This is a genomic window from Vibrio sp. D173a (assembly GCF_030248475.1).
In genome coordinates, this window is sequence record NZ_JAHGAH010000189.1 from 1 (window position 1) to 57671 (window position 57671).

Annotated in this window: 41 protein-coding genes and 2 pseudogenes (1 of these 43 running past the window's edge); 22 read left to right on the forward strand and 21 right to left on the reverse strand. The window is 44.7% G+C overall.

All coding sequences use genetic code 11. The annotated features are described in order from the left end of the window. Positions 1-94 precede the first annotated feature (94 nt). From prc to KIV40_RS18375, 3 genes are all read right to left on the reverse strand, one after another. Positions 95-2089, reverse strand: coding sequence for a carboxy terminal-processing peptidase (prc, locus tag KIV40_RS18365; RefSeq protein ID WP_285350639.1), 1995 nt, complete (start codon positions 2087-2089; stop codon positions 95-97). Positions 2090-2106: 17 nt separating this feature from the next. Beyond that, positions 2107-2733, reverse strand: coding sequence for an RNA chaperone ProQ (proQ, locus tag KIV40_RS18370; RefSeq protein WP_005446802.1), 627 nt, complete (start codon positions 2731-2733; stop codon positions 2107-2109). 98 nt (positions 2734-2831) lie between these two features. Next, entirely contained in the window at positions 2832-3305 is a 474-nt protein-coding gene (locus KIV40_RS18375; protein ID WP_038890269.1) for a GAF domain-containing protein, read from the reverse strand. 92 nt (positions 3306-3397) lie between these two features. Between KIV40_RS18375 and KIV40_RS18380 the strand changes: the two genes are divergently transcribed. The 4 genes from KIV40_RS18380 to rsmF all read left to right on the forward strand — a co-directional run bounded on the left by KIV40_RS18380 (position 3398) and on the right by rsmF (position 10684). Then, a complete protein-coding gene (locus tag KIV40_RS18380) occupies positions 3398-5194 on the forward strand; it encodes an ABC transporter ATP-binding protein (protein WP_285350643.1) in 1797 nt (598 codons plus the stop codon). Positions 5195-5218: 24 nt separating this feature from the next. Beyond that, positions 5219-6466 (forward strand): paraquat-inducible protein A, encoded by a 1248-nt coding sequence (locus KIV40_RS18385; protein WP_285350645.1) that lies wholly within the window; start codon positions 5219-5221, stop codon positions 6464-6466. Then, positions 6459-9113 carry an MlaD family protein gene (locus KIV40_RS18390; protein WP_285350646.1) on the forward strand — a complete coding sequence of 885 codons (2655 nt, stop codon included), beginning with the start codon at positions 6459-6461 and terminating at the stop codon, positions 9111-9113. Before KIV40_RS18385 ends, KIV40_RS18390 begins: the two co-directional genes overlap by 8 nt. A 134-nt stretch (positions 9114-9247) precedes the next feature. Beyond that, on the forward strand, positions 9248-10684 hold the full coding sequence (gene rsmF / locus KIV40_RS18395; protein ID WP_285350648.1) for a 16S rRNA (cytosine(1407)-C(5))-methyltransferase RsmF: 1437 nt from the start codon (positions 9248-9250) through the stop codon (positions 10682-10684). A 348-nt stretch (positions 10685-11032) separates the two neighbouring features. On the opposite strand, the gene KIV40_RS18400 is transcribed toward rsmF, so the two are convergent. Continuing rightward, positions 11033-11866 (reverse strand): S1 RNA-binding domain-containing protein, encoded by an 834-nt coding sequence (locus tag KIV40_RS18400; protein WP_005430978.1) that lies wholly within the window; start codon positions 11864-11866, stop codon positions 11033-11035. A gap of 183 nt (positions 11867-12049) precedes the next feature. Here KIV40_RS18400 and KIV40_RS18405 point away from each other — a divergent pair, with 183 nt between their 5' ends. Then, positions 12050-13402, forward strand: coding sequence for a hypothetical protein (locus tag KIV40_RS18405; RefSeq protein ID WP_285350650.1), 1353 nt, complete (start codon positions 12050-12052; stop codon positions 13400-13402). 22 nt (positions 13403-13424) lie between these two features. On the opposite strand, the gene KIV40_RS18410 is transcribed toward KIV40_RS18405, so the two are convergent. Beyond that, positions 13425-13916: a DUF4442 domain-containing protein gene (locus KIV40_RS18410; RefSeq protein ID WP_005430975.1), complete on the reverse strand. Its 492-nt coding sequence runs from the start codon at positions 13914-13916 to the stop codon at positions 13425-13427. 394 nt (positions 13917-14310) lie between these two features. Here KIV40_RS18410 and KIV40_RS18415 point away from each other — a divergent pair, with 394 nt between their 5' ends. Together KIV40_RS18415 and KIV40_RS18420 are read left to right on the forward strand one after the other, a co-directional pair. Beyond that, complete coding sequence (locus KIV40_RS18415; protein WP_010647909.1) at positions 14311-15363, forward strand: 3-deoxy-7-phosphoheptulonate synthase; 1053 nt, start codon at positions 14311-14313, stop codon at positions 15361-15363. Positions 15364-15395: 32 nt separating this feature from the next. Continuing rightward, the gene (locus KIV40_RS18420) at positions 15396-15878 is read left to right on the forward strand and encodes a YajQ family cyclic di-GMP-binding protein (RefSeq protein ID WP_005430971.1); all 483 of its coding nucleotides are present in this window, start codon (positions 15396-15398) and stop codon (positions 15876-15878) included. Between the two features lie 109 nt (positions 15879-15987). On the opposite strand, the gene KIV40_RS18425 is transcribed toward KIV40_RS18420, so the two are convergent. Next, positions 15988-16908: a bifunctional precorrin-2 dehydrogenase/sirohydrochlorin ferrochelatase gene (locus KIV40_RS18425; protein ID WP_285350653.1), complete on the reverse strand. Its 921-nt coding sequence runs from the start codon at positions 16906-16908 to the stop codon at positions 15988-15990. 460 nt (positions 16909-17368) lie between these two features. Here KIV40_RS18425 and KIV40_RS18430 point away from each other — a divergent pair, with 460 nt between their 5' ends. The 6 genes from KIV40_RS18430 to KIV40_RS18455 all read left to right on the forward strand — a co-directional run bounded on the left by KIV40_RS18430 (position 17369) and on the right by KIV40_RS18455 (position 23255). Next, a complete protein-coding gene (locus KIV40_RS18430) occupies positions 17369-18397 on the forward strand; it encodes an amino acid ABC transporter substrate-binding protein (protein ID WP_285350655.1) in 1029 nt (342 codons plus the stop codon). 80 nt (positions 18398-18477) lie between these two features. Further along, positions 18478-19683, forward strand: coding sequence for an amino acid ABC transporter permease (locus KIV40_RS18435; RefSeq protein ID WP_285350657.1), 1206 nt, complete (start codon positions 18478-18480; stop codon positions 19681-19683). 1 nt (position 19684) lies between these two features. Next, a complete protein-coding gene (locus tag KIV40_RS18440) occupies positions 19685-20782 on the forward strand; it encodes an amino acid ABC transporter permease (RefSeq protein ID WP_285350659.1) in 1098 nt (365 codons plus the stop codon). Between the two features lie 23 nt (positions 20783-20805). Then, entirely contained in the window at positions 20806-21555 is a 750-nt protein-coding gene (locus KIV40_RS18445) for an amino acid ABC transporter ATP-binding protein (protein ID WP_005430960.1), read from the forward strand. Between the two features lie 354 nt (positions 21556-21909). Then, positions 21910-22572, forward strand: a complete 663-nt coding sequence (locus KIV40_RS18450; RefSeq protein WP_005532392.1) for a Bax inhibitor-1/YccA family protein — start codon at positions 21910-21912, stop codon at positions 22570-22572. A gap of 353 nt (positions 22573-22925) precedes the next feature. Then, positions 22926-23255 carry a TusE/DsrC/DsvC family sulfur relay protein gene (locus KIV40_RS18455; RefSeq protein WP_005446773.1) on the forward strand — a complete coding sequence of 110 codons (330 nt, stop codon included), beginning with the start codon at positions 22926-22928 and terminating at the stop codon, positions 23253-23255. 47 nt (positions 23256-23302) lie between these two features. On the opposite strand, the gene yccX is transcribed toward KIV40_RS18455, so the two are convergent. Then, a complete protein-coding gene (gene yccX / locus KIV40_RS18460) occupies positions 23303-23575 on the reverse strand; it encodes an acylphosphatase (protein ID WP_005532394.1) in 273 nt (90 codons plus the stop codon). A 90-nt stretch (positions 23576-23665) separates the two neighbouring features. Between yccX and KIV40_RS18465 the strand changes: the two genes are divergently transcribed. Together KIV40_RS18465 and KIV40_RS18470 are read left to right on the forward strand one after the other, a co-directional pair. Next, a complete protein-coding gene (locus KIV40_RS18465; protein ID WP_048814134.1) occupies positions 23666-25069 on the forward strand; it encodes a methyl-accepting chemotaxis protein in 1404 nt (467 codons plus the stop codon). A 219-nt stretch (positions 25070-25288) separates the two neighbouring features. Beyond that, positions 25289-26482 carry a class I SAM-dependent methyltransferase gene (locus KIV40_RS18470; protein WP_009706144.1) on the forward strand — a complete coding sequence of 398 codons (1194 nt, stop codon included), beginning with the start codon at positions 25289-25291 and terminating at the stop codon, positions 26480-26482. 67 nt (positions 26483-26549) lie between these two features. Here the strand turns inward: KIV40_RS18470 and KIV40_RS18475 are convergent, their stop codons facing one another. Further along, the gene (locus KIV40_RS18475) at positions 26550-32933 is read right to left on the reverse strand and encodes a Calx-beta domain-containing protein (RefSeq protein WP_285350663.1); all 6384 of its coding nucleotides are present in this window, start codon (positions 32931-32933) and stop codon (positions 26550-26552) included. Between the two features lie 402 nt (positions 32934-33335). Between KIV40_RS18475 and KIV40_RS18480 the strand changes: the two genes are divergently transcribed. Both KIV40_RS18480 and KIV40_RS18485 read left to right on the forward strand, forming a co-directional pair. Then, complete coding sequence (locus tag KIV40_RS18480) at positions 33336-34652, forward strand: TolC family outer membrane protein (protein ID WP_285350665.1); 1317 nt, start codon at positions 33336-33338, stop codon at positions 34650-34652. 1 nt (position 34653) lies between these two features. Then, a complete protein-coding gene (locus KIV40_RS18485; protein WP_285350666.1) occupies positions 34654-35274 on the forward strand; it encodes an OmpA family protein in 621 nt (206 codons plus the stop codon). A 123-nt stretch (positions 35275-35397) separates the two neighbouring features. Here KIV40_RS18485 and KIV40_RS18490 read toward each other — a convergent pair whose 3' ends face one another. The 3 genes from KIV40_RS18490 to KIV40_RS18500 all read right to left on the reverse strand — a co-directional run bounded on the left by KIV40_RS18490 (position 35398) and on the right by KIV40_RS18500 (position 41170). Continuing rightward, positions 35398-38790: a Calx-beta domain-containing protein gene (locus KIV40_RS18490; protein WP_285350668.1), complete on the reverse strand. Its 3393-nt coding sequence runs from the start codon at positions 38788-38790 to the stop codon at positions 35398-35400. Between the two features lie 63 nt (positions 38791-38853). Then, positions 38854-40170, reverse strand: coding sequence for a tandem-95 repeat protein (locus KIV40_RS18495; RefSeq protein WP_309145835.1), 1317 nt, complete (start codon positions 40168-40170; stop codon positions 38854-38856). Continuing rightward, positions 40130-41170 carry a cadherin-like domain-containing protein gene (locus KIV40_RS18500; protein ID WP_285350670.1) on the reverse strand — a complete coding sequence of 347 codons (1041 nt, stop codon included), beginning with the start codon at positions 41168-41170 and terminating at the stop codon, positions 40130-40132. The genes KIV40_RS18495 and KIV40_RS18500 overlap by 41 nt, the downstream gene beginning before the upstream one ends. Before the next feature lie 396 nt (positions 41171-41566). Here KIV40_RS18500 and KIV40_RS18505 point away from each other — a divergent pair, with 396 nt between their 5' ends. The 4 genes from KIV40_RS18505 (at position 41567) to KIV40_RS18520 (ending at position 46118) form a co-directional block, all read left to right on the forward strand. After that, the gene (locus KIV40_RS18505) at positions 41567-42877 is read left to right on the forward strand and encodes a TolC family outer membrane protein (protein WP_012128041.1); all 1311 of its coding nucleotides are present in this window, start codon (positions 41567-41569) and stop codon (positions 42875-42877) included. Between the two features lie 3 nt (positions 42878-42880). Beyond that, positions 42881-43495: an OmpA family protein gene (locus KIV40_RS18510; RefSeq protein WP_285350673.1), complete on the forward strand. Its 615-nt coding sequence runs from the start codon at positions 42881-42883 to the stop codon at positions 43493-43495. Positions 43496-43607: 112 nt separating this feature from the next. Further along, entirely contained in the window at positions 43608-43961 is a 354-nt protein-coding gene (locus tag KIV40_RS18515; RefSeq protein ID WP_005426565.1) for a DUF2750 domain-containing protein, read from the forward strand. Between the two features lie 189 nt (positions 43962-44150). After that, the gene (locus tag KIV40_RS18520) at positions 44151-46118 is read left to right on the forward strand and encodes a diguanylate cyclase (protein WP_285350675.1); all 1968 of its coding nucleotides are present in this window, start codon (positions 44151-44153) and stop codon (positions 46116-46118) included. Here KIV40_RS18520 and queC read toward each other — a convergent pair. Together queC and queE are read right to left on the reverse strand one after the other, a co-directional pair. Continuing rightward, positions 46075-46773 carry a 7-cyano-7-deazaguanine synthase QueC gene (queC, locus tag KIV40_RS18525; RefSeq protein WP_005426624.1) on the reverse strand — a complete coding sequence of 233 codons (699 nt, stop codon included), beginning with the start codon at positions 46771-46773 and terminating at the stop codon, positions 46075-46077. The genes KIV40_RS18520 and queC overlap by 44 nt on opposite strands. Before the next feature lie 14 nt (positions 46774-46787). Continuing rightward, the gene (queE, locus tag KIV40_RS18530) at positions 46788-47438 is read right to left on the reverse strand and encodes a 7-carboxy-7-deazaguanine synthase QueE (RefSeq protein WP_012128045.1); all 651 of its coding nucleotides are present in this window, start codon (positions 47436-47438) and stop codon (positions 46788-46790) included. A 164-nt stretch (positions 47439-47602) separates the two neighbouring features. On the opposite strand from queE, the gene KIV40_RS18535 reads away from it, so the two are divergent. Continuing rightward, positions 47603-48409: a Cof-type HAD-IIB family hydrolase gene (locus KIV40_RS18535; RefSeq protein ID WP_012128046.1), complete on the forward strand. Its 807-nt coding sequence runs from the start codon at positions 47603-47605 to the stop codon at positions 48407-48409. Positions 48410-48458: 49 nt separating this feature from the next. Here KIV40_RS18535 and KIV40_RS18540 read toward each other — a convergent pair whose 3' ends face one another. The 8 genes and pseudogenes from KIV40_RS18540 to acnD all read right to left on the reverse strand — a co-directional run. Next, positions 48459-48908 carry a hypothetical protein gene (locus KIV40_RS18540; protein ID WP_285350679.1) on the reverse strand — a complete coding sequence of 150 codons (450 nt, stop codon included), beginning with the start codon at positions 48906-48908 and terminating at the stop codon, positions 48459-48461. Between the two features lie 13 nt (positions 48909-48921). Continuing rightward, positions 48922-50971 (reverse strand): annotated as a pseudogene (locus tag KIV40_RS18545) (LruC domain-containing protein). A 396-nt stretch (positions 50972-51367) separates the two neighbouring features. After that, on the reverse strand, positions 51368-52810 hold the full coding sequence (locus KIV40_RS18550; protein WP_285350681.1) for a bifunctional NUDIX hydrolase/phosphatase PAP2 family protein: 1443 nt from the start codon (positions 52808-52810) through the stop codon (positions 51368-51370). Positions 52811-53117: 307 nt separating this feature from the next. Further along, positions 53118-53603: pseudogene (locus KIV40_RS18555) on the reverse strand (carbohydrate-binding protein); the annotation flags it as partial. A 71-nt stretch (positions 53604-53674) separates the two neighbouring features. Then, positions 53675-54157: a GNAT family N-acetyltransferase gene (locus tag KIV40_RS18560; protein ID WP_228906514.1), complete on the reverse strand. Its 483-nt coding sequence runs from the start codon at positions 54155-54157 to the stop codon at positions 53675-53677. A gap of 159 nt (positions 54158-54316) precedes the next feature. Continuing rightward, positions 54317-56197 carry a propionyl-CoA synthetase gene (locus KIV40_RS18565; RefSeq protein ID WP_285350684.1) on the reverse strand — a complete coding sequence of 627 codons (1881 nt, stop codon included), beginning with the start codon at positions 56195-56197 and terminating at the stop codon, positions 54317-54319. A gap of 61 nt (positions 56198-56258) precedes the next feature. Then, on the reverse strand, positions 56259-57446 hold the full coding sequence (prpF, locus tag KIV40_RS18570) for a 2-methylaconitate cis-trans isomerase PrpF (protein WP_012128054.1): 1188 nt from the start codon (positions 57444-57446) through the stop codon (positions 56259-56261). Positions 57447-57469: 23 nt separating this feature from the next. Then, a protein-coding gene (gene acnD / locus KIV40_RS18575; protein ID WP_285350685.1) for a Fe/S-dependent 2-methylisocitrate dehydratase AcnD crosses the window boundary here: on the reverse strand, positions 57470-57671 show its 3' portion. Its footprint extends 2408 nt past the window's final position; the window shows 202 of its 2610 coding nt (coding positions 2409-2610); its start codon lies beyond the right edge, outside the window — the gene reads right to left on this strand; the stop codon is at positions 57470-57472.

Sequence of the window (57671 nt, forward strand, 5' to 3'; positions counted from 1 at the left end):
TACATTCAACAGACGTTTTAAACACATAAAAAAAGAGCGAGTCATTATGACTCGCTCATGATTCACAGAATTGTTAGTCGTTCTGACTGAATTTTTAGTTCTTCAGCATATCAACCATAACCGCTACTGATTCATCCAGATAAACATCCGGCGCTTCGTAGTCTTTCGGCACATCGTCTAGTGTCTTGAATGGTTCTTTATTCATTGAAGATTGACGTTCATTAATGCGTTCTAGACGTAGAGCTTCCGCTTTATCTGATTCATCTTCGCGAACTTTCTCGTTAAGAGACAATAAGTTATCGTCTTTCTCTTTACGGTACTTTTCGATATCTTCACTGATGAAACGAAATTCCATTTCATCAGCGATGCGTTTGTTATGAAGCTCAGTTAGCTTAGTAACAAGTGCGTCATTGCTTGGGAACGTTTGATACTTTGCTTTATCAATACTATCCCAAGGCAGGGCATTGTCTTCAACACTCTCGCCCGTTTCGCTTGGTTCAACCGGAGTTGGGTAAGCGATGTCTGGTGCTACACCACGGTTTTGCGTACTACCACCATCAATGCGGTAGAACTTTTGAATCGTGTATTGAACATAGCCAAGCTCTTTATCAAAAAGATCGTAGATATGGTTCAATGAACGGTGCTGCTGAACGGTACCCTTACCGAAAGAGTTTTCACCAAGGATAATCGCACGGTTGTAATCCTGCATTGCCGCCGCAAAAATCTCAGACGCTGAAGCACTGTAGCGATTGATTAATACCGTCAGTGGGCCATCGTAGCTTACTTGACCATCAGTATCCGCATTCACTTTGATACGACCGTAACTATCACGAACTTGAACAACCGGACCTTCTTTAATGAAGAGACCCGTTAGCGCGGTTGCCTCTGTTAGTGCACCACCACCGTTGTTACGTAGATCAACGATGACACCATCAACGTTCTTGGTTTTCAGTTCAGACAGCAGTTTATCTGTATCTTTCGAAAGACCGACATAGAAGCTCGGCACTTCAAGTACACCAATCTTCTTACCGTTTTTTTCGATGATCTCAGATTTAACCGCGCGGTCTTCTAAGCGAACTTTGTCACGGACAATTGTGACAACGTAACTCTTCGCATCTTTGCCCTCAGGCAAGACTTGCAGGTTCACTTTCGTTCCCTTAGGGCCTTTAATTAGCTGAACCACATCATCAAGACGCCAACCGATTACATCAACAACTTCTTCGCCATCTTGGCCAACACCAATAATGCGGTCACCCTCTCCTAGCTGTTTACTCTTAGATGCAGGGCCACCCGCGACCAAAGAACGGATCACAGTGTAGTCATCAGTCATTTGAAGCACGGCACCAATACCTTCAAGAGAGAGGTTCATCTCTGATTGGAATTGTTCGGCATTTCGAGGAGATAAGTAGCTAGTGTGCGGATCAACTTCACGAGCGAAAGCATTCATGTAAAGTTGGAAAGCGTCTTCGTTGCGAGTTTGCGTGATACGTTTCATCGCGTTGTTGTAACGCTTCTCTAAAACCTCTTTGATTTCTGGCCACTCTTTGCCAGTCATTTTAAGGTTAAGAGCATCGTACTTAACGCGTTTACGCCATAATTCGTTTAACTCTGCTTCGTCTTTTGGCCATGCAGCCTCGGAACGATCTAATTCAATAAATTCATCAGTATCAAACTTGATTTCTTTATCGAGTAGAGTCAACGCGTAAGCAAAACGGTCAAAACGCTTCTGCATCGAAAGGTTATAAACATCAAAAGCAATCTTGTTGTTACCAGCTTTAAGCTGATCATCAAGGCTGATTGACCAATCTTTAAAAGAGTCGATATCGGCTTGAGTAAAAATATTTCTATTGTAATCAAGCATTTCTACGTAGCGTTCAAAGATCGCTTTGGAGAAATCATCGTTAAGATTGAAGTGCTTATAATGAGAGCGGGTAAATCGAGAAGTTACTCGTTTGCTGGCTGTTTCATGCTGAACTTCAGGTGCAAGAACGGGCAAATCATCTTTGTTTAGTTTGGCTTCTAGAGCCTGAGCTGATGCTGCTAGCCAGAAGCTAGCAGCAATCAGTGTCACTTTTGAACGGCAATTCATGCGTAGGAGTATCTCCCTTATGCGCGCAAGTGCTCCGCTTTCACAACCATTTGTAGGCCGTTAGCAAGTTGAACACGTACATCATCCTTATTGACTTCAACAATGGTCGCTGCCATGTTTCCTTTGCCCATATTCACGTTAACTGCGTTGCCGATTGTGATTTCGTCAGCGTTTAGTGCGCGTGTTTCTACAGGCTTACTTTCTTTTTGTACTTTTGGTTTGTTAGCACGACGAGGCTGTTGTGGCTTCTTAGCCGCAGGTTTTGCTTTCGCCTTACCCTCTTCGCGAGCTTTTTGAGCTTGCTCTTTACGACGAGCTTGAACCTTCGCTTTGCTTTCAGCAAGTGTCGCTTTAGCGTGTTCTACGTGTTCTTCTTCTAGCTCACCACATGGGTTGCCATCTAGGTCAACACGTACCGCACCTGGTTTTACACCGTGTAGGTAACGCCATGATGAAGTGTACTGTCTTAACGCTGCACGAAGCTGAGTTTTGCTTACTTTTTCGTCTTCATTTAGACGTTCCGCAAGATCTTGAAAAATACCAATTTTCAGAGGCTTTGCTTCACCTTCTAAAGTAAAGCACTTAGGGAAACATTCAGCAATGTATGCGATAACTTCTTTGCTGTTTTTTAACTTTTCAGTCATGAGGGTTCCTGGTTTGAGCGGATTTCCGCGAAGCATTAAGAAAAAATATTCTCGTATTATAGTGACATGCCAAGGAAAAACCACACTCGAAGGCGAATTTATGCGTCGTTAGCGTGCGAATTAAGCAGCTTTTCTACTTCAGCCATAAAATAAGTGAGACCTTCTTCATCAATTTCATTGAATCGACCGATATTTGGACTGTCGATATCCAATACTCCAGCCACTTCCCCATTGATAGTAAAAGGAATAACAATTTCTGAGTTACTTGCTGCATCACAAGCAATATGACCTTCAAACTCGTGCACGTCGTATACTCTTTGTACGCTGTTAGTTTGTGCAGCAGTGCCGCAGACACCTCTTCCCATTGGGATTCGAACGCAAGCAGGCTTACCTTGGAAAGGACCAAGCACCAATTCATCCCCTTTTGTTAGGTAAAAACCGGCCCAGTTTAGGTTTTCTAGTTCCATAAATAGAAGCGCGCTGATGTTAGCAAGGTTTGCGATGTAGTCTTTTTCTGATTCGATAAGCGCAACAGCTTGCTTGGTAAGTCTTTGGTATTGTTCTATGTTCATATTAACTTCCTACTTTTTATTTAGGCTTCCATTCTTATGGTATGGCGTTACAATGCAGCCCTACTTTTTAATAGGACTTATTCTCAATTACAATGAATCCGAAAAACGACACTATTAGCCGTTCTTGGTTGATAACACAAGTGAAAAAGCACAAGTCCAAGCTGATTCTAGCGAACTTGATAGCCGTACTTGCAACCTTGATTAGTGTGCCAATCCCTCTTCTTATGCCTCTTATGGTAGATGAAGTCTTATTAGACAAACCGGCATCCGGCCTTGCGGCGATGAACTCGGTTTTACGAGAAGCGTGGCATACACCTACGGGTTATATCTTTTTTACTCTGTTCTTGGTTGTGCTGATGAGAGCCGCTAGCCAAGGACTGAATATTCTTCAAAGTCGACAATTCACCCTCGTTTCAAAGACCATCACCTTTGAAATGCGCAGTAAGATGATCGACAAACTTGGACGTATTAGCATTCGACAATACGAAACCAAAGGAAGCGGAGGCATTAACGCACACCTTATCACTGACATCGAGACCATTGATAAATTTATTGGTTCTACATTAGCAAAATTCGTTATCAGCTTTCTAACCGTTATTGGTACGGCAATCGTGCTACTTTGGCTCGATTGGAGGCTCGGTCTTTTTATCCTCTTGGTTAATCCTATTGTCATCTACTTCTCGCGAAAGCTGGGAAGTATGGTTAAGCACCTAAAACGTAAAGAAAACCACTCGTTCGAGATTTTCCAAAACCGCCTAGTTGAAACGCTTGACGGCATCTATCAACTGCGTGCAGCTAATAAAGAAAGAGAGTTCCTTCAACAACTGAAAGGCAGCGCTGATCAAGTTCGTATCGACGCTGACAAATACGCATGGCAATCAGAAGCCGCTGGACGTGTTTCTTTTCTCCTTTTCTTAATCGGCTTCGAATTGTTTCGCGCTGTCGCAATGTTAATGGTGATGTTCAGCGATCTCACCATTGGTCAAATCTTTGCGGTGTTTGGTTACCTTTGGTTTATGTTGTCTCCTGTTCAAGAACTTTTGGGCATCCAATTCTCTTGGTACAGCGCAAAAGCGGCGCTTAAACGCATCAATGACCTACTCGAGTTAGAGGAAGAACATAGACCTGTCTCGAAAGTAAATCCTTTCAAAGATAATCGAGAAGTTGATGTAAAAATTGAACATGTTGATTTTTCATACAACAATGAACATAAAGTACTGGACGATCTTTCTTTGCATATTCCTGCTGGTAAGAAGGTGGCCTTAGTTGGCGCCAGTGGCGGCGGTAAATCGACGCTTATCCAGCTCTTGATCGGGGTTTACCGTCAGAACGCAGGTTCTATCCGTTTTAATGATGAACTGACGGAGGACATCAGTTTTGAAGTAATACGCGACAAGATTGCCGTTGTTTTACAACAACCTATACTATTTAATGACACCTTGAGGCATAATCTCACCCTTGGTGGTGACTTTGATGAAATGTCACTGTGGCGAGCGCTAGAAGTTGCACAGCTGCAAGATGTCATTTCTCAACTTAACCATGGTTTGGATACTCAAATTGGTCGCAATGGTATTCGCCTATCCGGCGGTCAGCGCCAGCGCTTAGCGATTGCGCGTATGGTGCTGAGTAACCCACAATTTGTTATCCTAGATGAGGCAACGTCGGCATTAGATACCGCTACCGAAGCGGCATTGCACAAGGCGTTAACTGAATTCTTACGTGGAAGAACCACGCTTATCGTCGCCCACCGCTTATCTGCGGTGAAGCAAGCGGATTTGATTTATGTGCTTGAAGACGGAAGAGTGACGCAAACAGGAACACATGGTGAGCTCGTTGAGCAAGAAGGCTTATATCAAACCTTGTACGGGGGCATTCAGTCCCACGCTTAACCCATTCTTTTTAGAGAGGTCGTTGTGACCTCTCTGTCTAAACACGCCATGCAACCGAGCAGCGTCCGCTTATGTCAAGGTTGCGAATTGCCTGTCGATATCGTCGATTTGCCTAACGGTAAAAATGCATACTGCCCACGTTGTGGTACACAACTATACCGCGGCGGTAGCCCTAGCCTGTCAGGTAATCTTGCTATTGCAGTGACCTGTATTCTGCTTTTTATTCCTTCGCACTTTTTTAATTTCATCAGTATTCGTCTGTTTGGTGTGATGATTCCAGCAACATTGCCTTCAGGAATGATCACACTTTTTCAAGAAGGCTTTGTTCTTCTTTCTATTCTTATCCTATTTTGTAGCTCACTCGCCCCACTCATCGTTTGCAGTTCTGTTGTTACGGCCCATTGGTCGCTACACAAACGGTGGTTTAAAGGTTTGCGCGTATCACTTTGGTTGATTCAGCATCTTAAGCATTGGGTGATGCTGGATGTCTTTCTTGTGAGCATCGCGATCTCTTGCTTCAAACTCCAAGATTACTCCGATATTTTTGTTGGGCCTGGGTTGATTGGCCTAGTGCTACTGCAAGTTTTTACTGTTTTACTAATATCTCGTATTAGCGTTCGTCGTTATTGGGAAGCTTGGCAACCTGAAACCAGTTATGACTTTGAACACAAAGATGTGCACTGCCATGAATGCCATCTATCGCAGCCTGAGGGGGGAAATTGCCATCGCTGCCACCACGAGCTGTATCATCGCCAACCGAATTCAATCCAAAAGACGTGGGCGTACTTAATCGCCGCGACGATTGCAATCTTCCCTGCTAACTTGATTCCGATTTCGATTTTGCTCACCAATGGCAAACGTTTAGAGGACACCATTTTCTCGGGCGTTGCGGGTTTGGTTAAAAATGGCATGTACGGCATCGCGATCATCATTTTTGTTGCCAGTATCGTGGTGCCTGTCGCTAAGATTCTCGGCCTTACTTACATCTTGCTATGTATCAAGTTCAAACGTTCGGTGTATAGAAGACAGCGAATGATGGTTTATTTTGCAGTAAAGTGGATCGGTAAATGGTCCGTGATGGATTTGTTTGTTATCTCTATCATGATGACATTGGTCGATCGTGGACAGATTCTCGACTTTACACCGGGGTATGGTGCAGTAGCGTTCGGTGTCGTGGTCGTACTTACAATGCTCGCGGCGGAGAGCATTGATCCAAGGCTTATTTGGGACCAAGCCCAAACACAATCAGAAAAAGAGTCAATTAATGAGTGATCAGAACAGTTCTCAAACGTCATACGTGCCAGATGTAAAGAGGAGTAAAGGTATATCTCCCCTTTGGCTATTACCGATTTTGACCATGGTATTAGCCGGATGGCTCGTAATGAAATCGATTCATGATGCGGGACAACGTGTGCAAATCTATTTCTCCGATGCAGCAGGTTTAGTCGCAGGACGAACCACCATTCGCTATCAGGGTTTAGAAGTGGGTATGGTGCGAGATATCAACCTATCCGAAGATTTGGGCAGCATTTATGTGGATGCAGACATCTACCCAGAGGCGGCTAAATTGCTCAACGACAAAACGCGATTTTGGTTGGTTAAGCCTACAGCCAGCTTAACTGGCGTGTCTGGTCTTGATGCACTTGTATCTGGTAACTACATTTCTATTCAGCCAGGCGACGGTAAAAAGTTTGAAACGACCTTCACCGCACTTGAATCAGCACCTACTGACCTACGTGTGACACAAGGCCTGAACATTAAATTGAAGAGCCAAGACTTGGGTGGCGTTTCGATTGGTTCGCAAATCGTCTACAAAAAGATCCCAATTGGTGAGGTATTCAGCTACCAGCTCAACGAAGATGCGAAATCCATCACCATCCAAGCCAACATCCAAGAGCAATACCAGTACCTGATCAACAGTCACAGTCGTTTTTGGAATGTCAGTGGCATTGGTGCCAACATCGGCTTTGACGGTGTTGATGTTCGTCTTGAAAGCATGAGTGCCCTACTGGGCGGTGCTATCGCGGTAGACTCGCCTGACGATGGCGAACCGGTGAAAGAGAATACGGAGTTCCGCCTTTATAAAGACCTTAAAACCGCTGGTCGAGGGATCCCGATCAAAATCGCGCTTCCTGATGACAACAAAATCAGCGGCGAAGGCGCACCTATTATGTACCGCGGCATCGAAGTCGGACAAATCACAGACTTAAACCTTTCTGAAGGTCGTGAAGTCATTTTGGCATCCGCTGCTATTCAACCAGCCTTTAGCGACATGCTGACTTCAGGAACGCGTTTTGTTCTTGAAGAGGCAAAAGTTTCTCTATCTGGCGTAGAAAATATCGCAAACCTTGTTCGCGGCAATTTCTTGACCATTGTTCCGGGTAAAGGTGAACGCGCTCGTCGATTTACTGCTATTCGTCAGAACGTTTTTGATCAGCAACAACAGAAGTCGATTGCAATTCGTCTTGTGTCTGACAATTCCTTCGGTTTGGATAGCGGTGCAAACGTGCTTTATAAAGGCATCGTGGTAGGTTCAATCATTAAAGTCGGCCTGCTTGATGAAGCAAAAGCGCAGGCAGCAAAACATGAAGTGTTTATGGATGTTTTGATTGATAACGAATACAAGCACCTGATCAAATCGAATAACCGTTTTTATGTTACTGGCAGCGCTTCTGCAGAACTTACAGAATCAGGTTTGAGTGTTACGGTTCCTCCTGCGAAGCAGCTTCTTACTGGCTCAATTAGCTTTGTTAGCGAAGGGCAAGAGAGTATTCAGAAAGAGTACCAACTGTTCCAAAGCGCTTCGTTGGCAGAATTGGCCCAATATAACCAAACAGGCTCGAAAACATTGAGCCTGTTCGCCAGTGAGCTTCCTCCTATTTCCAAAGGTAGCCCTCTGCTCTATCGTAACTTGCCAGTTGGCAGCATCTCTGACTTCAACTTGGTGGACGGCGGTGTTGTTGTCAAAGCAACAATTGAAAATCGTTATGCTCATCTGCTAACCACACAAACGGTATTTTGGAACCGCTCTGGCGTAGAAATAGATGCATCTTTATCTGGCATCAGTGTTAAAGCGCATCCTCTCAAGACATTAATTAAGGGCGGCATTGCTTTCGATTCTATCCCGGGCATCGAAAATAAAGTTGGCCAACGTTGGAAGCTTTACAACGACCAAAATCAAGCTCGTAAGTTTGGCCGTGTAATAGCGCTGGAAACCGATGGTAGCCAAGAAGTGACCAAAGGTATGCCGATTAAATATCAAGGCGTTAAAGTCGGTGAAGTCACAATGGTGGTGCCGAACTTTCAGCGTGAAATGGTTGAAGTCACCGCCCGCATTCTTCCTGAATATGTCAATAACATCGCCGTTACTGGGTCACATTTTTGGCTAACAGAACCTGAGATTGGCCTAGGCGGAGTTAAGAATTTAGGTGCGCTGGTATCAAAAACCATTAGCGTAGAACCAGGTATAGGTTCAGCGAAATTCAAGTTTGATTTGGCTAAGGGCGAGCAAGCGGAACCAGGCGTATCCTTCACACTACAAAGTGAACAACGTGGCTCCGTCCAAGTTGGTACCCCTATCTTATACCGACAGATGGAGGTAGGCAGCGTAACTAAAGTCAGCTTGGGTGAATTTGCTGATCGCGTCGTTACGAGGATCGAGGTCAAATCTGAGTATGCTTACCTTGTTCGTCAAAACAGTGTGTTCTGGAACGTCTCAGGTGTGGATGTTTCTATTGGCCTAGGTGGCGCGAACATCAAAGCAGGCACATTTGACAGCTTAGTCCGTGGCGGCATTGCTTTCTCGACACCAGAACAATCGCAAATTCCACCAGCGGCAAAAACAGGGCAATCTTTCTACTTGTACCCTCAAGCTGAAGAAAGTTGGACTCAATGGCGCACTGCAATTCCCAAACCATAGCGCGTTAAGGCAACACTAACGTCGTAAAGAGCAGCAAACGCTGCTCTTTTTTATTACTCACTCTTATGTGACTATTCGTTTCTGACCCGCTTTCGTATATTATTTGCAGCAAATTCTGCAATCGAGATTTCACTTTGCATCCTAATGTTTACATCCCAGAAGCTTTTCTGGAAAAAATCCAAACTATCCTCCCTGCTCACCTCAACATGGAAGACTTTATCGCGTCATGCCAAAAGCCACTGCGCAAAAGTATTCGTGTTAATACGCTCAAGATTAGCGTAGAAGCGTTTCTCGAACGTGCTGAAGCAAAAGGTTGGAAGCTTTCACCTGTACCTTGGTGTAATACGGGTTTTTGGATCGAAGCGGATGAGTCGGTTGTGCCACTTGGTAATACTGCTGAACACATGTCAGGGCTATTTTACATTCAAGAAGCCAGCTCAATGATGCCGGTATCGGCTTTGTTTATGAATGACGAGTCGTACGATGCCGTTCTTGATACCGCAGCTGCGCCCGGTTCAAAAACGACTCAAATCGCTGCGCTTATGAATAACGAAGGCGTGTTGGTAGCGAACGAATACGCAGCAAGTCGTGTAAAAGTGCTACACGCTAACATTGAACGTTGTGGTGTACGTAATGCAGCATTAAGCAACTTCGATGGTCGCGTATTTGGCGGTTGGTTACCGGAACAGTTTGATGCTGTTTTACTCGACGCGCCATGTTCAGGGGAAGGTACCGTTCGTAAAGACGAAGATGCAATGAAGAACTGGACGCAATCGTCGGTTGTTGAGATTGCAGATACGCAGAAAGATCTGATTGAAAGTGCGTTCCATGCTCTAAAACCTGGCGGCGTTATGGTTTATTCAACCTGCACGCTGAGTACCGAAGAGAACCAACAGGTTTGCCATCACCTTAAAGAGACATTTGGTGACGCGGTTGAATTCGAAAGCTTAAAAGATCTGTTTGAAAATGCAGAAGCGGCGTTAACTGAAGAAGGTTTCTTGCATATCTTCCCCCAAGTTTATGACTGTGAGGGCTTCTTCGTCGCCCGCATTCGTAAACTTACCGCAGTTGAAGCGCCGAAAGTGAAAAAGCGCATGGGTAAATTCCCATTTTCGAAAGCGTCAAACAAAGAGTCAGCAGAGATTGCTAAACAGCTACACAATACGATGGATATCAAAGTGCCTGAAGACAGCACAGTTTGGATTCGCGAGAAAGATGTTTGGCTTTTCCCTGACGCGCTAGAGCCAATGATTGGTGAACTGCGTTTCTCTCGTATGGGTATCAAAATTGCTGAAGCACACAAGAACGGTTACCGCTGGCAACACCAAGTCGCAACGGCTCTAGCTACCGGTGATGAGAAAAATGCTATTGAGTTAACGATTGAAGAAGCGCGCGAGTGGTACATGGGTCGCGATGTTCGCCCACAAAACATTCCAGCAGATATGAAGACAGGTAAAGGCGAAGTGTTCGTTAAGTACGAAGGTGCGATCATTGGTCTTGGGAAATGGGTAAGCAACCGAATTAAAAACGGTCTGCCACGTGAACTTGTGCGTGATAAGAACTTATTTTAGTAGCAAAGTGATACGCTATAAATAAATGAAAAGCCATCGTATTTACGATGGCTTTTTGGTTCTAAAGCATGATTGGAACTGGGTTCACTAGCGATCCGAGTGCCCTGTACTAAACTGGATGTAGCAAAGCATCGCTTTGAAACGGCATTTCTCTCTATGTTTAGCCAGCAATATGTGTTGGTCACAACGTTTAGCGCAGGCTCTTAAAAGAGCCGTTTCCCCTAGGCCCAAAATAAGGACGAGTTTGGGCCATTTTTTTTGGCTGACACTTTCTAAAAGGAAAGTCCAAATGTCATTCACTTAACCTCGAACCACCAGCCAAGACGGCCTTTAAGCTTTAATAAGAGATTAGGCCAGACGAATGCCGTCTTTCTCGATAACGATCTTACCCGCTTTGTATAGACCGCCGATGGTCTTTTTGTAAGTACCTTTACTTGTGCGGAACGTTTCAAAGATCGCTTCTGGTGAAGATTTATCGTTAAGAGGCAAGAAACCGCCCTTCTTCTCTAGGAGTTCAATCACTTTACTCGAAAGATCATCCATCTTCGCAACGCCGACTTTTTGTAGCGCTAAGTCAATCTTACCGTCTTCACGAACTTGCTTGATGTAACCTTTCAGTTTCTTGCCGATAAACAATTTACCGAATACGTCTGATGGGAAGATCATGCCCCAATGTTCACCGTTCACAATAGCCTTGTAACCAAGTTGGCTGCGCTCCGCGATAATTAGATCAACTTGTTCGTTCACTTCGTAGTTAGCTGGCGTTTTATCAAGCCATTTGTTGAACTTCGTTGTACCTACGATACGGCCAGAGGCTTTATCTGTGTAAACGTAAACCAGAATGTTTTGGCCAGCAGTAAAGCGTGCACGTTGCTCACTGAAGGGGATCAAAAGATCTTTTTCTTTAATACCCCAGTTTACGAACGCACCCGTTTTGTTGATGCCTTCGATTTTCATTAGACCCCATTCGCCGACTTGAGCGATAGGCTTATCAATGGTCGCAGCTAGCTGGCTTTCTGAATCGAAGTAAAGAAATACGTCAAGATGAGCACCTAGCTCAGTGCCTTCTGGAACATATTTGTTAGGCAGCAGTACAGAACCGTAATCTTCACCATCCAGAAATACGCCAAAATCAGCCGTTTTAATGACTTCTAAGCTGTTAATTTGACCAATTTTAATCATTGAATTTGTCTCTTTTTAAATTTACAGGGAATTATACCCAAACTAACAAGAAAATCAGAGAGAAAAGCGAACCTCTCTGTTATGCTTTGATCGTTCAACAATTTATCCTAGTCCGAACTTAAGTTAATGCAATTAACGGACGCTTATGGGTATAGGATGCTTTAGCAAAATCAGGAGCCTTCCTTGGTCACTGTCGACAAACAAGACTCGGTAACTTTAAAAATCAGCCACGCATTGGCAAAGAGTAAAACGCTCGACCTTGATATCTATATTTTTGTCCCTGGTGAGTTGGGGTTAAATTCCGACATCATTAGTGAGCCCGAGTACTACTATACTTCGATCACACAAAAACGCTCTTACTACAGTACGGAAGTACTGCTGCCTCTGGTACACAGCCGTCTCGCCAAACGTGGTCATCTGTCCAATCGCCAATATCGTGTAAGTTTGAGTTTGTTTGCTTATCAATACGTTATAGCACTTGACAGAGCCGTAGCAGCGCTAAACAAACACGAGAATGACAGTGTTACGGCAGAAGAAGTCGATGAGGTGATTGAGCTAACGCTTGATATCCTTAAACGTCTGCGTCGTTCGATCCCTTATGAAGAGAGCCTCAAGCGTTACTATGTTAATATCGACAACTATCTGTCTTGGTACACCGAGCAGAGATTCCTATCTCTCGTGGCTCACCTTCCTCGCGAGGGCGATTACAGCACAATTAAAGATCGTTTGATTACATTATGCGAGAAAGAGCAAGCGCACCGTAAGTTAAATGACTACAACTCGACAAGCGTTGTGGATGACGTGACACGCCTGTCAAACAAGATGCGTTTGTTAAGACGTTTGATTGAGCACCCTATCGTCCTACGTGAAAACACTATATCGATGGGTAACAACATTAAGCGTGCAATCAAAGGCATCGCGACAGGTTTAGTGATGGTCGTAGTCACGAGTACCGTGATTTTGGCACGAGACTATTTAGGTGAGATCTCTGCGTCTTTCATTATCGCGATGTCCTTTATTTATGCCCTACGTGAAATCTTTAAAGATGACTTGCGTGACGCAATGTGGCGTTGGATTCGTAAAGGGAAGCCAAAGTGGCGGAAGAAGTACATGGATCCGACGACGAAGAAAGTCGTTGGCCGTAAGTTGGAATGGCTAGATTACCGTTCGCTTTCAAGCTTACCTGACCGCATTCAAAACATTCGTAAGAAACGAGTCGTCCAGCGTGAAGAGCAAATTCTTCACTACCATTCTAAGACTGAGATGGCGACGTCTTTGTTCTTAAGCGGTTACGAGCAAACTCGTGAGACATTGAATATGAGTCTACGTCCGATTATTCGTTTAATGGACAAGAGCTCCAACCGTGTTTATCGCTTAAATGAAGGACAAGTGAGTAAAGAGTCTGTTGAGAAACGCCATTTGCTTAATGTGATTGTCAAAGAAGACAACCACACCGATGAGCCCGTTTACTATCGCTGGAAGGTGGTATTAAACCGCTCTAAGATTGTTTCGATTGAGAAAATCGACTTGGTATAAACCCATCAAATCGGAAACGATATTAAGCAGCTTGTTTTTGAGCTGCTTTTTTTATCGAAAGTGTTAGAGAAAATTCTGCCATTGGTTCTTCACCATTCACGCTTGGACACAACGCCGTAATCTTAACATCTCGATTAATACGCTCGCCTGTTTCTAGTGTCATTCGCAGCATTTCATCAATCAGTGGACCGTCATGACAAACAAAGTGTACATCCCCTTCCGGACGTTTTAAAAACTCAGCCGACACGCCTTTAAACGCCAAAGAAATGCGTTCCCCCTGCTCTTGAGCCTTACTCATGGCAAGAAAGCCACCCGCGACATCCGCACCAACAGCAAGCGCACCAAAATACATACTATTAAGATGGTTCTTCGTTCTACGTCTCAGTGGAATTTTGACTTCTACATGTTGGTCGTCAATCGCCAAGATCTTTGGGCGACATAACCAAATGAGCGGGACTTTGGAAAAACCAAAAAGGTTTAAGTAAAGATTTGCACGTCGAACAGCAGATAACATCTTGGTCTCCTTACCAGACTAGTCAGACCAGTTAATCAACGGAGAATAAAAATGTCAAAGAAATGTTAATGATAAATCGATCTCCGTATAGAAAATCGCAAACGGTTTCTTTTGCCAAGCAATGAAAGCTGGATATGAAACTTCCGCCGTAGCCCGCTTTACAAGGTATTTTGCAAGATTTGCGTGTTAGCAAATAGAAAAACTAGTTATAAATTCAAACGGCTATGTATTGATCTCCAAGGACATTTTTGTCATTTATACATAACTATCACTGATGATAGACACAGCATTACATACATTTCGGTATTTACTAGATAAGAATCCCGTGAAACGGTTTATTCCTAACTATAATTCCGTTATCTTTACCGCTTCGCAATAGAGAATAAACTATAACATGCCTATTAAAACAGATGAATTGAGAACCCAACCTTTGGGTCCGATGCCGACACCCGCAGAGCTAGGTAGCGTACATCCAATTACCGATGACGTCGCTGACCGTATCGCTCAATCTCGTCGTCAAATTGAGAAGATTTTAACTGGTGAGGATGACCGTATCCTTGCTATTGTTGGCCCATGTTCGGTGCATGACACTGAAGCGGCAATTGACTACGCAACTCGCCTTGCGAACATTCAAGATAAGTACAAAGATGAACTGTTCATCGTAATGCGTACTTACTTTGAAAAACCTCGTACCGTTGTTGGTTGGAAAGGCCTAATCACGGACCCTAACCTAGATGGTTCATACGCGCTTGAAGCTGGCCTTCACAAAGCACGCAAACTGCTACTGGATATCAACAAGCTTGGGCTTGCGACTGCTACTGAGTTTCTTGATATGATCACAGGCCAGTACATTGCTGATCTGATCACATGGGGCGCAATTGGTGCTCGTACAACAGAATCGCAAATCCACCGTGAAATGGCCTCTGCGCTGTCTTGCCCAGTTGGCTTTAAGAACGGTACAAACGGCAATGTGAAAATCGCGATAGACGCGATTCGTGCGTCAAAAGCATCACACTACTTCTACTCTCCAGACAAGAATGGTCGCATGACGGTTTACCGCACAAGTGGTAACCCATACGGTCATATCATTCTTCGTGGTGGTGAGAAAGGCCCTAACTTTGATGAAACGTCTGTTAAACAAGCGTGCGAAGCTCTGGCAGAGTTCGACTTGCCACAACGTTTGATTGTAGACTTCAGCCATGCGAACTGTCAGAAACAGCACCGCAAGCAAATTGAAGTTGCACAAGACATTTGTGACCAAATTAAATCAGGCAGCACTCGCATTGCGGGTATCATGGCGGAAAGCTTCATCATTGAAGGCAATCAGCCAATGACTGATATTCACAACTTAACTTACGGTCAATCTATCACTGACCCATGTCTGAGTTGGGATGATACTGTAACTATGCTAGATATGCTGGCAGAAGCAGTAAAATCCAGTAAGTAATTTCCCTATAACAAGATAATCAAGGAATCTTCATGCCATCGTTTGATATTGTTTCAGAAATCGATACCGTTGAACTACGTAACGCGGTTGATAACGCTAACCGTGAACTATCCACTCGTTTCGATTTCCGCAATGTGAATGCGAGCTTTGAGCTAGTAGAAGAAAATGTAAAAGTGTCCGCAGAAGGCGAGTTCCAGCTTAAGCAAATGCGTGACATCCTACGTAGCCACTTGGCAAAGCGTAACATTGATGCGAACGCTATGGATGCAAAAAATCCAGAAGCGACGGGTAAAAACTGGCACCAAAACATCGCTTTCCGCCAAGGCATCGATACGCCTACTGCGAAAAAGCTAGTTAAGCTAATCAAAGATGCGAAGCTTAAAGTTCAAGCGTCTATCCAAGGCGACAAAGTGCGCGTAACGGGTAAGAAGCGTGACGACTTACAAGCGACGATTGCAGCGATCCGTGAAGCAGAGATGGGTATCCCATTTCAGTACAACAACTTCCGTGATTAATTGCGCTCTCCTATTCGCCTTGTAGGTAGATAAGAAGAGTGGAATAAAAAACGCCGGCGATAATCTCATCGGCGTTTTTGTAGGAGTTTAATGCTAGTGACCTTGAAGATTAGATCACTAAATCTTGCCCTTGCAGCAGCGAGAACTCACTTGTTCCGTGAGGAATGAACACACATACACGAAGCATCTCCTCTTTGGCTTTTCTCAGCATGTCGGAGAGCTCAGTTGCACTGGAGAATGACTCACGTTCTGCATCTCTTCTCACCAGCTCCATTACATCCGCTTCGCATTTCGTTGAGTGAAGTGCCAGCTCTGCTTGCTGCATATAACGCACAGCTTTGATAGGTAACATTTCCACATCTTTACCTACCTGAATCCATGTACAACTGCCTGTCTCATCCAACGGCTTGGTCATGGTTTCTTGATAGATGGTTTCAAGCTCTCGATTGTCGCGCGCATTTTCCACTTCAGGATGCGAGAAATAGTTCTCCCAAAACTTGCGACGTAAATCGACATTAGGAAGTGCTTCTTTGATCGAGTTACGTTTCGAACTAGCAAACTCAGCCATCAATCCCATGTTTTGTGGCAGGATTGCTTCTAGTTTTTCACGAATGTTTCGAATCAGTACTGGTGATGCACCACCACTAGAGATGGCAATTTGAATACGACCGCGGTTAATCATCGAAGGCGTGATGAAATCACAGTAAGGTTTGTCATCAACGACGTTAACTAAGATGCCCAACTCTTTCGCGTCTTTATAAACCTGGTGATTCAATTCCGGGTTGTCTGTGGTTGCCCACACTTGAATAAAAGACTTTGTGACAAGGTCACTTGAATAAAAGCGTTGAATCCAATGTACTTGCTGCTCATGAGCAAGCTTATCGAGGAGAGCAACAAGGCTTGGGGAGACAATGGTGACATCCGCTCCTGCTTTAAGCAGTGCCTCCACTTTACGGCTTGCTACTTCACCACCACCAACAACCAGTACTGGTTTATTCACTAAATCTAAGAACAGAGGAAAATATCGCATTTCAATCCATGATCACTTCAAATAACTGTCGAAATTCATGCTACCAAAAATGGGGCAATCACTTCACCTTGTTTCGACTTCACAAATAATATTTGTTCAAATTTTCGGCTGACATAGCCACCCTACACTAATGACACTTTTAATAACAAACTTTTATCCTTCTGTTTTATTCCTTCTTTTTCCGATTGTTCTGATGCACCAATCCAACAATTAGTTGCACTATTTACAAACAATTAACATTTCGTCATTCTAAATCGCAAGGCGCTTTGTGACTTCTCTCCAAAACTCTTTTTAAATTATATGTTTGAGAATTAGCAAATCCTTTCCTACGCTTTAACTGATTGATTTGACGATGGCCGTTTCTTCTAAAATCAATCACGTAGGACGAAAACACAAACGAATTGGACACGTTGTATCAGGTCGCTCCTGATTAAACATGGATCATACAGGAAGGATACAAATGGCGAATAAACTCACAGTTCTTGCTTCCGTCGTGGCGGCTTCTACTGCAATGATGGCAACTTCAGCTCAAGCAGCAGACACTACTCTGGACAAAGTCACAAAACAAGGCTTTATTACTTGTGGCGTTAGTACTGGTCTACCTGGTTTCTCAAATCCTAACTCAAAAGGTGAATGGGAAGGTATCGACGTAGAATATTGCCAAGCACTGGCTGCAGCCGTTCTTGGGGATAAAACGAAAGTTAAGTATGTACCCCTAACCGCGAAAGAACGTTTCACTGCACTTCAATCTGGTGAAATCGATGTGCTTTCACGTAACACCACCTGGACACTACACCGTGATACAGCTCTTGGTCTTAACTTTGTCGGCGTGAACTACTATGACGGTCAAGGTTTCATGGTCAAGAAAGATCTTGGTGTATCAAGTGCGAAAGAGCTTGATGGCGCATCAGTGTGTGTACAGTCAGGTACGACAACGGAGCTTAACTTGGCGGACTACTTCCGCAACCAAGGAATGGCATACAAACCCGTCGTATTTGATACAGCTGCGCAAACTTCTAAAGGTTTTGATGCTGGTCGCTGTGACGTACTGACGACGGACCAATCTGGTCTGTATGCTCTGCGTTTAAACCTTAAAGACCCTTCTTCTGCAACTGTTCTTCCTGAAATCATCTCTAAAGAGCCTCTAGGCCCAGTGGTACGTCAAGGTGATGACCAATGGTTCAACATTGCCAAGTGGACTCTATTTGCGATGGTCAATGCGGAAGAGTATGGCATTAGCTCTAAGAATGCTGATGAGATGTTGAAATCGAAAGATCCAAACATCAAACGTATTCTTGGTGTGGATGGTCCGAAAGGTAAAGGTCTAGGCATCCGTGACGATTGGGGCTACCAGGTTATCAAGCAAGTAGGTAACTACGGTGAAAGCTTCGAGCGTACAGTTGGTGCTGGTTCACCGCTTAAAATTTCTCGTGGTGTAAACGCACTATGGAATGCAGGCGGCTTCATGTACGCGCCACCAATCCGCTAATACAACGATTATCACAGGGCGGTTTATGCCGCCCTTTTTCGTGAGTAACTGTATAAATAAGGGTTTGAGGTTATCGCTGTATGAAACCGACGAATGATACATCGCCAAGTACGATGTCCAAACCAAGCGGAAGTAAGAGCCTGATTTACAATCCTGCTTTTCGCTCCGCTCTTTTCCAGATCATTGCCGTAGCTGCATTGGTATTTTTCTTCTACACAATCATCAACAATGCACTGACCAATCTTGAAGCACGGGGTATTGCAACAGGCTTTGGTTTCCTTAATCAAGAAGCAGGCTTTGGGATCGGCCTGACTCTTATCGAATACGATGAAACGTTTTCTTATGGGCGTACTTTCGTCGTTGGTCTTCTTAATACCGCACTGGTTTCTGTGCTCGGTATTATTCTCGCAACCGTAATTGGTTTTGTTATGGGTATCGCACGTCTCTCCTCCAACTGGTTGGTGAGTCGATTAGCCGCGGTTTATATTGAAACGTTCCGAAATATTCCACTACTTCTGCAAATCTTCTTTTGGTATTTCGCCGTTCTTCAAGCCCTACCATCACCACGTCAAAGTATGAGCCTTGGTGAAGCTATCTTTTTGAACGTACGTGGTTTGTATCTCCCTGCACCGGTCATGGAAGCAGGAAGCAGTTTTGTTATCGCTGCACTCATTATCGGTATCATCGCAAGTATTCTGATCAACGTTTGGGCGAACAATAAGCAACGCTTAACGGGTCAACAAACGCCGATGGGTCGCATTGTGTTTGGCTTAGTCATTGCGCTTCCTTTGGTCGTTTACTTCTTAGCGGGAATGCCTATTTCATTGCAATACCCAGAGTTAAAAGGCTTTAACTTCCGTGGAGGCATCAGCATCATTCCAGAACTTGCAGCACTCCTACTTGCGTTGAGTGTCTATACCGCGTCGTTCATTGCTGAAATTGTTCGCTCTGGTATTAACGCTGTGAGTCATGGTCAAACAGAAGCGGCAATGTCGCTTGGTTTACCCCGCACAAAAACGCTTAAGCTGGTCGTGATTCCACAAGCGCTGCGTATTATCATCCCCCCTCTTACTAGCCAATACTTGAACCTGACCAAGAACTCTTCGCTAGCAATGGCGATTGGCTATCCAGATCTGGTATCTGTGTTCGCTGGCACCACCTTGAACCAAACTGGGCAAGCGATTGAGATCATCGCGATGACCATGGGGGTTTACTTGACGTTGAGTTTGATCACTTCGGCGTTGATGAACGTGTACAACCGTAAAGTTGCACTGGTGGAGAGATAATATGAGCACACATCAATTTCAGCCAGATCTCCCACCCCCAGCAAACACGGTTGGTGTCGTAGGTTGGCTACGCAAAAATCTATTCAATGGACCAATCAACTCGATAGTGACGCTTATCCTCGCTTACATCGTCTTCTCAGCATTCTGGAATATCGTCGATTGGGCGTTCGTTAATGCGGATTGGATTGGCGCAACCAGAGACGACTGTACACGCGAAGGAGCCTGTTGGGTATTCATCAGCGTTCGCTGGGAACAGTTCATGTATGGATTCTATCCAGAAGCTGAGCTCTGGCGCCCTCGCCTGTTCTACATCACATTGGCGATCTTTACAGTGCTACTCGCTTACGAGAAAACGCCGAAACGCATTTGGATTTGGTTGTTCTTCGTAAACATTTATCCATTCATTATTGCCGCATTACTTTACGGTGGCGTATTTGGTCTTGAAGTCGTTGAGACCCACAAATGGGGTGGTCTATTAGTTACGTTGATCATCGCACTTGTTGGTATCGTGGTTTCACTACCAATTGGTGTGGCGTTAGCACTTGGTCGACGTTCAAATATGCCGATTATTCGCAGTATCTGTACGGTGTACATTGAAGTGTGGCGTGGTGTTCCACTCATTACTGTTCTGTTTATGGCATCGGTCATGCTACCGCTGTTTTTAGCGGAAGGCTCCGAAACTGACAAGCTGATCCGTGCGCTAATAGGTGTGGTTATGTTCAGTGCCGCCTACATGGCGGAGGTAGTGCGTGGTGGCTTGCAAGCGATTCCGAAAGGACAATATGAAGCGGCGGATGCTCTTGGTCTTAGCTACTGGAAGAAAATGGGACTGATCATTTTGCCTCAGGCGCTGAAGATCACTATCCCTTCAATCGTGAACACGTTCATAGGCCTGTTTAAAGATACCAGTCTTGTGCTTATTATCGGTATGTTTGACGTACTGGGCATTGGACAAGCCGCGAATACCGACCCTGAGTGGTTAGGTTTCGCAACCGAAAGTTATGTATTTGTCGCGTTAGTGTTTTGGGTATTTTGTTTTGGCATGTCACGTTACTCGATATGGCTTGAAAACAAACTTCATACCGGTCACAAACGATAACTCATCAAGATCAAGGACGTATTATGACGCAACAACAAGATTATATGATCCAGTTGAAGGACATGAATAAGTGGTATGGTGAGTTTCACGTACTAAAGAACATCAATCTAGAGGTAAAGAAAGGCGAGAAAATCGTTATCTGCGGCCCTTCAGGTTCAGGTAAGTCAACCATGATTCGTTGTATCAACCGTTTGGAAGAGCATCAAGCTGGCAGCATCTATGTATCGGGTACTGAACTTACCGAAGACCTGAAAAACATTGAGGCGGTTCGTCGTGAAGTGGGTATGTGTTTTCAGCACTTCAATCTCTTCCCTCACCTAACAGTGTTAGAGAACTGTACGCTTGCCCCTATCTGGGTGAAGAAAATGCCGAAAGAAGAAGCTGAAGCCGTCGCAATGCAGTACCTAGAGCGCGTTAAGATCCCAGATCAAGCGGATAAATACCCAGGTCAGCTTTCTGGTGGTCAGCAGCAGCGTGTAGCGATTGCTCGTTCTCTTTGTATGAATCCTAAAGTAATGCTGTTTGATGAACCGACTTCTGCACTCGACCCAGAAATGGTGCGTGAAGTGCTTGATGTAATGGTCGAACTGGCAGAAGAAGGCATGACCATGTTGTGTGTAACCCACGAAATGGGCTTTGCTAAAGAAGTGGCTGACCGAGTTATCTTTATGGATGCGGGTGAAATCATCGAAGAGAATAACCCTGTCGACTTCTTCGAGAATCCGCAATCGGATCGAACCCAGAACTTCTTAGCTCAAATCCTTCACCATTAAAACGGATTAGGTACATAGCTAAAATTGTAAAGCGCTGACATCTAAATCAGCGCTTTTTCTTTGTTTAAACGGTTGCTATTAACTCATGTTACGAAAATCCAGTTGATTCAAGATGTTGTAAATTAGCGCAATCTTGCAACCTACTTCGTGAGCTGCGCTTCAATGCTTTGAATAGTAAGCCTTTCTTCGCTATGCAAGGCGGTAATATTGTGTTACAAGTTGGCAAATACATAACACATTATTTCTATTATTATTTTGTTCTAGATATACGTGTGACGGGCTTGATTTTTTGAACTATCGGGCCCATATATGTCTATATATTAAAGATAAGTCAGTCCCTTATAGAGGAAGATTATGAACAGTCCTATGTTTTCTCGCACTACTACTCAAGAGAGTGCTCTACAAACCAACAAAGTACTGCGTAATACATATGCACTACTTTCTATGACTCTACTATGGTCAGCACTGGTTGCTGGCGTATCAATGGCATTTAACCTTCCACGTCCGGGTATTATCCTAATGTTGGTCGGTTTCTACGGTCTACTATTCCTAACAGAAAAGAACCGTAACAACAGCCTAGGTCTTGTGTTTACGTTCCTATTCACAGGCTTCTTGGGTTACACCATTGGTCCAATCCTAAACATGTACATCGGCGCTGGTATGGGCGACGTTGTTCTAACAGCTCTTGGCGGTACAGCTCTATCGTTCATGGCTGCATCGGCTTACGCTCTAACGACAAAACGCGACCTATCTATGATGGGTGGCCTAATGCTGTCACTATTTGTAGTTCTAGTAGTGGGTATGATTGCTAGCATCTTCATCCAATCAACGATCCTACACCTAGCACTTAGCAGCTTGTTCATTGTTTTCTCTACTATGGCAATCCTGATGACCACTCAAGGCATCATCCGTGGTGGTGAAACAAACTACATCTCTGCAACGATTACACTGTACGTTTCAATCTACAACATCTTCATCAGCCTACTAAGCATCCTAGGCATCATGAACGACGACTAAACCGTCAGATTGAATTGAAACTCCAAAAAGCCCGAAGTTGTACTTCGGGCTTTTTCTTTGCGCCTAGCCTTGTGGATGCTACCTCCTTTTTTACACCAACTCCTTAAAACAGAAATTTGAATATTCATGCAAAAACCAAAATACTCACCCCGAGAATTTTCTAACCTAACGAATAAACAAACAATTTAGTGAATAGACGTTGATTTACCCAAACCGCTTGCCCATGTTCCAAGCCTACTTTTGACTGCACACATTTACATCGCTCGGAAAGCCCAAAGGATTCTTTTGTTGAGAATACGTCAGCCTCTACGCTACCCTATACGTATCAATGGTTACTTAGCGGAAACAAAGCTATGTTCGTTTACAACGGCAAAGAAATTGAAACCGACGCTCAAGGCTACCTACTTGACCACACTCAGTGGGAAGAAGGCATGATTGAGCTTCTAGCAAAAGAAGAAGAAATTGAACTAACAGAAGCGCACCTAGAAGTGGTTCACTTTGTGCGTGATTTTTATGAAGAGTTCAACACATCACCAGCAGTAAGAATGCTAGTAAAAGCAATGGAAAAGGCACACGGCCCGGAAAAAGGTAACAGCAAGTACCTATTCAAACTGTTTAAGAAAGGCCCTGCAAAACAAGCAACCAAACTGGCTGGTCTACCAAAACCAGCGAAATGTTTGTAAGACACTTGTTTCCAGCCACATCGCTTACAAAATAATTAACTGTAAAGCTATAAGATCTTAAATCCGCGGAAAGGCTTATAAGACACACTTTCCTGAGTGACACTGTCTACTGTCGCCGTCCGCGGCCCTTCCTCTAACCACGCCGAAAACGCTGCAATTTGTTCTTCTGTGCCACAGGCAATCACTTCAACATCTCCGCTGTTTAAGTTCTTCGCATACCCTGTTAGGCCGAGCTTCAACCCTTGATGTGATGTGTGGTATCGAAATCCTACCCCTTGTACATGACCTACTATCAGAAACTTCTCACACTTTAGTACCATCCGTATACCGCTCCCTATATTTGAGTGATATATTATTTGCGTCTATTTACCCCACTAAGGATAGTGGGTTTTTATATGGTTATAATAATTATGAAAGAAATTCCTTTCCGTTGGATTGATAAATACCTTATCCACTTAAAGATTCAAGAAAAGTTCTATTTGCTCTTCTTCCTTCCTCTCCTCGCATTAGTCATTCTTACTCTTGTTTTGAACAGTGCCGCTAACTCACTCATCTCTGACTTGTACCAAGAAGAGCTGATGTTGATGAAAGGCTTGATTGAAGCAGGAAATCTCTCACAATCTCAAGTTGCTAGTCTAATCGCGAGTTCGGATACAATTACTCTTGGCACAGGACCTGACTCTGTGTCGGTAATGAAAGGCGCGTTTAGTCTGGTTGCAAGTCATGAGCAATCACTTTGGACAGCGCTTTCTCCGACGCAAGTAAGCATTATCCTTGTTACGCTATTTATCATCGCGCTTGGTGTTTACTACATCATGACCTTCATCGGTGGCGCTATGTTTACGATGAACAAAGCACTTAACACATTAGCTGATGGTGATTTGACTGCACGTATGAACTTCTTCCGCGTTCGTGATGAATTCAGTGAAATCGCAATTACGATAGACAAAGTTGCCGACCGCGAACAAAAAATGGTTCAGTCGATTCAAGAGTCTGTCGCACTGATGCAGCAAATCAGTTCTGAACTGAACCTATCGATTCAAAACAGCTCTGAGATTTCTAACACCCAACAAGAGCATCTAAACTCTCTGGCAAGTGCAACGGAGCAAATGGCCTCTACGATTCGTGAGGTGGCAACACTGGCACACGATTCAAGCACACAAACAGACGATGCACGCAGCGTAGCGCAATCTGGCCAAGTGAAAGTAGAAAATACCCTTCACTCTATCTCGAACCTTTCTACTGAGATCCAATCCGCGTCTCAAGCGGTTGAAGAGCTGGATGCAAACGCAGCGCAGATTGATGAAGTGGTAACGACCATCAACGGTATCTCTGAGCAAACTAACCTACTCGCCTTGAACGCTGCGATTGAAGCAGCTCGTGCAGGCGAACAAGGTCGTGGCTTTGCCGTTGTTGCTGATGAAGTTCGTGCTCTTGCGGGCCGCACTCAACAAGCGACGGTAGAGATTCAAGCAATGATTGAAGCGCTACAACGTAACAGCCAATCGCTCACTAAGCTGATGGAAGTAACGGTGCATAACGCCAACGAAGGCCAAACTCTGATGGCAGAAGTAAATCACGAGATCGGCTCACTAGCAGATAAGAACCAAACTATCTCTGACAGCAGCATCCAAATTGCAACCGCTGCAGAAGAGCAAGGCGTCGTGGCTGACAATATTGCGTCAAGCGTTGAAGAAGTCCGCATCCAAGCAAACAATGTGTGTATGATGATCAGCACAACGTCGCAAAACGTTGAGCAGCTTCGAACTCAAAGTGACACCATGGAGTCGCTACTGACAGGCCTTAAAGCTTAGTCATATGAAGCTTGGTTATAAGTTGAAAAATCAGGGTCACTTCGGTGGCCCTTTTTTGTACCTAGCGCTAGTTTCTTACCACCTTAAGGTGGTCCTTTGTTCCGGTTCTCGGCATATAATTAAAGCCTCTACAAATGATTGGATTGTCGATGGATATTGCTTTTGCGGGCAACATCCCGGACAATACGCCCCTTTCAAAATTCAACAAGAGCTAAAGAAATGACAGCTGCTATCTATTTGGTTAAAGGTCGTGAGAAGTCGGTTAAGCGCAAGCACCCTTGGATCTTCTCTCGAGGCATCAGTAAAGTTGAGGGCGAACCCGCTCTTGGCGAAACCGTTGATGTATTCACTCACGACGGAAAATGGCTAGCTAAAGCAGCATATTCACCAGCTTCCCAGATTCGTGCTCGTATTTGGAGTTTTGAAAAAGAAGAGATCAACAAGGCGTTTTTTGTTAAGCGTTTCAACAACGCTCAGCTTCTTCGTGAAGATATTATCGAGCGCGATGGCCTAACTGGTTACCGCCTTATCGCTGCGGAGTCAGACGGTATGCCAGGTGTGACGATCGACCGCTACCAAAACTTCTTTGTGTGCCAGCTTCTAAGTGCGGGCGCAGAATACAACAAGCAAGCGATTGTTGATGCTTTGGTTGAGTGCTTCCCTGACTGCAACGTTTACGAGCGTTCTGATGTCGCGGTACGCAAGAAAGAAGGTTTGAAAGAAACCACTGGCGTTCTGCATGGTGAAGAGCCACCAAAATCTGTGGTAATCGAAGAGAACGGCGTGAAAATCAGCGTAGACATCGTTGGTGGCCATAAAACGGGCTTCTACCTAGACCAACGTGACAGCCGCCAACAAGCGATGAAGTACGTGAAAGACAAAGAAGTTCTGAACTGTTTCTCTTACACCGGCGGTTTTGGTCTGTACGCACTAAAAGGCGGCGCAAAACGCGTTATCAACGCGGACGTATCACAACCTGCTCTAGACACTGCAAAATTCAACGCAAAGCTGAACGAGTTTGATATCTCGAAAAAGCGTGCTGTGTTCCTAAACGCAGACGTATTCAAATTGCTACGCGAATACCGCGACCAAGGTACGAAGTTCGATGTTGTGATCATGGATCCACCGAAGTTTGCAGAGAGCAAAGCACAGCTAAACGGTGCATGTCGTGGCTACAAAGATATCAACATGTTGGCGATGCAAATTCTAAACCCTGGTGGCACGCTGCTTACCTACTCTTGCTCAGGTTTAATGGACCAAGTTCTGTTCCAAAAAATCATTGCAGATGCAGCAGTAGATGCGAATCGCCAAGTAAAATTCGTAGAACGTTTCGAACAAGCAGCCGACCACCCAACGGATACGGCCTACCCAGAAGGTTTCTACCTAAAAGGCTTTGCGTGTAAGGTTCTATAATCGGGCTTAGTCATAGACAACGATAAAGAATTGAAGCAAAGAAAAAGGGCCTGTTGGCCCTTTTTTGTTATGAATCTAAATTAACTTTTGTGAGAGCCGATAAGACATCTCTTTCAAAGTCCAAATTTCCGATGATCAAATCGCTAAACTCGGAAGCTCCTTTTTCAATGACGATCGTTTGGATGGAGTTACCCTCGTTGTGGGTGATTTCAAGCGATAGATCTTCGCCGTCAACATTTAGGTCGATACTATTGAGCAGCTCTTCAATGGTGTTATGCCCTGCATCTTCGACAACTTGGTTTAGATCGAGAATGTCGAGATCTCGTTCAAAGCCACGTACCAAGTCCGTGCCGGAATCTAGTGAGTCATTAACCCATCTAAATATGTCTGCTTCGTTGTCATTACCAATTAAAATGTCATGGCTTAAATCCACTTCCGCTTCAATGATATTCGCAGCACCACCGCTCGCCGCGTTTACACCACCATTTTCGTCAATCACAAACTGAAGTGTATTTTCAGATTGGTCACCATCGTTATCGGTAAGCACGTAATCGAAGTCTAACGTTTCTACTGTGTCACCTACCGCACCATAGAAGGCATATGCGCCATCATTCAAATCGACTTCCAACGTGTGCTTACTGTCGATGTAGATAGTGAGCAACATCGTGATATCGTCAAACGCATGTGAGATGTCGTTGTTGTTATCTACAACCGTCAGGTTTGTACCATCAAATGAATAAGTGACACCGTCATGTTCTATTTCGCTGATGTAACCACCATCTGCACCAATACCTGTATCCGGTGATGTGGTGTACATGAGGTTACCACCAACAGGTTGAATCACGGACTGCAACATTACTGGAGGCAGCTGAGTTACGTCAGGCACGACTACACCATCAAGGTCTTGGTTCAAGAAACCATCGTAAGCAACACGGTCTAACTGATCAGGCATCAGGTTCACACCCATGCCATAAGCCAGCGCTGTGATCTGATTATCAGAATCGGTCAAGTGGTCTATCCAGCTGTTCTCACGAGCATCGTTGATGAATGATGAGGCTGGGTTTGGTTGACCATCAGACAAGAAGTAGCTCACGTTTGATGCACTAGGTAATTTACCCGCATCGTCCCAAGAGTCCTTAGCTTCATTAATTGCGCGATTGTAGTTAGTTGCACCGCCAGCAGTAAGTGTATCAATGTACGCTTTCGCTTCATCTACGGTTAACCATGTTGCCCCAGCAATAGCGTACGTTGTTGCCGAACCACTGTATTTGATGATTTGAACCCGAGTTTGGCCAATCGATTCGTACTGATTTAATAACTGAGTTGCCGAGTCCTTCATTATTTGAAGGCGATTACCCGTGCGCATCGAGCCTGAAACATCCATGATCAATTGAACGTTAGCGCTCTCTTTTGTTTCCGCGACCACATCATGAACAATGGATGTCGAATCAGGTGAATCATCTTCAATAACAACATTTGCTACCGCAGAGTTCGTCAACCCAAGAGCATTCGAAACAACGACAGGAACCTCAATGTTTAAAGAGTCCTCGCCAGAAGTATCTGGATGATCTATTGGACCAAGAAGTTCAGTAGAGATTGCCCCCGTATCATTAACTGAGATCTTAATGACCTCTTCTCCATCCCCTGAACCAACAAGCAATTGGTCATTGTTGGACAAGGCCCATGTGATTGCCTCACCGTTACTGGTTAGGTTCGCAGTTGGGACATTCAGTGCGACCGAGTCAACCGTTTTACCAAGTGTTAACTGATCCATATCTAACGTTGAATCTGTGGTGTCCATAAAACCATTCAGCGCGAAGTCATCGGCAATGGCATTACCCAAACCCTCTTCAGAAACATTAAGCGTGACGCCTTCAACAACCGGAGGCGCATATGGATTAACCGCAAAATTCCCCGCTTTACTGTCACCATCGTTATCGGTAATCGTGTAACTGAAGTCGATATCACCATCACCACTTGGAGAGGTCAAAGGTACGTACTGGAAGAATTCCCACTTCCCGGTGCTTGGCGTTAATTGAACCTCAAACGCCAGCTCGCCGTTCGCTTCACCGACTAATCTGTTTGGGTTTTGAGGATCAATCGCAACACTGATAGCCTCGCCATCAAGCGTTTCTAGACCACTCTCTGCACCATTAAGAACGATACTTCCTGGGCCATCAGCGCCATAGAGTGCGCCTAAATTCCCCTCTGCTGTTGCAATTGGAATGACGGAATCAGCCCCAGTAAAGGTGATAGATTTGACGGTAAAGTCACTGTTGTCTGCGGTGTTTGGCCCGTTACCATTACCTGTGGCTTCAAGAATAACCTTATCAAAACCACCCTGTTGAACACTGAAGTTAGCCGCATAATCACCACTTGCCGCATCAGAGCTAAAGGATTGCTGTGCTATCAAAACACCATCTCGATAGAAAGATGCAAGACCTTCTTCTAGCTCCCCACCAAACATCTTCTCGAATTCGATCTCAGCGCCAAATGCAATCTTATCGCCCAAGTCGATGATCAGTTGTTCTGAGACACCGGTATCATTGGCAAAACGATAATCCACCTCATTAGCAAGCGGATAACCGTTATTACCGACACTTTTCACACCAATACCTGATGAAGTTTGATTAATCTCTGCGGCGCCAAGATCGGTAGACTCATTAGACAAAAATCCCAAGGCAGTCACTTCGACATCTCCGAAAGTTCGGCTGAATGCATCGGATTCATTACCCACAAAACTAATATTGCCGGTGAGAATTTCCGGTATATCTGCCAGCGACACATCTACGGCTTGAGAAGACGTTGGAACATGTGGACAGTCATCCTCGACAACCACGTTCATACTTTGGGAGCTCGTGGTTTGACCATCACTCACTGAGATCTGCAAATCAAAGTCGATCAAATCTTCGACGTCATTAACAGGATGATCGAGTGGTTCTAAGAGTGTGATGGTGTAACCCCATGTTCCTTGCCCTGAGATAGCGGGCTCCGTGAGAACAACAGTTGCAACAACAGCTAAACTCGCAGTAGAAGCCGTCAATGTTTGAGTATTGCTGTTCCATGCCCAAGACACAGGCTCTCCACCTGATGTGAGTGTATTTGGACCAGAAAGAACGACTGAAACATTAGCTGTATCCGGGTCTCCAACTGTAAATGACCCTGAGAAGCTGGCTGCATTCGTAGTATCGGTAGGAGAACCCGTGGAATCAGGTATACAATCGGTTAACCCTTCTTCTGAAACAACCGCATCGATAACGTCGGAAATAGCTGGAGGTGCATCATTATCGATAATTGTTGCATTACCGACATCAGAGCCCAATACAGGACCAACGCCTACAACAGAAACACTGAAGTCCTCATCCTGCTCAAACACTGCGTCGTTCAGGGTATCAATTCGAACATCAAATTGAGTCGAGCCTGCTGGTACCGTGACTAAACCATCATTCGGAACTGCAACCCAGCCGGAACCAGTATTATATTCAAGCTTGCCTAGATCACCCACTCCGGTGTCACCAGTGTTAAGAGTAAGCTGAACCTGAACCGCAGCTTCAGACTCGTTAGTGAGCGAGACAACGAAATTGGCAGTGTCACCTTCGTTAATCGTGCCAGCGTCACTGATAGATACCATCGGACGGTCATCATCCGGATCGGGATCAGGTCCAGTACCATCATCAACGATGGTTGCGGTACCTGTGTCAGTGCCTTGGACAGGACCTAAACCAGTCACGTCTACGGTGAAGTTCTCTGGGCCTTCATAAACTTCGTCATCAATCGATGCAATACGCACATCAAACTCAGTTAAACCTGCTGGTACAGTCACTACGCCGTCGACAGGAACGGAAACCCAACCTGAGCCAGTGTTGTACTCTAGTGTGCCTAAATCGCCAGCTTCGGTGTCACCGAGATTAAGATCGAGTTGCACTTCAACTGGGGATTCAGATGCATTGGTCAGCGAGACAACAAAGTTAGCGGTGTCACCTTCGTTAATTGTGCCAGCGTCACTGATAGATACCGTCGGACGGTCATCATCTGGCTCAGGCTCTGGTCCCGTACCATCATCGACGATGGTTGAAGTACCTGTGTCTGTGCCTTGGACAGGACCGAGACCGGTCACATCTACGGTGAAGTTCTCTGGACCTTCGTATACTTCGTCATCAATCGAAGCGATTCGAACATCGAACTGAGTTAAGCCTGCTGGCACAGTAACTACACCACTAACGGGTACTGCAACCCAACCTGAGCCGGTGTTGTATTCGAGAGTACCGAGGTCACCTGCTTCGGTGTCACCAAGATTAAGGTCGAGTTGCACTTCGACTGGGGCTTCAGAAGCGTTAGTTAACGAGACAACGAAGTTGGCGATATCGCCTTCGTTAATCGTACCAGCATCACTGATAGATACCGTTGGACGGTCGTCATCCGGATCGGGACTAGGACCAGTATTGTCATCGACAATCGTTGCACTACCTGAATCAGAGCCTTGAACTGAGTCCAAACCTGTCACACTAACACTGAACTCTTCAGGACCTTCAAACACTTCGTCATCAATAGTAGCAACGCGAACATCAAACTCGCTTAATCCCGCAGGTACCGTAACTACACCATCGTTTGGTACTGCAACCCAACCTGAACCAGTGTTGTATTCTAGGACGCCAAGATCGCCCGTTTCGGTATCACCAAGATCAAGACCTAGTTCCACTTGGACTGGAGAATCAGCTTCATTAGTTAGAGATACAACGAAGTTTGCCGTATCACCTTCATTAACAACTCCCGCATCGCTAATGGATACCGTTGGACGGTCGCCATCAGGGTCAGGTCCCGGGCCAGTACCATCATCAATAATGGTCCCTGTTCCCGTCTGAGGAATCGCTTGATTACCAGTGTTTCCAGACAAAGTAAATGTTTCTGAGCCTTCAAAGAGGTCGTCATTAACCGTACCAGTAGTGACACTGTAACTTATATTATTTGCTGGCACGGATACATCGAAGCTACCATCTGGGTTGACGTTTACGACTTGAGTGCTGTTGTCTTCGAAAGTAATCGTAACAGACGTGTTGGTGTAATCTATTCCACCTTCAGCGCTACCATCAGCCAGATTCATACTGACCACAGTATCGGTCGTACTTAGGTTGCTAAGCGTCACATCTAATATGGCTAAATCGCCCTCATTAACCGTAGTATCACTAATAGATGCAACTGTCGGTCTATCGTCATCCGGATTGGGACCAGAACCGTCATCAACGATTGTTCCCGTTCCTGACGTTGTGCCATTTTGATTCTCTGTTGAGCCCGATAACGTAAACGTCTCAGTCCCTTCAAACAAATCATCGTCTATCGTATTTATCGTGACATTGTAACTAACCTCATTCGCAGGGACAGTGACAGCAAAGCTACCGTCTGAGTTTACATTAACAATCTGAGTACTGTTATCCTCGAGCGTAATAGTGACGGAAGTGTTTGTGTAATCTAATCCACCCTCCGCAGTTCCGTCAGATAACGTCATGTTCACAGTCGTTTCTGACGTACTCGGGTTGCTAAGCGTTACCTCAAGCACAGCTTCTTCACCCTCGTTTACGGTTGTATCGCTTACAGAAGCAACGGTCGGTCTATCGTCATCAGGCTCTTCACCCGGACCAGTGCCATCATCTGTTATTGTTGCCACACCTGTAACGGGTTCCGGTTGGTTCTCCGTACCTCCGCTTAACGTGAAGGTTTCGTTTCCTTCAAATACGTCGTCATCAATCGTATCCACCGTGATTACGAACGACTCATCTCCAATGGGGATTGAAACAGAAAACGTCCCATCTTCTCCGACATTTATTTGATCCGTACTTCCATCTTCAAAAGTAATAGTAATAACCGAGTTGTCATAATCAGCTCCCCCTGTCGCAGAATCATCACTAAGAGATAAGGTCACCTCAGTCTCTTGCTGTGTGGGCTGGTCGAGAGTGACTTCAAAAGACGCTTGATTACCTTCGTTTATTGTCGGGCTGGATATGTCCTGAACGATAACCTGAGCAAGGATAATTATTTGTTGGTTGATAAACTCAAGCAACGAAAGCTCTTGAGTTTCTGATAGGGGTATTACTGTGCCGACCGTTTCGAAGTCCGTATTAGCAAGGGCCTCTGCGCCTGTACGGTCAATTGCTCCAGTCGACTGTGGACTCGAACCGTCGCTTTCACCCGCTGCAGGTTCAAAGTCACCTTCAAGCTGTGCAGGGTCTTCCCCGGCTGCGATTGCCTCAATTAGTGCGGTGATATCGTCCGTTACATTAATTGAGCTGCCATCAGGGGCTATTTGTTCAAAATTCAACTGAGAAATGTCAGACACTTCAGTGATAACCAATTCCCCAGAGGCAGGGACCTGACCTGGTTCTAAGGCCCTAATTTCCCCGTCAATTCCAATAACTACGATATTACTCGCAAGCGAGCTAAAGGTTACTCGATCCATAAATCACCCCACCAGGCTTTCAAGTTGTCAAAAGTTTGTCACCCCAACAAATACGACTATAGTTTAGTCAAAATCATTTCTTTTTCGCTGTACGTAAGGGCGTCAAAGTGTAGAGAAACCCAATGTGCGGGGTTTGCCTTACATGAACGTTAAAATATGGAGAAGGACGCTATGGTATTAAGAATTCTGACTTTTCTTCAAAAAGGAACCTGCGAACAAATGAGCAACATCTGTCATATGTGCTAAGGTCTTATAAGGCGAGTCACTGTATTTTCTGAATAAAAGCCTAGGGTTAGCAGGACGTTGATTATTTAATCTAACGACAGCTGTTATTTGTGTTGTTTTGTCTCATTAGCGAGATGAAATATTAAGAAGCAATACCAAATTTCTAGGAGAATCACCGTGAAATGGAATCGACTAAAAATAGCTTGTTGCTGTAGTTTGATATTATCTCCATCCGTTCTCGGTCAAACTTTAGAGCAAGCGGTCGCACTTACACTAAAAAATAATCCTGACATAAAAAGTGCATTTAACGAGTTCAACAGCAGAAAGTATGTAAAGGAAGCGGCATCCGGTGCATACCTGCCTTCAATCGACCTTGATGCTGGAATTGGCTACGAAGGCTTGGACCCATCTGATGAAGGCGGTCGAGGGGATACTGATTACACAAGGAAAGAGGCATCGGTGACTTTAACCCAATTAATTTGGGACGGGAGCGCGACACTCAACGATATCGACCGAACGGCTGCTGATGCTGAATCCGTAAGGTTTCAACTCTTAGCAGACGCGTCTGATACTGCACTTGAAGTAACGAGCGTTTATTTAGATGCGGTTAAAGCTTATGAAATTCTTACACTTTCCGAAAATAATTTAGCAGTACATAAGAAAATTTATGCGGACATTAAGAAGCGGGTAAACTCAGGGATTGGTTCAACCGCAGACTTAACACAAGTTGAAGCGCGTCTAGCAAAGGCACACGGAAACCTAGCCGCCGCACAAAACAATCTATTCGATTCGCATACTATGTTCACTCGGCTTGTTGGGCAGACTCCGCAAGGATTGATATTCCCGAGAGCTGATGAGAACTTTCTTCCGTACACAATCGATGATGCTATTGGCTTAGCCTTCGAGGTACATCCTGTGATTCAAGTGGCGCTTGCTGATGTTGACTCAGCCAAATTCCAGTACAAGCAATCTAAAGGGGTCAACTACCCTAAGCTTTCAATTGAGGCATCTCAAACTTGGCGTGATGATGCCGATGGATTGAAAGGCAGAAGCGACGAGACACTCGCTATGCTTAGACTCCGTTACAACTTATATAATGGCGGCAGTGATGCAGCCAACTCCGAAAACTTTGCCTACCAACTGAATAAAGCAAAAGACTTACGTGAAGGCGCCTATCAAAATGTGGAAGAAGGATTAAGGCTTTCCTGGAGTGCGTTGGACTTAACTTTACAACAAAAAGAGTTCTTGTCTGACCATGTTGACTCTGCAGCCAAAACGGTTATTGCCTACGAGAAACAATATCGTATTGGCAAGCGAACATTATTAGACTTACTCAACACGGAAAACGAACTCTTCGAAGCACGTAAAGATTATTTGGATGCGAAGTACGCTGAACAGTACGCAAAATACCGCGTAATGAACGCAACTGGACAACTGCTTAACTCATTGCGTATCGACATCCCGCAAGAGTGGCTAGAGAAAGTGGAGTATTAATATGAAGATAATACCTATTTTGTTCATGGTTTGTTTGATTTCAGCATGCAGTGGCTCTAACTCGAATAGAGAAACGGGCGACGAATATGAATACATAGAGACTCCCAATGCAGATCAGATCGCCGATTTGATCGATGATGACAGTGATGGTGTTATCAATGCGCGAGATCTTTGCCCGGGAACTCCTGAGGGCTCAGAAATTGACAACGATGGTTGTGGAAAATACGCTAAGTCTTCTCAGCAAATGCAGATTCGAGTCTTATTTGCTAACGACTCCTCTGCAATTGAACCTGTCTTCGTAAATCAAATCAGTGACCTTTCCAACTTCCTAAAAGAATACCCTACTACATCAATCGAACTACAAGGTTATACAAGTATCACTGGTACAGACGAATATAACCTTGCACTTTCAAAACGACGAGCCGAAAGTGTGAGGCAAGAATTAATTAATAACGGTATCTCTCCTGAGCGTTTACGTATCGTCGGATTTGGAGAAACCAATCTTGCATCTCAGGGCACGGACGAAACCAGCCACGCACTTAACCGCCGGGTAACCGCTACCGTAGTTGGCTATAAAGGCGAAATTGAGAAAGAGTGGACGATTTTCACAACGCTGCCTTAGAGTTAGTGTTGTTCGTTTAAATGCCAAAGACAAAGGTCTAGCATACTGCTAGACCTTTTTGTTTAAGTGGATTTAAGGCAATCGGAAGCAGCACTTTCTCTCCTTCCGTTTGGTGATTGACAACTACGTGATGTCGTTATTGATTTTTAGCAGGTAGTTAAGGATGGCGGAACCATCTGCTGGAGACAAAGAACCGTCGATTAAGAGCTCACTGTATTGATTTGAACCACCCTCAATCACGACTTTTTGGCTCGACGAACCATCTGATTCAGAAATCGTTAGAATCAGGTTATCACCATCGGCTTCAAGACCAATCTCGTTATTAGCCAATAAAGAGTCGACAGAATCAAAGTCATCCGTATGAAGCAAGTCAGAGATATCAATCTTATCTTCACCTTTCGTGAAGTCTTTTATCGTATCTACTTCCCCATCACGAATACCAGAGCCGTCATCAACAAACCTGAAGATATCCTCACCATCATCTCCGATTAGAATATCATCACCCGAGCCTCCAATAAGAACGTCATTGCCGGATCCGCCTCGTACAGCGTCGGATCCATCTCCGCCATCTAAGGTGTCGTGCTCTGTTCCTCCAAATACAATGTCAGAGCCTTTTTCACCAAAGATTACATCATCTCCAGCCCCCCCATGACCAATATCCAAACCGGGTTTACTTTGCGACTCAATCTTCAAATGTTGGTCCTGTTCGCCAAAGGTATCTGTTAAGGCGTTCAGTTCCGTTGCAGCAAAGTCAGCTAGTACAGAACTAAACTTATCATCAGAGATATCTCCGTCCTGAACTTGTACGTGGCTTTCGCCTAGGTAAATTATATCGTCACCGCCGCCCAGTAGTACTTTATCGTTACCAGTACCAACATCAATACTCACACCGGAGCTCGGGTCGTAATCGTATAAGCCGTTTTGTTCTGGATTGCCAGCATTCACATAAGCTGCACTCTGTTGCCAATTAAAGTCGTTAAACCCCGATCGATAAGCTAGAGAGTCAATCATGTCCTCACCAGCGGTGTAGTCTGGTTCAGGACGTTCATTGTTATCACCACCAGATGTAGGCTTGTCAATTACCTCAACATTGATACTAGCTGTACTCTCAGCCGTTAAACTGCCACCCACATCAATATGATCGCCGTGTTCATCGTCTTTGTTGGTATCACGCTCTGTTGAAGTCGCAATCACAGTAACCGCAAATATACCAGCATCTTGAGTTTTGACTTGTAGGTTAGACAAATCCCAATCAGTAACATCTATGCGATCGTCTTTGTTCTCTTGTGTAACTACGTAGGTATTTGCACTATCACCCTCACCATCTCTAAGTACCGAGCCGACAGGTATTCCTGTTAATTCGACTGTCAAACTCTCGGATTGGTCCAAGCTATCTTGAAGTGATTCGTCTATTTCACTGAGCTTAATAAAAGAGTCTTCGTAGCCCAAATTATCAACTGCAGTGAACTTAATATTATCCATAATGGCGCCTGTAGAGTCGGCTTCATCAGCTTCAAATAACAAGCGATACTTACCTGACTCCTCAACTGGAAGTGTAATAGATTCACCTTTATGCCAGCCATGAGTTGTCGGGTCGAAGTCATACAACACAACTTCACTGCCATCAATTGGATTACCGTGATCATCCACTTTAATAAGGGTCACCGACATATCAGATGTGTGTGCCTTATTCGTTCTAGCAGCAATATCAAATTCAAAGTTGTAAAAACGTCCGGCAACAAGATCCATATCGGTGTATAAGACCTTGTCCCCAACTTCGCCTTCAATTTCCATTACTTGATTTGTTGAATTGCCTAGCAGGTATGTGCCCTCAGTTCCAACTTCAACGTGTTGGCCAGGATTTGAGGTAAACCATTGTCCTACCGTCCCCGCGCCTTCCACTTTGTTAATTTCAATATCACTATCCCACGAACCTGACTTAATAGTGACATCTTCAAAGTCAATCGCCGCGACTTGTTCAAAACCACCAATATTTAATATCGGCTTATCCGCATCAGGATGAACATCAACATATATGCTACCTGTCTCAACGAGAGTGTCACTATCGTCTCTTGCAATAACTGCGATATCAAAATTAACGTCACTATGCTCTGGTGCTTTGACTTTTACAGAGCTAATGTCATCAATACTAACGACTATTGCGTCAACACTGCCGACGATGGAAGCTTGCCCATCAATTTCAATAATAGAGCCTTGCGGGATTCCATTTAACTCGACGGTTTGGACTGAGGTATCGCCGTCATTTACAACAATGCCAAGCTCGATGAACTGATCCTCGAGGCCAACAACATTTTGCAATGAAAGCACCTCTTTTTGCGCGTCAATAATAGAAACCGTCGCCTCTTTTGTATCTGCGTCCAGAGTTGAATCTGCACCGGTGGTATCGGTCAACGTGATCGTTAAGTTTTCAGTCCCTTCGTAGACACCATCGTCTAACGTTGTGATGTCCAGAGCGACAGAGGTTTGCCCTGCAGGAATCGTGACCGTGTAAATGGTCGGCGCTTTGTAATCTTTGTCATCAACATCTCCACCAATGGTGAAGCTCACCACAACATCCTCATCGGATTTTTGGTCGATACTAACGGTAAAGTCCGCGTCACCACCTTCTGCAACCGATGCTTGGTCTGCGACAATGCTGACTTTTGGCGCACTTTCTGCATCAATAATGTTCGCGTCACCTGTCGCAGCGCCATTGCTCGTTACTCCACCGTTATCGGTAACAGTTAGACCAAAACTCTCTGTATTTTCATAAACGCCATCCGTCTTTGTCGGAATAGTAACGGTGATAGATGTAACACCGGCGGGGATAGTAACGTCGCCATCTGGTGTAACATTTAATGTTTGGGTTTTGCCTTGACTGTCAATATAAGTTACAACCATCTGACCAAGATCGGCATCTTCAGCGGTATAGCTACCATCGGTCGTCGGTTTAAGATTGACAACAAATGGGGTTTGAACCTCATTAGACAAAGAAACTGTGAATACAGCATCAGAGCCTTCATTAACGTCACCAACCTGACTTACTGAAAGAGTTGTACTGCCATTGTCTTGTATTGTCGCAACCCCAGACTCACCAACAATCTCAAGTACCATGTCTTCAGCGTTTTCTAAAGCAAGATCATCAATCGACGGCACAATAACTTCAAAAGCACTCACACCGGCTGGAACAATTAAGAAACCTCCGGCGAAGGTTACGCCATTAGTAAAACTCACATTGGAAAGGTTTACATCAGCGTTATCAGCAGATGAACCTTGAGCAAGCATATCAATTGGGTATTTGACTGTGGTTTCGGTTACTTCGTCCAGAGCAACGGAAAACGTTATGTCTTCACCTTCAACCACGGAATTACCTGTAAGAGTTAAGCTCGGCCCGTCTTCAGAAACGTTACCGTCAAGAACTTCATTCGTAATGGTAACAGTTGCAGGGTCACTTTCTGCATTTCCTGAATCAACAGCCACGTAGTCAAAACTATCCTCTGGCGGAAAGCCTTCCACATAACGCAATTCCCAATTCCCAGATGTTTTAGTCGAGAAATCGAGCTGTGTAATCACAGACCCTTATGGTAATCCATAATCTTTTCCGTAACCGATGCTGGTCTCTTGGAAAAGCATGCTATTTCCTTCAGGCTTCAAGAATTCAATAACCTGCGTATGTTCTACTCCTTTAGCATCTTGATAAGTAACAGTAATTAGGGCCGCGTTATTGCTACCATGCTCGAACACCCCCCCTAGACCATCGAGACCAAGGTTAACACTACCTACCGGGTTCTCAGACAAATCAATACTTATCGTTTCACCTGGCTGGATACCTTGACCATCATTATCCGCAATACCATGGCCGATGTGCGAAACCTTTTGATTGTACTGAGCCAGTACACCGCTGTCAGATGAGATATCAATCGAAGCGCCATTGATCAAGTATTCTGTCCTTGAATGCGATTCACCACCATCGGCACTCAAACCCCAGTTGTAGAAATCCGTGGTGGATTCAGCACCGTCAGGAGTGTCCGGTCTGTCCTTAATGCGTAGCAAGAAACCAACATTATCCGCCTCATAGTAGATGCTATCTTTGTCATACAATGTACCGTCAGCTGATGTAATTTCTTGGAGAGCTCCATGCTCATCTTTGAAGTACAAAGTGCCAGATGTAGGCAACTCTGTGATGCGAATCTGAAGTTCATCACCACTCAAGTCATCTTCAAGATCAGAGATATGGTCACTATCCACCCCTTCATCCAGCGGTTTATCATCCGTATCAAAGATCACATTTGTAATGAGTTCATTTGCACTATGGTCAAAACCTTCGTTTAGCGGTTTATCGTTGACTGGAGTTACGTTTAGGGTAACCGTTGTGCTTTCAGTGACACCACCCGAACTCACTGTATATGTGAATTGATCAGGACCGTTGTAATCTTGGTTCGGTGTATAAGTGATTGTGCCGTCATTGTTCACAACTGCTGTGCCATTGGTTGGCTCATTACCCGCTTCTACTGATACAACAGGCGCATCACCTTCAAAGTTATCGTTACCCAGCACATCCAATTTTGTTGGCGTATCTTCCACAATATCAGCGCTGTCAGACACAATATCTACTACTGCTGCTACGGTGAAATCGACTACTTGACTTACTGTCTCACCACTTGGGTCTTCAGCGGTAAACGTTAACTCTTCAGAACCATTCCAGTCTGCTGTTGGCTTGATCGTCGCAATGCCATCCACAATAGAAACTTGAATATTGCTGTTACCAGAGACACTAAATGTCAGCTCACCGTCTGCATTATCGACATCGCTGAATGCGTCATTCAAGTCGATAGTGTAAGGCGTGAAATCTTCTTCAAGAGACTGATCCGCAATGGTGTTTTCTACGGTTGGGATTAACCGTTACCGAGACTTCAGCACTGTCTTCCAGTACGCCGTCAGACACCGTGTAGCTGATGGTGGCTTCGCCATTGAAGTTTTCAGCCGGAGTAAATACCAGTTTTCCATCTACAATTTCGACCGCGCCCTGCTCAGCAGGAACTGATGCATTCACTATGGTCAGCGTATCGCCGTCAACATCAGTGTCATTCGGCAGGACATCAATGGTGACTGGCGTGTCTTCGTCAGTCACAGCGCTATCGTCATTTGCAACTGGCGCATCATTGATTGGATTAACCGCAACAGTAACTGATGCCTCATCCTCTAACTCGCCATCGGACACTAAGTAGGTAATGTCAGCGTCCCCGTTAAAATCTTCCGCGGGGGTGAAAATTAGCTTTCCATCTTCGATTTCAACGGTCCCTTGCTCTTCTGGAACCGTTGCTGATTCAATAAATAAGTTCTCACTGTCAGCATCTTCATCGTTAGCAAGAACATCAATTATAATTGCGCTATCTTCATCAGTTTGAACAATATCATCTCCAGCGACAGGAGCAGCAGGCTCAACTGCCGGAGGGGTTTCATTCCGCCGTAAAGTGTTCAGGTATAGTTCATTTAAAGAAAGGATTTGCGTTTGTGAAAATCCTAAGGACTCAAGCCCAATGGTTTCAAATCCCGTGTCTGCCAATAATTCGGCGCCAATGCCGTCGACAGCCTCACTCGCCTGCAAGCTTGAGCCATCGCTTTGACCTACTGCCGAGGCAAACTCATCGCCAAGTTGAGTAGGATCTTGTCCAGCCTCTAACGCGCCAAGAATTTGGGCCACATCATCCGATACGTTTTGTACACCGTTCTCTTTTACGAGTTGGACATTTAAGCCAATTGGCTCGGCATCATTACGCGCGACAATCACTTCACCTTGTAATGGTTGTTCATTTTCAATAAGTGTACGTAGCTTTCCATCCAAACCTAATACAACTAATTGCCCACCAAATGACACTAAGGATGTACGATCCATATAAACCCTGACCTAAAATCACCGTCAACATTTTGACCAATGATATTTATTATATTTTACCTTAATACATTGACCAATAACAGGGCATTAATGCTTAATTGCAACTTATACGTCACATAAAATACATACCGATACTGATAATTACATTTGGAATACGCATCACCACCATACAGAACCAGATGCCATTTAAATGATTGGAAAGTGTGACATTTAGCAAAATTCTGAATGTTGATTATCTTTAAAATGCATATCTATTTAAACATGCATCACAAAAGCAACCAGTTACATAGTTGATTGTTAATGCCTTTGTGCGTTAAATTATTGACGCTCATAGAGGTCAATCAATTCATAAGAATAATTTCTCACCTCTGATATTACTTAATTAGGAGAATCACAGTGAAGTGGACTCGTGCCAACGCCTTTTGCTTAGGTGTGCTCGCGACTAGCCCTGTTTTTGGGCAAACTTTAGAGCAAGCAGTAGAAAATGCACTTAAGACAAACCCTGACATTAAAAGTGCGTTTAATGAATTCGTGAGTAAGCAGTATGTGAATGAAGCCTCGAGCGGCGCTTACCTCCCTTCGGTAGATCTTGATGCCGGAATTGGGTACGAAGGTATTGACCCAGCAGAAGCTGGTAGAGAGTCAACCGATCTGACTCGAAAAGAGGCAACCGTAACGCTCACTCAGTTGATTTGGGATGGCTCTGCGACACTAAACGATATTGATAGAACGGCTGCAGATGCTGAGTCTGTGCGATTTCAGTTGCTTGCAGACGCTCAAGACACTGCACTTGAAGTTTCTAAAGTATATTTAGACGCGGTGAAAGCATACGAAATTCTAACGCTTTCGGAGAACAACCTGAAAGTGCATAAAAAAATCTACCAAGACATCAAAAAACGAGTTGATTCTGGTATTGGCTCAACAGCTGACTTAACACAAGTAGAGGCACGTTTAGCTAAAGCGCACGGAAACCTAGCCGCTGCGCAAAATAACCTATTCGACAGCCACACTATGTTTACTCGCATTGTTGGTCAAATACCCCAAGGCTTAATATTTCCTCGTGCAGATCAAAACTTCATCCCTTACACAATAGATAATGCGATCGACTTGGCATTTCAAACTCATCCTGTCATTCAAATTTCAATAGCAGATGTGGATTCTGCGAAGTTCCAATATAAGCAATCGAAAGGCACTTACTTCCCAACACTGTCTGTTGAAGCTGCACAAACGTGGCGAGATGATGCTGGAGGTATTGAAGGTCGTGGTGATGAAACGACAGCCATGCTCCGTATGCGCTACAACCTATTTAATGGTGGCAGTGACGCAGCCAACGCCGAGAGCTTTGCTTACCAGCTAAATAAAGCGAAAGATCTGCGCGAACGTGCTTATCGCAATGTTGAAGAAGGTTTGAGACTATCTTGGAGTGCTTTGGACCTTACTAAACAACAGAAACAGTTCTTGTCTGATCACGTTGATTCTGCATCTCAAACCGTTATCGCGTATGAAAAACAATACCGTATCGGCAAGCGCACCCTACTCGACTTGTTAAACACCGAAAACGAACTTTTTGAAGCTCGTAAAGACTATTTAGATGCAAAATACGCCGAGCAATACGCCAAGTATCGAGTCATGAACGCGACAGGTCAGTTACTCAACGCATTACGTGTTGATGTCCCAACCGAGTGGAATCAGAAGGTGGAGTACTAAAACATGAAAGCAACAAAGATTCTGTTAGCTCTAGGCGTTATGCTAACTACTCATCATGTAGCCGCTGAAGATAAATACGAGTACACAGAGACTCCGAAAGCCGAACAAATTGCAGACCTTCAAGATGATGATAATGACGGTGTAATCAACGCTCGTGATCTGTGCCCAGGTACACCAGCAACATCGGAGATCGACAATGATGGCTGTGGTGAGTACATAAAGTCGTCTGAAAAGATGGAAGTACGCGTACTCTTCGCGAATGATTCGGACGAAATTGTCCCCGTATTCCGTCGTCAAATTCGTGAGTTGTCTGAATTCCTGAAAGGATATCCTAGCACATCCATTGAATTGCAAGGCTATGCAAGCAAAATAGGTGGTGCAGAGCACAACTTAGACTTATCAAAGCGCAGAGCAAACAACGTTCGTGCCGCGCTGCTTGGATATGGTATCGAGTCAGACAGAGTCCGCATTGTCGGATTTGGTGATACACACCTCGCCGAACAAGGCACAGATGAAGTCAGCCATGCGCTCAACCGACGAGTGACTGCATCTGTAATCGGTTATAAGGGCGAGATAACGAAAGAATGGACGATATTCACCGCCCTACCAAAAAGTTAATTTAAGGAGCTTCGGCTCCTTTTCTTTTTTCACTCTCTGGAAACCGTATTATGCTTTAGGAATCGGCGCTTTAGTGTTAATCTAGCCGCGTCATAACAATGAGAGTTTTGAAATGAGCAAACTTACAACAGATATCCAAGCAAACCTTGACCTTTTCGTTGCAGAAACGAAAGAAAACCAACTGGTTTGGGGTCTACGCAATGAAGAAGGTTGGCTATCTTGCGATTCAACTGAGTTCGAAAACAGCGAAGTCATGCCTTTTTGGTCAGCGAAAGAAGACGCACAAGCGCATAACGTTGAAGAATGGGCAGATTTCGAAGTACTAGAAATTCCTCTAGATATCTTTGTTGAAGATTGGCTTCTAACTCTTGCTGAAGATGGCGTTCTTGTTGGTACAAACTGGAACGCACAGTTGGAAGGCAAAGAGGTTGAACCTCAAGACCTAGCGAAACTGTACGTAGGCTAATTCCCCAAGACCTCAGCACCGCGTTGAGGTCTTTCTTCATTACTTACCTTTTCTATGTAAAGCTCGACCGAGCGCATATTTTTCTTCATCCCAATATCTATACCCTTCGGTTTTTGTCACAATGACTCGCTCCCAATTGGTATATCATACTGAACAAAGAATATAAAAATCACATAAGGTTACATCACTATGCGTACGCTGCTTTCTTTGCTTGCATCCCTATTTCTAGGCAGTCAAGCAAACGCAAGTGACACTCAAAATATCACGCAATGGCATGCTGTCTATCAAGCAACGATGAAAACGAATTCAAAGTCCGCGCTTAGTATGCTTCAAGATCGATATCATACGGCAGACTCCAATAGCGAAAAGCTTTACGTCAGTGGATTGATCTATGAGTACATGTCAAACATCGACCAGCCCTACTATGGCAGCAGCCAAATCTTAGAGAATAACTTTGCTAAGCTAGAGTCCAAATACATCCTTGCGCTTTCAGAAAGAAAAAGTGGCGACTACGACACTTCCGTGGACATCTTTACCTCACTTTTGCAAAGCGCTAAGCAACATAAAGATGAAGAAACGAAAGCACTATTGAACTATCAACTGTGCTACACCTTGAACCAGCAAGGACAATACCACAAGGCAAACTTCTTTTGCTCTTCATTGAACAAGCACCTAAATCACGACCATCAAGAGAGCATTCCTGCCGACCTAGCGTTACGCGTGATCGCTAACAACTTTGATTTTCGTGGTGAGTATGAGGTCGCTTTACGTTTATACCGCCGTTTATTAACGGAAATGCCTCCTCAAAGCGATCCTACAAGTGTCTACAACGATGTAGGAAACTTACTGAGTGAGCTGGGCCAATACGAACAGTCTGAACAATATCTAATACAAGCCCTATTAGCTCGTCAGTTAGATGCTCCACCTTTACAAGTGGCACAGGTCGAACACAGCTTGGCATCAATGTACAGTCGATCTTCAAACTACGCAAAAGCAATCAGCCATTACAAAAATGCACTCACTTTACTTGCTGAGATGGATTATCCATATGGTAAAGGCCTTACCTATCTTGGTCTCGGGTCTGCTTATGTAAATTCTGGAGACCTAAAAAGCGCAGTTCCGCATATTAAGAAGGCGCTAGAATTAGGCGAAGAGTATGACAACGAAAGATTACAAACCGAAAGTCATCTTGCAGCTGGCTTTGCTAACTTAAAGCACAACGTTTTAGACAAAGCACTTCAACATGGCGAACTTGCTTTGGCACTCGCGAATAAAAACGCAACGACCTCACTACAAGCGAAAGCTCAGTTACTCTTGTCTCAGGCATATCAGAAACTAGATGACAATTCCGCTGCCCTTTCTCATTACCAAGAGTACGCTAAATTAGAGTTGGCGAACCGCGATGACAGCAATGTTAAAGCAATTGAAGCGTTGGATTTAACCAAGAGTGAGTACGAATATGACTTGCAACTCGTTAAGATCGATAACGAGAGAAACCTAAAACTACTCGAAATTGAGAAGCTTAGTGAACAGCAACGTGCGTACAACTTCATTATTTTCTGCTTACTTACTGTGTTACTCGTCGTACTGTTTGTACTGCGTAAAACAAAGATAAAATCTCGCTTAGACCGCCTAACTGGTTCATTAAACCGCAGCACCATTATTGAAAAAATAAGAGCTCAAACTGTCAGTGCTCCAGAAGACATGCGATATGTATTGGTATTGATAGATTTGGATCACTTTAAGTTGATTAACGATCAACACGGTCACCCTACTGGGGACTTGGTGTTAAAACACGTATGCAAAGCCATTCAAGCTAAGCTAAACAAAGGTGAGTATATTGGGCGTCTGGGAGGAGAAGAGTTTATCTTGTTACTCAAGAATGTTGATGAGATTGATGTGCCATTCCGTATTCAAAGTTTGCATAAAACCATTTCAGAAAAACAGATTAAGAGTGAACAAGGCGATTCACTGAGTGTGACAGCAAGCTTGGCCTATCTTTCCACCTCAAAGCCTTTGAGTAACTTTGATGAACTGTATTCGATATTAGACCAAGCTTTGTATCAATCAAAAAGAAACGGGCATAACGCCGTGATTGATGCTTATAACGAGCCTATTGATCTTCCGACTTCTGTTTTTGAATCAACGACTGCATAACGGCATCTTTGTTGTTCAAGTAATCATCTAAGCCCGCTTTGCGCAGATCGCAAGACGGGCAATCACCACAACCATCACCGATGATTCCGTTGTAACAAGTTAACGTGCTTTCACGGACAAGTTGCAACGCGTCATATTGATCGGCCAACGCCCACGTTTCTGCTTTGTTCAACCACATCAATGGCGTTTTGATTTCAAACTGACGATCCATGCCTTTAACCAACGCGCTGTTCATCGCTTTTACAAAGTCATCACGGCAATCCGGGTAACCACTAAAATCTGTTTCACAAACACCCGTAATTACCGTTTCTGCGCCAATTTGGTACGCGTAGATACCAGCAAGAGTCAGGAACAAGATGTTGCGGCCAGGAACGAAAGAGTTCGGTAAACCGTTTTCTTGTAGCTCATGTGAAACTGGAATGTCATCACGTGTCAGAGAGCTGATAGCAAGTTCATTCAGTAGACCAACATCCATCACTTTATGTGCAGCGACACCAAGATCTTTTGCAACTTTCTCTGCCACTTCAATCTCCAGCTTATGACGCTGACCGTAGTCAAATGTAATGGCATGTACTTCGTCAAACTCTTTTAACGCTTGAACCAGACATGTTGTAGAGTCCTGTCCACCACTGAAAACAACCACTGCTTTTTTCATCTTTCTCTCCGAGCTTAAGCAATACTTAGGTATTTATGAGTTTGAACCGACAGACGCCAGTTGCGAGCAACACAGGTATCAATACACAGTTGGGTAGCACGAGGCTTTTGACTGATAGGCTGAAGTGCGATCACTGTCTTCTCACCGATCTCTGCAGACGCCAATAACACATCCAGTTGATCGATGTCTTTTTGGGTGCCAACCGGGTGCTTGATTTCATTTGCGCGTTCTAATGCACTTTTGAGTACTGGTAGCTTCCCTTTCATTGCGACCTTCGGTGACACCGTCACCCATGTACTTTCTGAAGTCACTACCTCTGAAGTACCACTGGTTTCGATTTGGCATTGGCAGTCCATTTCTTCAAAAGCAGCCGTCAACGCACGTAAATCATAAATGCATGGTTCACCACCAGTGATCACAACATGCTTCGCATTGAAGCCCTGCTTTTTGTATTCAGCTACGATGTCTTCCGCCGAGGCGAAACACCAGGTTGGAGAATCTTCTGTTTTCACCAAGATATCGCCGATTTGGCGCTGGTCTTTCTCTTCTGCGTACCAAGTCTGTTTCGTATCGCACCAAGAGCACCCAACCGGACATTCCTGCAAACGTACAAAAACCGCTGGCACACCAGTGAAAATCCCTTCCCCTTGGATGGTTTCAAACATCTCATTTAGCTTATACAACGTAGAACTCACTCAACTCATTATACTTCGAGGCGAAGACCTTAATGGAGAGGCGCACTCAGGTCAATTTAAACCAAAAATAAATTGTTAAAATAGGTTGTTTTGTAGTTTCATACGCAGGTTCCCAATTTTTAAGGTAAGTAAAGATGTACAAACTGATCGCCCTAGACATGGACGGTACGCTGTTAAATAGCGAGAAAGTCATTTCTGAAGAGAACAAACAAGCGATTGCTAAAGCTCGCGAAGCGGGTGTTACTGTAGTCCTTGCCTCAGGCCGCCCTCTTGAAGGAATGCAAGACAAGCTAGACGAGTTGAACATCGACTCAGACAAAGACTTCGTTCTGTACTATAACGGCTCAATGGTGAAGAATATTGGTACGAACGAAATCATCCACCAGCAAATCATCGATGGCAAAGCAGCGAAGAAGATCGCTCGTAAAGCACGAGAGCTTGGCGCTTATGTTCACGCGTTCAGCCAAGAGCACGGCCTTATCACAGAAGACAACAACCCTTACACAGACATCGAAGCAAAAATCAACGGTCTTGAAATTACCGAAATGAACTTCGACGCTCTAGAAGATGATCACGGGATCATTAAAGCGATGATGGTTGCAGAGCCAAGCAAACTGACTGAAGTTATCGCGGCGTTACCTGCGGAATTAAAAGAAGAGTTTACGGTAGTGCAAAGCGCGCCTTTCTTCTTAGAATTTTTAAACCCGTCAAGCAACAAAGGTATCGGTGTTTCTGCGATCGCTGAATACTTGGGTATCGAAGCTGAAGAAGTGATTTGCATGGGTGATGCAGAAAACGATCACCATATGCTTGAATACGCAGGCCTCGGTATTGCTATGGCAAATGCGATGGAAGAGACCAAACGCATCGCAAACTATATTGCCGAAAGTAATGATGAGCACGGTGTCGCTAAATCAATCGAGAAGTTTGTTCTTAGCTAAAAATTAAAAAGGCCGAGCATTAATTGCTCGGCCTCTATCGTTCACGAGATTATAACTGTGCACTCGCGACACCATCAACAACATCGACTTTTTTCTTTATCACTGCGTCTAAGTCCTCTGGGTACCAAACCTCAACCCAAATAGCTGTTTGATGATTAGGTAACATCACAACACCATTGTAAGATTCGCCGTTTGTAACAGGCGTTCTTATTACCTGAGAATTATAATCAACCGTACCATCGGACATATCAGTGTATACCGATAGAAAACCACGAGAGTACTGACTATTGGCGACAGATAACTCGACTTTAACTTCTCTTTCAGATTTGAAGTCAAAGTCTTCAGGTACCACAAGGTTAGCAGTAATTCCGGTTGGCTTTTCATCTTGAGTAACGCCCGCTGGCGGTGTAGACGAACCAGAGCCTGAGTCATCACCTCCTCCACATCCAAAGACGAAGAGAATTGCTAGGACGCTTACTATCCAGTTACGTATTTTCATAATATCCTCCTCATTAATCCGCTGTTGTCCAAGTGTTGCTAGCATCTGGGTTGTTATACCAAGTTGGTTTTGATGAACCACCAGATTCAGCCCACTCCGCAAAGTCAGGATAAGCAATACTTACATCAATGTACTCTGAAGGATGGTTCCAACTTGAAGGGATAATAATCCCCCACGGAAGATTGCCACTGGTACGGTAGTATTTACTGGTTGCAGCATCAGAATCATCATCTGCAGTACCATAGAACCCACTGACCGAGGTACCTCTTGACGTAGGTGCAAAGTCCGCGGTGTGAATCTCTATATCTTTGCCTGGAGGAGTGGTGAAACTATCACCATGGTAACCACCACCGGCGAAGATAAATGGGTCAAAACCACTTAATGTAGGGAAAGAAGAAACTGATGGCTCAGAGCCTGATTTGAACGGTAGAGAAATACTGAATGTCATCTCTGTTGATTCAAGACTTATGCTACAGCTTGGATTGGTTCGGTGGAAACCACACTCAGGGTTAATCGGAATATCACCTTTCAAGTTAGTAGATGCAACTACAACAAGATCCCCTCCAGGAGATGCGACCGATTTGTCTTCACCTGTAAATGGAGAGATGTTACTTCTTGTCACACCATTCTTAGTCACTCTCGCTGTGTCAAGATTTACATCACTTTCAGAGAAACCTTCCAACTTCCAAGCTAGACCATTTTTATACGAAGCACCGTAAGCAGTTACTGTACCTTCTATATCAAAACGTAGTACATTGCCGTCTTTGATTACTAACTTAGAACGGTAATAAGTCACTACGTCATTAAGGTCAAAGTCTCCCATTTCAGGCCAGTTATCTTCAAACGCAGCAGTGTAGTAGTCCGAAGTTTGTATAGTTGTACCTGGATCTGTCACATCGAAGACATAATCCTCAACCTCACCATCACCAGCGTAACCGTCGCTAGGTAAATTGACTAAGCTTGAAACCCTGAATCGTGTTTGCACGTTACCAATCAATGCATCATCGTTTACACGCACAGGAACGACATTGGCACCCGTAGTAACCGCGTGATTCAGAATAATTTGCTCGTCTGCATCAAAACTACCATTCATGTCCCAATCGGCCCAACCCTGAAGATAACCAGTACCAACAACGTTAACGTTAATGAGAGAATCAAGACCTTTTTCAAAGTTAGTCAGAAGCGTAACGCCATCATCATCGTCACCGAGCGCGTCGAAGTCATCACCTGTTGACGCTGCGTTTGGCTGCCCGTCGCTTTCTGCATCGATGCTACTACCCATAAACAAAGATGTAGTCACAGCATGCTGCGCACCGTTGTTTGCCAGTAACGTACCATAACTATCGGGAGCGTCGCCAAAGTCGAACTCATCGTTGGTTTCCGTTGGGTTGGTAAAGCCTGATAACTCCCAGTTCCCGTCAAAGGCTGAAAAAATGGCGTTTGGGAAAGGAGAACTCGCGGATGTCTCTGTTTCGAACTGAAGTGACTGTTGATGAGTTTTTATACACAAGCTTGACCGCACCAGATGTATTCGCTTCATCAAAGTTGGTGCCAGGACCTGTGAAGAGCACCGAGCCGTCAGCCTCTTCGACTGCGGTTAAGCTTGCTGCTGCTGTACCCGTTTGATAGCTGTAGAACCCTTCACTCTTGAAAACTCTAAGTTGTTCAGATTGAACCGACTCACCATCAATATCGTAACCAATAAACTCAAACTCAGGAATAACGTAAGGGACAGAAAATGTTCCGCTCAAGGCTCCAGTGCCATCGAAGAATTCAAATTTATAGACAAGACCTGCTGAACCAGCGGAATTGACTGTGTATAAAAAGCCGATATCACCGTTGGGCTCGGATGACGTTGTCTGCTTGTAATTTGGATTGTGGAATAAAAAGGTCGCATCCCCAAATGTGTTACTGGACACTTTGGCATCAATGGTTTTGCCATCATGCGTGCCGACATTAATAAAGTGCATGTCTGCGCCACTGTAGCTCGGCCCCAGTTGCGCATCAGTGCCGTCAGTCGCCTCCTGATGATTAGAAAAGTCGAGATCGACAGTTTCGCTCATCACGTTAGGACTAATGACACCCAGTAGACAAGCGAGCGTAATATTGTATTTCGCTATCATAATTTGTCTCTCTTAGTTGATGTGGATCATGATAAATGCATAAATCCGTTTTGCATGACATCCAACAACCAGCAAAAGCTTCTCAGTTTTGTGCAAGCTAAAAATGCAACAGATTTCCTACATATTCACTGGGAGCAAATATGACGCCAATTATCGCCTAAAAATTAAAACCTTATAAATCATAGCTTTAATTAAACCCACCAAGTGACACGACACAAATGTTACTTTGACTCTTTATTTGAATTGCATTTTAAAATTAAGATTTGGTCTAGAGTTCATATCAAAAACAAAAAAGCCCCGCACATTGCGGGGCCTCTTTATTTGGGGAGTAGCTGGCTATTGTTTGGCTACATCAATCTCACTTTCTGTGATGAGTTTTCTTGATAAAATCACAAAAATAATCATTAACAGTGGATAGTGGAACGTGTTGAACACTAATGACCAGAATCCACTGAATGAAACCGTCGTGCCTAGATACAAATAAAGTTGCTCAACAAGCAACAGAGCAAGAATCACAAAAAGCATTTGCTGGCGTTCAAATCGAATTTCAGACTCTTTAAACGTCATCACCAACGCAGAAGCAGTAATCAGTATAGCCAACCAACTCGTGAACACAGGCAATGGCCAAATTACTGAGAGAACAGCAGTAATTGCTGTCATCGTGAACCAAACACTCTTTGAGCTCAGTAACTTATCGACATCCACATCAGGATTGCTTTCCAGACGTAGCACATGCCATGCAACTAACACACCTAACACCGCGCCGATGAACATATCCAAGATAAAAGCGGTTCCAAGGAAGAACTTACACGCCATCACCGTTAGCGTAACTAAAGCGACAGACAGAGTGATTCGGTTTAGACCAAAACTATTGGTTCTTTGAAACAAAAACGTCATAACACAGAACCACACTGCAATAGGCAAGCTTGGGAAGCTAAAACCGAAGCTCTGCGTTAACTCCGCCATCGGCATATAAACGTGCGGGCGAGGCAATGAAAAGCCTTGCTGCGCGACTAAAGCCATTAAAGACGTTGCCGTCACCGCAAAAAATAAACGATACACGAAACGACTATCAAACTTCATCATTACGAATGGGAACAGAAACAGCAAGAATGTTGGACTACTTAAGCCCGTAATCATATCTGCGACTTCACAAGCCATCTCGCGGCTGGATTCAGAAAATGACCCAACCCAACTTTGGAGATCAACCATCCAAGACAACTCCGCTTGGCGAAAGCTCGGTGCTGACTCTATAAGTTGATCGACATATACAACTGGTTGGTCTGTTGCGTGCGAATAAAAGCCCGCTACATCTGCCCATTGTGTAGGATAACGATACAGTGATGCCGCCATGTTACTCGGTTCAACCAACATAGCGGATGCAACCTCGACACCATAATGCGGCGCAAACCATATAGGTAGCTCATTTCCGTCTAACGAGTTGGTCATCGAGAAAGCGATCACTTCAGAATCTGAAACACAATCGAAAAATACTGCCGTATCGGTTCTACCCAATTCGTCCCCAACCGTTACGACTAAACCCGTTTCTTCCCAAGTTTCTCGCTGAGCCGCAAGTTTCGGTGATTCTCCTTCGATAATCGTACCGCCAGGAAGTGAGATTTTGTTCGTCAATATTTCATGAATAAGTACTAGCTTGTCATCTGCTCGGACAACACAAAGCGCCCCTTTGATGTCTTCAGGAAGAGGGTTCGCGGCAGATGTAGGAGAAATAAACAGTGAAATGGAATACAGGATGAGAAAAAACAACTGTCTCAGCACAAAATACAACCTTACATAAAGAGAAGAATCACAAAGCAATGATGACAGGGTTACTAATATTTTTCGACATAAATTAAGTAACCAGTTGTACATTTGATGCACATATCAAAAAAGACTTTGAGACACTCCACAAAATAGTTCTGACAAAAAACAGACATAACTCGAAATATTGGCTGCAATTTTGCCAGTTATATAAAGTTAACGTCAGGATAATTTACATGGATTTTACTCGTTCTCAGGATTGAAACAATAAAAGAGAGCTTATTACTAACGATAAATAAACTCTCTTTATAGATGTATTACAAGATTACAGCTTCAGCCATGCATCAGTCCAAGCACTGCCAACGCCTGGTTCATAAGCGCTTGGTGTTGAGCCACACCACAAACTGTTTGGCCAAGGCTTACATTGGTAACTTGCACCGTTATTCGTCACCACGTCCCCTGCAGAATAATTCGTACCTGCTTGGTAAGCATCACCCTAAGTTGGCGGCGTTGGTGGTGTAGGCTCTGTTGGTGGCTCTACCGGAGGATTAGTCCCAGAACAATCTGAGCTGCCATTTGGCTGCCATACTCCCCATGGCCCCGAATCGGAGGGGTTATCACCTTGGGTCCACCATTGTGCTTGCCATAACTGACCAGCCCAAGAAACAGTTTCACCCGTGTTGTATACGCCACTCGCTTGCCATTCATTGTCACAACTTCCTGATGGCGGTGTCGTTGCGCTAGTAGCAGAAGCTGTTACCACTGCTTGGTATGCTGTACTGGTTTTATCGATGCCAAAAGCCAAGGCGACTACTGTCAAATTTATCACTTTCATCCATGGTAAGTACGAATCACTTACTTACCGTCATAATGACGTATTAATTAACGATTGGATAACGACTTTCTTAACCAATGAATATGATGCCCAAAACCTTGGTTTTCATAGAGAGAAATCGCTGTCTGGTTAAAGTCCCAAACCTCAACGAACATCTGTTTCACTCCATAATCAACGAATGTCGCCTCTATCTTTTCAATCAAAGCTTTCGCGGTACCTTGCTTACGATATTCGGGTAAGACGTATAGCTCATCAACGCTTCCCATCATGACAGGTTTACTAACCGTAGAAATAAGCTCGCAGAAATGCCCAGACACAAAGCCGATGATCTCATCCTCAACTCTAGCGACATAAACCAAACATTCAGGATTATCGAGATAGCGAGCAATACTCTTCTCTTGTTCGATTTCTTCTGCGGTTTTGAAAAATTCCGGAGATTGAATGTGGTGCTCATCATGCAACTCAAACATTAGGTCGTTAAGTTGTTCAAGGTCGTCAAAAAGGGCTGGTTTGATTACAAAAGTAGACATAAGGACTAAGCCAAAAATAAGAATCCATATAGTGTGTGTTTAAACATGCATTTAGGCAAGTAGGAATGCAAAAGCCTCTTGCCAACAAAGCAAGAGGCTTCGATGTTTGAGCTTGTTCCTAGGTAACCTAAGAGCGTACTCAATTAAGATCGTACTTAGCTAGTCGCGTTTAAGCACTCGCTCGATTTCGCCTAAACTGGATGGGTCATCAATGGTTGATGGCACCACGTATTGCTCGCCATCGGCTATTTGACGAATGGTTCTTCGCAAAATTTTGCCTGAGCGTGTCTTTGGCAAACGATCGACAACCAGCGCATGTTTAAAGCAAGCCACAGCACCAATCTCGTTGCGCACTTTACCCACCAACTCACCTTCTAGCGTTAGATCATCAATCTTCACACCATCTTTAAGAACCACGAACCCAAGTGGTAGCTGCCCCTTTAACTCATCGTGGATACCAACTACCGCGCATTCTGCAATCGCTGGGTGACCACCAACGATTTCTTCCATCTCGCCGGTAGACAGACGGTGACCTGCGACGTTAATTACGTCATCAATACGACCCATGATAAACAGGTAACCTTCTTCGTCTAGGTAACCGCCATCTCCCGATACGTAGTAACCCGGAAATTGACTTAGATAACCAGTTTCAAAGCGGTCATGGTTGCGCCAGACAGTCGGTAGGCAGCTTGGTGGTAATGGGCGCTTCAATGCCACAAAACCTTGCTGATTTACGCCCACTGGCATGCCCATTTCGTTTAGAATCTCGACCTGATAGCCAGGAATTGGCTTGGTAGCAGACCCCGCTTTAACTGGCATCATCTCAATACCGGTCGGATTGCCCGCGATAGCCCATCCAGTCTCGGTTTGCCACCAGTGGTCAATGACCGGTTTATCTGCTTTGCTTTCCACCCATTCTAGCGTTGGTGGGTCAAGGCGTTCGCCTGCCATAAAGATTGAGTCGAGGTCGGACAAGTCGTATTGCTTAATGAACTCGCCTTCTGGGTCTTCTTTCTTAATTGCACGGAAAGCGGTTGGTGCGGAGAAGAGTACATCCACTTTGTATTCATCACAAACACGCCAGAATGCACCCGGGTCCGGTGTTCTCACCGGTTTGCCTTCAAATAGAATAGTTGTACAGCCATGAATAAGCGGCGCGTACACAATGTAAGAGTGACCAACAACCCACCCTACATCCGATGCAGCCCAGAACACACCATCTTGAGGAATGTTATAAATCGACGTCATTGAATATTTCATCGCTACGGCATGACCACCATTGTCACGCACCACACCTTTTGGTTTCCCTGTTGTGCCAGAGGTATACAGAATATAAAGAGGATCCGTCGCAAGCACAGGGACACAAGCATGAGGCAAAGCTTGCGCATACTCTTGCTGCCAATCTAAATCACGTTCAAGGTTAAGCTCAGCTTGGCACTGCGGGCGTTGAAGAACAAAAACTTTCTCTGGCTTCCAACGGCTGTCCATAATGGCTTTATCAACCATTGGTTTGTATGGAATCACCTTATTAATTTCGATGCCACAAGACGCCGTCATGATGACTTTGGGTTCCGCATCTTCAATTCGAACAGCAAGCTCATTCGGGGCAAAACCGCCAAACACCACCGAATAAATCGCGCCCAATCGAGCACAAGCTAGCATCGCCATTGCCGCTTCTGGGATCATCGGCATATAGATGACTACGCGATCGCCTTTGGTGATACCTTGGTTAGAAAGCATACCCGCAATTTTTGCCACTTGGTCGCGCAGAGCTTGATAGCTGTAAGTTTGTTTTTGCCCCGTCACTGGCGAGTCATAAATCAGTGCGGTTTTCTCGCCTCTCCCTTGCTCACAATGATAATCCAACGCGAGCCATGACGTGTTCAACACGCCGTCAGGAAACCAACGTTCAATCCCATGTTCGTCAGCTTGTAAGATGGTGTTTGGCGCTTCAAACCAATCGATGTTTTCAGCTTGAGCACGCCAAAAGTTTTCCGGTTCGTTCTGTGTCCAAAGGTATTCTTTTTGATATGCAGACATATTGCTTCCTCCAGTATGTCCTGACATTGCTTTTCTTAAGTATCACTACCATGCAATTGTGCTATTCAAAGACATTGGAGGGAACACACACAAAGCCCTCCATCAGTATTCTCGCGCTGCGGCTCATGATGGCTTTCTCAACCACCCAACCTTGTTCTGTTTGTTTGGCTTTTGCCCCCACCTTAAGCGTTCCTGATGGATGCCCAAACGTCACAGATTCTTTCTCTCCGCCACCAGCCGCTAAATTGACCAAAGTACCAGGTACGCATACCGCCGAGGCAATGGCGACTGCTGCGGTTCCCATCATAGCGTGGTGAAGTTTACCCATAGATAAAGCCCGGACTAGAATATCGACCTCACCTGCTTCTACGGTTTTACCACTCGACGATAAATGGGATTTAGGCTGGGAAACAAACGCAATCTTAGGCGTGTGTTGACGTGTTTGAGCCTCTTCGAGTGAATCAATAAGCCCCATTTTTAACGCGCCATGAGCACGAATGGACTCAAACCTCGCGAGCGCAAATTCATCGTTATTGATGTCATCTTGAAGCTCAGTGCCTTGGTAGCCAAGTGCTTCTGCATCAATGAAGATCGTCGGTATGCCTGCGTTAATGAAGGTGGCGTTGAACGTCCCAACATCCGGTACGACCAAATCGTCTACTAGATTACCGGTTGGAAACATGCTGCCTTCGCCATCAGCAGGGTCGACAAAATCAACTTGGATTTCTGCCGCTGGGAACGTCACTCCATCAAGCTCAAACGCCCCCGTTTCTTGAACGAAACCATTTACGATTGGCACATGAATCAATATGGTTTTGCCAATATTTACCTGCCATACACGAACGGTAACGATGCCGTTTTGAGGAATACGATCTTCGTCGATCAACCCAGCATGAATGGCGAAAGGCCCGACTGCAGCAGAAAGGTTGCCGCAGTTACCACTCCAATCGACAAACGGCTTATCTATTGATACTTGCCCGAACAGGTAATCAACGTCGTGATCGGCTCGCTCACTGCGCGACACAATCACAGTTTTACTGGTGCTGGAAGTCGCGCCGCCCATGCCATCAATTTGTTTGGCATACGGGTCTGGGCTACCAATCACACGAAGTAGCAGTTTGTCTCTTGCCTCGCCTGCGACTTGCGCTGGTTGTGGCAAATCTTCAAGGTTGAAGAACACACCTTTGCTCGTACCGCCTCGCATGTAAGTCGCTGGGACTTTGATTTGGCTTTGCATCTTGCTATCCATATCTTGCTCCGTTATTGCGCTATCTATTGCGAGAGGAAGTCTTGAGCAAAGCGCTGTAACACACCACCCGCTTTGTAAACGTTAACTTCATCTTCGGTATCGAGTCGACAAGTCACCGGCACATCAACCTTGTCGCCATTAGCACGGGTAATCACCAACGCCAAATCAGCACCAGGAGTGATATCGCCGATAACGTCATAAAGTTCAGTGCCATCCAATTCGAGT

What these genes read in the sequence shown, in the direction of transcription:
- prc (WP_285350639.1), bottom strand. Translation starts at nt 2,089, where the DNA reads ATGAATTGCCGTTCAAAAGTGACACTGATTGCTGCTAGCTTCTGGCTA.
- proQ (WP_005446802.1), bottom strand. Translation starts at nt 2,733, where the DNA reads ATGACTGAAAAGTTAAAAAACAGCAAAGAAGTTATCGCATACATTGCT.
- KIV40_RS18375 (WP_038890269.1), bottom strand. Translation starts at nt 3,305, where the DNA reads ATGAACATAGAACAATACCAAAGACTTACCAAGCAAGCTGTTGCGCTT.
- KIV40_RS18380 (WP_285350643.1), top strand. Translation starts at nt 3,398, where the DNA reads ATGAATCCGAAAAACGACACTATTAGCCGTTCTTGGTTGATAACACAA.
- KIV40_RS18390 (WP_285350646.1), top strand. Translation starts at nt 6,459, where the DNA reads ATGAGTGATCAGAACAGTTCTCAAACGTCATACGTGCCAGATGTAAAG.
- KIV40_RS18400 (WP_005430978.1), bottom strand. Translation starts at nt 11,866, where the DNA reads ATGATTAAAATTGGTCAAATTAACAGCTTAGAAGTCATTAAAACGGCT.
- KIV40_RS18410 (WP_005430975.1), bottom strand. Translation starts at nt 13,916, where the DNA reads ATGTTATCTGCTGTTCGACGTGCAAATCTTTACTTAAACCTTTTTGGT.
- KIV40_RS18415 (WP_010647909.1), top strand. Translation starts at nt 14,311, where the DNA reads ATGCCTATTAAAACAGATGAATTGAGAACCCAACCTTTGGGTCCGATG.
- KIV40_RS18420 (WP_005430971.1), top strand. Translation starts at nt 15,396, where the DNA reads ATGCCATCGTTTGATATTGTTTCAGAAATCGATACCGTTGAACTACGT.
- KIV40_RS18425 (WP_285350653.1), bottom strand. Translation starts at nt 16,908, where the DNA reads ATGCGATATTTTCCTCTGTTCTTAGATTTAGTGAATAAACCAGTACTG.
- KIV40_RS18430 (WP_285350655.1), top strand. Translation starts at nt 17,369, where the DNA reads ATGGCGAATAAACTCACAGTTCTTGCTTCCGTCGTGGCGGCTTCTACT.
- KIV40_RS18435 (WP_285350657.1), top strand. Translation starts at nt 18,478, where the DNA reads ATGAAACCGACGAATGATACATCGCCAAGTACGATGTCCAAACCAAGC.
- KIV40_RS18440 (WP_285350659.1), top strand. Translation starts at nt 19,685, where the DNA reads ATGAGCACACATCAATTTCAGCCAGATCTCCCACCCCCAGCAAACACG.
- KIV40_RS18445 (WP_005430960.1), top strand. Translation starts at nt 20,806, where the DNA reads ATGACGCAACAACAAGATTATATGATCCAGTTGAAGGACATGAATAAG.
- KIV40_RS18450 (WP_005532392.1), top strand. Translation starts at nt 21,910, where the DNA reads ATGAACAGTCCTATGTTTTCTCGCACTACTACTCAAGAGAGTGCTCTA.
- KIV40_RS18455 (WP_005446773.1), top strand. Translation starts at nt 22,926, where the DNA reads ATGTTCGTTTACAACGGCAAAGAAATTGAAACCGACGCTCAAGGCTAC.
- yccX (WP_005532394.1), bottom strand. Translation starts at nt 23,575, where the DNA reads ATGGTACTAAAGTGTGAGAAGTTTCTGATAGTAGGTCATGTACAAGGG.
- KIV40_RS18465 (WP_048814134.1), top strand. Translation starts at nt 23,666, where the DNA reads ATGAAAGAAATTCCTTTCCGTTGGATTGATAAATACCTTATCCACTTA.
- KIV40_RS18470 (WP_009706144.1), top strand. Translation starts at nt 25,289, where the DNA reads ATGACAGCTGCTATCTATTTGGTTAAAGGTCGTGAGAAGTCGGTTAAG.
- KIV40_RS18475 (WP_285350663.1), bottom strand. Translation starts at nt 32,933, where the DNA reads ATGGATCGAGTAACCTTTAGCTCGCTTGCGAGTAATATCGTAGTTATT.
- KIV40_RS18485 (WP_285350666.1), top strand. Translation starts at nt 34,654, where the DNA reads ATGAAGATAATACCTATTTTGTTCATGGTTTGTTTGATTTCAGCATGC.
- KIV40_RS18500 (WP_285350670.1), bottom strand. Translation starts at nt 41,170, where the DNA reads ATGGATCGTACATCCTTAGTGTCATTTGGTGGGCAATTAGTTGTATTA.
- KIV40_RS18510 (WP_285350673.1), top strand. Translation starts at nt 42,881, where the DNA reads ATGAAAGCAACAAAGATTCTGTTAGCTCTAGGCGTTATGCTAACTACT.
- KIV40_RS18515 (WP_005426565.1), top strand. Translation starts at nt 43,608, where the DNA reads ATGAGCAAACTTACAACAGATATCCAAGCAAACCTTGACCTTTTCGTT.
- KIV40_RS18520 (WP_285350675.1), top strand. Translation starts at nt 44,151, where the DNA reads ATGCGTACGCTGCTTTCTTTGCTTGCATCCCTATTTCTAGGCAGTCAA.
- queC (WP_005426624.1), bottom strand. Translation starts at nt 46,773, where the DNA reads ATGAAAAAAGCAGTGGTTGTTTTCAGTGGTGGACAGGACTCTACAACA.
- queE (WP_012128045.1), bottom strand. Translation starts at nt 47,438, where the DNA reads ATGTTTGAAACCATCCAAGGGGAAGGGATTTTCACTGGTGTGCCAGCG.
- KIV40_RS18535 (WP_012128046.1), top strand. Translation starts at nt 47,603, where the DNA reads ATGTACAAACTGATCGCCCTAGACATGGACGGTACGCTGTTAAATAGC.
- KIV40_RS18540 (WP_285350679.1), bottom strand. Translation starts at nt 48,908, where the DNA reads ATGAAAATACGTAACTGGATAGTAAGCGTCCTAGCAATTCTCTTCGTC.
- KIV40_RS18560 (WP_228906514.1), bottom strand. Translation starts at nt 54,157, where the DNA reads ATGTCTACTTTTGTAATCAAACCAGCCCTTTTTGACGACCTTGAACAA.
- KIV40_RS18565 (WP_285350684.1), bottom strand. Translation starts at nt 56,197, where the DNA reads ATGTCTGCATATCAAAAAGAATACCTTTGGACACAGAACGAACCGGAA.
- prpF (WP_012128054.1), bottom strand. Translation starts at nt 57,446, where the DNA reads ATGGATAGCAAGATGCAAAGCCAAATCAAAGTCCCAGCGACTTACATG.